Genomic DNA, 46697 nt, shown 5'->3' with positions numbered 1-46697 from the left:
CCCTTTTTCCTTTTCTTTTTTTCCTTTTTTTCTTTTTTCTTTGTCGGGGGGGGGGGGGCCCCCCCCCCCCCCCCCCCCCCCGGAGCCGTTTTCTGTCACGGCTGTTGACAAAGCGGTGACCTGATAGAAACCTGACAGCTCGACGGTGCAAAAGATTAACGAAAAAGCTCAATAAGTCTGTATCCCACCGTCATTCATTGTCAGAGTTCCGCTGGGTTCCTGGCGAGAGTCACTGTTTCGGGCCGGCGCCGCGACCCAGCAGGCGGAGAGGCCCATATGAGAGGCAAAATCCTGAGCTGGCGGTTGACGGTCGGCATGCTGATAGCCGGACTGATCGCCGTCGGACTCCTGCCGGTCAACGCGTACGCAGCAGTCGCCGGGCCCAACCTGGCGCTCGGCCGAACGGCCACGGCTGGTGGCGCCCACGGCGCGTACCCGGCCGGCAACGTCACCGACGGAAGCCAGCAGTCCTACTGGGAGGGTCCGGCCGGGTCATTCCCCCAGTGGGTGCAGGTCGACCTCGGCGCCGGAACCCGGGTCGACCGTGTCGTCCTCAAGCTCCCCACCACCTGGGAGGCTCGTAACGAGACCATCGGGGTGCTCAGCAGCACCGACGGCACCGCCTTCACCACCCTCGCGGCCGCCCAGTCCCGCGCGTTCGGCCCCTCCCAGGCGAACACCGTGACCATCGGCGTCACCTCCGTCACCACCCGGTACCTCCGGATTCAGGTGACGGCGAACTCAGGCTGGAACGCCGCCCAGCTCTCCGAGGTGGAGATATACGCCGACGGCGGCGGCCCCGTGGACCCGCCTGTCGAGGGGACCAACCTGGCGCGCAACAAGCCGATCGAGGCGACCTCGGCCACGCAGACGTACGTCGCCACCAACGCCAACGACGACAGCACCACCACCTACTGGGAGTCCGCCGGTTTCCCGTCCAGCCTGACGGTGAAACTCGGTGCGAACGCCGACGTCTCGGCCGTGGTCGTCAAGCTCAACCCCGACCAGGTGTGGGGACCGAGGACGCAGTCGATCGAGGTACTCGGTCGTGAGCAGGCGGCCTCCGGCTTCACCTCCCTCAAAGCGCGGGCCGACTACGCCTTCAGCCCGTTCTCCGGCCAGAACACCGTCACGATCCCGGTGACCGGCCGGTACGCGGACCTGCGGCTGACCTTCTTCTCCAACACCGGCGCCCCCGGAGGCCAGGTCGCGGAGTTCCAGGTCGTGGGCGCGGCCGCGCCGAACCCCGACCTCACCGTCACCGACCTGACCTGGACCCCGTCCTCCCCCTCCGAGACGGACTCCGTGACGGTCAACGCCACCGTGCGCAACGCCGGCACCGCCGCGGCGCCCGCCACCACCGTCCAGGTCAGCCTGGAGGGCGTCGTCGCCGGTTCCGCCCCGGTCGGCGCGCTCGCCGCCGGCGCCTCGGCGACCGTCCCCGTCACGGTGGGCAAGCGCCCCATGGGCTCGTACACCGTCTCGACCGTGGTGGACCCGACCGACACCGTCGCGGAGCATGACAACGGCAACAACAGCCGTACGGCGGCGGCGAAACTCGTCGTCGGCCAGAGCCCCGGCCCCGACCTGCGGATCACGGGGATCACCACCAACCCCGCCAGCCCCGCCGTCGGCTCCGCCGTCACCTTCACCGTCGCGGTCAACAACCGCGGGACCACCGGGACCCCGGCCGGCACGGTCACCCGGCTGACGGCCGGAACCACCACCCTGAACGGCACCGCGGGCGCGATCGCCGCAGGCCAGACCGCCAACGTCGCGATCTCCGGCACCTGGACGGCCACCAGCGGCGGGGCCACGCTCGCCGCGACCGCCGACGCCACCGGGACCGTCACCGAGACCGACGAGAACAACAACGTCTTCACGCGCTCCCTCGTCGTGGGACGCGGCGCGGCCGTGCCGTACACCGAGTACGAGGCGGAGGACGCCCGCTACGAGGGCACCCTGCTCACCGCCGACCAGAAGCGGACCTTCGGCCACACCAACTTCGCCACCGAGTCCTCCGGCCGGAAGTCCGTGCGCCTCACCGCCCAGGGTCAGTACGTGGAGTTCACCTCGACGAACCCCTCGAACTCGATCGTCGTACGCAACTCGGTTCCCGACTCCGCCGCCGGTGGCGGGGCGGAAGCCACGATCAGCCTCTACGCGGACGGCGTCTTCGTCCGCAAGCTGACCCTGTCGTCCAAGCACAGCTGGCTCTACGGCACCACCGACGACCCCGAGGGCCTCACCAACCGCCCCGGCGGTGACGCACGGCGGCTCTTCGACGAGTCGCACGCGCTGCTGGCGCAGACCTACCCGGTGGGCACGAAGTTCCGGCTCCAGCGCGACGCGGGCGACTCGGCTGCCTTCCACATCATCGACCTGATCGACCTGGAGCAGGTCGCGCCCCCGGCCGCCAAGCCGGCGAACTGCGTCTCCATCACCGAGTACGGCGCCGTCCCCAATGACGGCATCGACGACACCGACGCCCTCCAGCGCGCGGTGACCGCCGACCAGAACGGTCAGATCCCCTGCGTGTGGATCCCCGCCGGGCAGTGGCGCCAGGAGCAGAAGATCCTGACCGACGATCCGCTCAACCGCGGGCAGTTCAACCAGGTCGGCATCCGGGACGTCACGATCCGCGGCGCGGGCATGTGGCACTCCCAGCTGTACACGCTGACTCCGCCGCACCAGGCGGGCGGCATCAACCACCCGCACGAGGGCAACTTCGGCTTCGACATCGACCACAACACGCAGATATCCGACATCGCCATCTTCGGATCGGGCCAGATCCGCGGCGGTGACGGCAACGCCGAGGGCGGCGTCGGCCTGAACGGCCGCTTCGGCAAGGGCACCAAGATCAGCAACGTCTGGATCGAGCACGCCAACGTCGGTGTCTGGGCCGGCCGTGACCACTCCAACCTCCCCGAGCTCTGGGGCCCCGGCGACGGTCTTGAGTTCACCGGCATGCGGGTCCGCAACACGTACGCCGACGGCATCAACTTCGCCAACGGCACCCGCAACTCGACCGTCTTCGACTCGTCCTTCCGCAACACCGGTGACGACGCGCTGGCCGTGTGGGCCAGTAAGTACGTCAAGGACACCTCGGTGGACATCGGATCCAACAACCACTTCCGCAACAACACCATCCAGCTGCCCTGGCGCGCCAACGGCATCGCGGTCTACGGCGGCTTCGGGAACACCATCGAGAACAACATCATCTCGGACACCATGAACTACCCGGGCATCATGCTGGCGACCGACCACGACCCGCTGCCCTTCTCCGGTCAGACGCTGATCGCCAACAACGCCCTGCACCGCACCGGCGGCGCGTTCTGGAACGAGGACCAGGAGTTCGGCGCCATCACCCTCTTCGCGCAGGGGCAGCCCATCCCGGGCGTCACCATCCGGGACTCCGAGATCCTCGACTCGACGTACGACGGCATCCAGTTCAAGACGGGTGGCGGCGAGATGCCGGACGTGAAGATCAGAGACGTTCGGATCGACAAGTCGAACAACGGTTCCGGCGTCCTCGCGATGAGCGGGGCGCGCGGCAGCGCGACGCTGACGGGCGTGACCATCACCAACTCGGCCGAGGGCGATGTCCTCATCGAGCCCGGTTCGCAGTTCGTCGTCAACAGGAACTGACCCTCACGCCACACCCCCGTGCGGCGGCCCCCTTCCGACGGGGCCGCCGCCCCTGAGCCGTGCCTCGTCGCCGGTCGGGCGCGAGGCCGAGATCGAGGACTGAGAGGACAGATGAGCATTTCCGACTGGAGACCACGGTTCCTGAGCACCGTGGTCGCGACCAGCCTCCTGGCACTGGGCGGTCCGCTGATGACGGCCCAGGCCGCGGGCGGCCCCAACATCGCCCTCGGCGACGCGGCGGCGGCCAGCAGCGCCGTGGCCGAGTACGGCGCCGGAAACATCACCGACGGCAACCAGGGCTCGTACTGGCAGAGCGCCGGCGGCAACCTGCCGCAATGGGTCCAGGCCGACCTCGGCACCACGACCCGCGTGGACGAGGTGGTCCTGAAGCTGCCCGCCGGCTGGGAGAGCCGCAACCAGACGCTCTCCGTGCAGGGCAGCGCGGACGGCACGAGCTTCGCCACCCTCAAGAACTCCGCCGCCTACACCTTCGCCCCGGGCGCGGCCAACACCGTCACGGTGACCTTTCCCGCCACGCAGGCCCGGTTCGTCCGGATCAACATCACCGCCAACACCGGCTGGCAGGCCGCCCAGCTCTCCGAACTGGAGGTGCACGCCGCCGACGGGTCCTCCGTGAACCTCGCGAGCGGCCGCACCCTGACCGCGAGCAGCCACACCCAGGTGTACGCGGCGGGCAACGCCAACGACGGCAACCGGGCCACCTACTGGGAGAGCGCCGACAACGCCCTCCCCCAGTGGATCCAGGCCGACCTCGGCGCCGCAGTCCGCGTCGACCGGGCCGTCCTGCGCCTGCCCGCCACCTGGGAGTCGCGCAGCCAGACCCTGAAGATCCAGGGCAGCACCAACGGCACCGCCTTCACCGACCTGACCGCCTCCCAGGCGTACACCTTCGACGGGGCCGGCGGACACTCCGCGACGATCGCCTTCGACGCGGCCACCACCCGCTACGTCCGCGTCCTGGTCACGGCGAACAGCGTGCGGGCCGCCGCCCAGCTCTCCGAGCTGGAGGTCTACGGCCCCCGGACGGGCGACACGCAGGCCCCGTCCGCGCCCGCGAACCTCGCCTTCACCCAGCCCGCCGGCGACCAGATCAGGCTCACCTGGAACGCGGCCACCGACAACGTCGGCGTCACGGGCTACGACGTCTACGCCAACGGCTCCCTGCTGACCGGTGTCGCCGGGGGCGTCACCACCTTCACCGACGCCCGGCCGGCGAACCAGACGGTCACCTACCTCGTCCGCGCCAAGGACGCGGCGGGCAACCAGTCGGCCGACAGCAACACGGTGACCCGTACCGCCGAGACCGGGGACATCCAGGCGCCGACCGCGCCCGCGAACCTCGCGCTCACCGAACCCGGTGCCGGTCAGATCAAGCTGACCTGGAACGCCTCCTCGGACAACGTGGGCGTCACCGGCTACGACGTCTACGCCGGCAACACCCTCCGGGGCAGCGTGGCCGGCAACGTCACCACGTACACCGACACCCAGCCGGCCTCCGCCACCGTCACCTACCACGTCCGCGCCAAGGACGCCGCGGGCAACCAGTCGGCCAACAGCAACGCCGTGACCCGCGACGGCACCGGCGGCTCGGGCTCCAACCTGGCGGTCGGCAAGGAGATCGCCGCCTCCTCCACGGTGCACACGTACGCCGCCGCGAACGCCAACGACAACAACGTGACGACGTACTGGGAGGGCGCGGGCGGCAGCTACCCGCAGACCCTCACCGTGAAGCTCGGCTCCAACGCCGACCTCGGCCGGCTCGTCCTCAAGCTCAACCCGGACGCCGTCTGGGGCACCCGGAGCCAGACCGTCGAGGTCCTCGGTCGCGAGCAGAGCGCGTCCGGCCACAGCAGCCTCGTCGCCGCGAAGAGCTACACCTTCAACCCGGCGAGCGGCGGCAACACCGCCACGATCCCGGTCTCCGCCCGGGTCGCGGACGTCCAGCTGAAGTTCACCGCGAACTCCGGCTCCTCGGCGGGCCAGCTCGCCGAGTTCCAGGTCATCGGCGTACCTGCGCCCAACCCGGACCTGGAGGTCACCGGTCTGACCGCCTCCCCCGGCTCCCCGGTCGAGTCGGACCCGATCACGGTCAGCGCCACCGTCCGCAACGGCGGTCCGGCCGCCGCACCGGCGACGGCCGTCGCGCTGCGGCTGGGCGGCACCAAGGTCGCCACCGCCCAGGTCGGCGCCCTGGCCGCCGGTGCCCAGACCACGGTCAGCGCCTCCATCGGCGCGCGGGACGCCGGTTCGTACCAGCTGAGCGCGGTCGCCGACGAGGCGAACGCGGTCATCGAGCAGAACGAGTCCAACAACACCTTCACCAGCGCGAGCGAGCTCGTGGTCAGACCGGTCTCCAGCTCCGACCTGGTCGCGTCCTCCGTGACGACCGCGCCGTCCAGCCCGGCGGCCGGTGACGCCGTCACCTTCAAGGCGGCCGTCAGGAACCAGGGCACCGTGGCGAGCGCGCCGGGCAGCCACGGCGTCACGCTCACCCTCGTCGACTCCACCGGAGCCACGGTCAAGACGCTGACCGGGGCGCACAGCGGAGCCATCGCCGCCGGGGCCACGGCCGAGGTGAGCCTCGGCTCCTGGACCGCCGTCAACGGCTCGTACACCGTCAAGGTCGTCCTCGCCGACGACGCCAACGAACTGCCGGTCAAGCGCGCCAACAACACCTCCACCCAGCCGCTGTTCGTCGGTCGCGGAGCCAACATGCCGTACGACATGTACGAGGCGGAGGACGGCACCGCCGGGGGCGGCGCGCAGGTCGTCGGCCCGAACCGGACCGTCGGCGACATCGCGGGCGAGGCCTCGGGCCGCAAGGCCGTGAACCTGGACGCGACGGGCGAGTACGTCGAGTTCACCACCCGCGCCGACACGAACACCCTGGTCGCGCGGGTCTCGCTGCCCGACGCCCCGGGCGGCGGGGGCATCGACTCCACGATCGGCGTGTACGTGGACGGGGTGTTCAAGAAGGCGCTCCCGGTGACGTCGAAGTACGCCTGGCTGTACGGCGCCGAGACCGCGCCCGGCAACTCCCCGGGCGCCGGCGCCCCGCGCCACGTCTACGACGAGGCGAACGTCATGCTCGGCGAGACCGTGCGGGCGGGCAGCAGGATCCGGCTGCAGAAGGACGCCGCGAACACCCAGACGTACGCGATCGACTTCGTGAACCTGGAACAGGTCGCGCCCGTGGCCAACCCGGACCCGGCCACGTACACGGTCCCCGCCGGGTTCGGTCACCAGGACGTCCAGAACGCGCTCGACCAGGTACGGATGGACACCACGGGCACCCTCGTGGGCGTCTACCTGCCGCCGGGCGACTACCAGACGTCGAGCAAGTTCCAGGTGTACGGCAAGGCGGTGAAGGTCGTCGGCGCCGGGCCCTGGTATACGAAGTTCCACGCGCCCTCCACCCAGGACAACACCGACGTCGGCTTCCGGGCCGAGGCGGCGGCGAAGGGCTCGCTCTTCAAGGGCTTCGCCTACTTCGGCAACTACACCTCGCGGATCGACGGCCCGGGCAAGGTCTTCGACTTCGGAGGCGTCACCGACATCGTGATCGACGACATCTGGAACGAGCACATGGTGTGCCTCTACTGGGGCGCCAACACCGACCGGATCACGATTCGGAACTCGCGGATCCGGAACATGTTCGCCGACGGCATCAACATGACCAACGGCTCCACCGACAACCTCGTGACCAACAACGACGCGCGGGCCACCGGCGACGACAGCTTCGCGCTCTTCTCCGCGATCGACGCGGGCGGCGCGGACATGAAGAACAACGTCTACGAGAACCTGACGTCGACGCTCACCTGGCGGGCCGCGGGTGTCGCCGTGTACGGCGGCTACAACAACACCTTCCGCAACATCCACATCGCGGACACGCTCGTCTACTCCGGGATCACCATCTCCTCGCTTGACTTCGGCTACCCGATGAACGGCTTCGGCACCGATCCCACGACCTTCGAGAACATCTCGATCGTCCGGGCCGGCGGGCACTTCTGGGGCTCGCAGACCTTCCCGGGCATCTGGGTGTTCTCCGCCTCCAAGGTCTTCCAGGGGATCAGGGTCAACCACGTCGACATCGTCGACCCGACGTACAGCGGCGTGATGTTCCAGACGAACTACGTCGGCGGGCAGCCGCAGTTCCCCATCAAGGACACCGTGTTCACGGACATCTCCATCACGGGTGCGCGCAAGAGCGGTGACGCGTACGACGCGAAGTCGGGCTTCGGGCTCTGGGCCAACGAGCTGCCCGAGTCCGGGCAGGGCCCCGCCGTGGGGGAGGTGACCTTCAACGGCCTTCAGCTGAGCAACAACGCGGTGGACGTCCGTAACACCACCTCCACATTCAAGATCAACATCAACCCCTAGCGGGTCCGGCGACACCACGGGCACCCGCCCCCAGAGTCGGCGCAGGCGGCTTGCGGCCGCTTGCGTCGACCTTGCATGCGTTGCGGCCGAACGACCCCTGGAGACCCCGATTTCCCGGCCCCCTTCTTCTTCCTGTCAGGCAATTACGAAATCAGCGCGATATCTTGCGTTCACTTGTTGGGGATGCTTGAGTGTGGCGCGCCCCACGAACGCATCGGCGGTGGGGTGACCTCCACGTTCATGCCCGAAGGGGACCACCCATGAGAAGTGCCCGGTTCCGCCGTACGCGCCGCGCCAGCGCGGTCACCCTCGTCTCCGCGCTCACGCTGACCGCGCTCGCCGCCTGTGGCACGAGCAGCAGCGACAACAACGGCAGCGGTGCTTCCGAGGGCGGCGGGTCATCCGACCCCGCCGCTCCGCTGGACCCGAAGACCAAGGTGACGCTCACCATCGACTGCATGCCCCCGGCGGCGAAGGCGGCCGAGCTCAAGGAGTGGCAGGAGGACGTCGCCGCCTTCAACAAGACGTACCCCAACGTCACGATCGAGGGCCGCTCCACCGCCGGCCAGTGCCTCGAACCGCCCCGCTTCACCGCGATGCTCAAGGCCAAGTCGCAGCCGGACGTCTTCTACACGTACTTCACCGACCTGCCGCAGGTCCTGGACAACGACGGCGCCGCCGACATCACCGCGTACGTCAACGACAAGTCGGTCCCCGCCCTGAAGGACATCGACCCGAACGTCCTCGGCTCGCTCAAGCAGGACGGCAAGCTGTACGGCCTGCCCACCAGCAACTACACGATGGGCCTGCTCGTCAACCGCAAGCTCTTCCAGCAGGCCGGCCTCGATCCCGACGCCCCGCCGCGCACATGGGAGGAGGTCCGCACCGCCGCGAAGAAGATCGCCGGACTCGGCAACGGGGTCGCGGGCTTCGGCGAGTACAGCGCGGGCAACACCGGTGGCTGGCACTTCACCGCGCAGATGTACAGCCTGGGCGGCGACGTCGTCGACGCCGGCGGCAAGAAGGCCGCGTTCAACAACGAGCTCGGCAAGCAGGTCGCGAAGAACCTCCACGCCATGCGCTGGGAGGACGACAGCATGGGCAAGACCCAGCTGCTCAAGTGGGGCGACCTGCAGAAGCAGATCGCGACCGACAAGCTCGGCATGTTCCTCGCCGCGCCCGACGACATCGCGTACATGGTCCAGCAGCTCGGCGCGAAGTACGAGAACTTCGGCATGGGACCGATCCCCGGTGAGAAGGCCACCCTGGCCGGCGGCAACAATTACATGATCAAGAAGGGGATCCCCTCCGACAAGATCAAGGCCGCCGTCGCCTGGCTGAACTTCAAGAACCTCAGCGTCGGCAAGGGCCAGTTCGACTGGTCCCGCGCCAAGGCGGACGGCCTGCCCGTCGGCGTTCCGCAGCCCAACTTCTGGCTGAACGGGTCGAAGGCCAAGGACGACGCCGCGCGCGTGGAGCACGCCACCATGCCGGTCGCGAACTTCAAGACCTTCATGGACAACCCCGTCGCGGGCAAGGCGGAGCCGCCGAAGGCGCAGGAGGTCTACAAGGTCCTCGACAACGTGATGTCCGGCATCCTCACCAACAAGGACGCCGACATGGACAAGCTGCTCTCCACCGCCGAGTCGCAGGTGAACCAGGTCCTCGCCACCGGTTGACCGGATCCCGGGCAGGGCCGGACCGACGAGCCGCCCCCGCCCGGGACCTCGGCCATCCGTGAGACGACAACCCGGCAGACCAGCACCGAGGAGCGACGATGTCGGCCCCCAGCCTGACCCCTGGCAAGGCGGGTTCCCCCCGCCACTCCCCGCCGCACGCGGCGGAGCCCACACCTCCTGGTGGGCGCTTCGCGATGAGCCTGCGGCGCAACCTCACCGCCCACGGGTTCCTCATCGGCGCGGTCCTCTGCTTCGCGGTGTTCTCCTGGTACCCGATGGTCAGGGAGTTCTTCCTGGCCTTCCAGAAGACCGAGGGCGGTCAGACCACCTGGGTCGGTCTCGACAACCTCGTCACGGTCTCCAACGACCCGGCCTTCTGGCAGGCGTGGCGCAACACGCTCCTGTTCACCGTGCTGGCGCTGGTCTTCGGATTCGCCGTCCCGTTCGTCGTCGCCCTCGTCATCAACGAGTTCCACCACGGACAGGGCTACCTCCGGCTGCTCGTCTATCTGCCGGTGATGCTGCCGCCGGTCGCCTCGGTCCTCCTCTTCAAGTACCTGTACGACCCCGGCTACGGCCTGCTCAACGAGCTGTTCCGGTTCTTCCACCTGCCCGAGCAGCAGTGGCTCCAGGACCCCGGCCTCTCGATGCTCTCCGTCGTCATCGCCTCGACCTGGATGAACATGGGCGGCGCGGCCCTCATCTACCTCGCCGCGCTCCAGTCCATCCCCGGGGAGCTGTACGAGGCGGCGGAGCTGGACGGCGCCGGACTGCTCCGCAAGATCTGGCACGTCACCATCCCGCAGACGAGGCTCATCCTCTCGCTGATGCTGCTCATGCAGATCATCGCGACCATGCAGGTCTTCGTCGAACCCTTCCTGCTCACCGGCGGCGCCGGCCCCGAGGGCTCCACCACGACGGTCGTCTACCTCATCTACCAGTACGCCTTCAACTTCAACAACTACGGTGCCGCGGCGGCACTCGGACTGCTCCTGCTCGTGCTCCTGGCCGGATTCTCGGCCGCGTACGTGAAGCTCAGCCGCGCCGAGGACGAGTAGGACCGGGGAGACCAGCATGTCCACACGCACACTCATCTCGCCGGCGCAGCTCGCCCGCCCCCGAGGCAAGGCCATCTACTGGACCGTCTTCGCCGTGGTCGTCGGCGGTTTCACCCTGGCGTTCCTCGGCCCGCTGTACTGGCTGGTGTCCAGCGGCTTCAAGGACGCCCAGGAGGTGATCCAGACCCCGCCGACCCTGGTGCCCGGTTCGTTCATGCCGGAGAACCACACACGGGCCTGGGAGGTCATGGACCTCGCCACCCTGCTCTTCAACACCCTCTACTACGCCCTCGGCGCCCTCGCCTTCCAGCTCGTCCTCGACGTGGCGGCCGCCTACTCGCTCTCCAAACTGCGGCCCGTGCTCGGCAAGGCGATCCTCGGCCTCATGCTGGCGACCCTGATGATCCCGGCGACCGTCCTCGTCGTACCGCAGTACCTCACGGTCCTGGACGTGCCGGTCGTGGAGCGCAACCTGCTCAACACGCCCTGGGCGATCTGGTTGCCGTCGGTCACCAACGCCTTCAACATCTTCCTGCTCAAGCGGTTCTTCGACTCGATCCCGAGGGAGCTGCTCGACGCCGCGTCGATGGACGGGGCCGCCCCGACGCGGATCCTGTGGTCGATCGTGCTGCCCATCTCACGGCCGATCCTGGGCGTGGTGTCGATCTTCGCCGTCGTGGGGGTCTGGAAGGACTTCCTCTGGCCGATGCTCACCCTCCCCGACCCCGCGAAGCAGACGCTCAACGTCGGCATCTACTCGCTGTCCAACGGCGTACCCGTGAACGTGCTGATCGCGGCGCTCACCATCGCCTCCGTGCCGACCCTGCTCATCTTCCTGGTCTTCCAGCGCAACATCATGAGCGGTCTCACCGCCGGGGGACTCAAGGGCTGACCGCGCCCGGCAGCACCTCCGCACCCGCGCACCCTCAGACCTTCGTCGCCGGCCCGTCCACACGCCCCGCAGCAACCGGGCCGGCGGCGAGGACTCCCGACCTGCCCGAAAGGACCGTCACGTGGCAGCCCCTCTCCCCCACCGCACCGGCGACTGGTGGCGCGACGCCGTCATCTACCAGGTGTACCCACGCAGCTTCGCCGACGGCGACGGCGACGGCACCGGGGACCTCGCGGGCGTCCGGACGAGACTGCCCTACCTCGCCGAACTCGGCGTCGACGCCGTCTGGTTCACCCCCTGGTACCTCTCCCCGCTGGTGGACGGCGGGTACGACGTCGCCGACTACCGCACCATCGATCCCGCCTTCGGCACCCTCGCCGAGGCCGAGAAGCTGATCGCCGAAGCCCGCGAACTCGGCATCCGCGTGATCGTCGACATCGTCCCGAACCACGTCTCCGACCAGCACGCCTGGTTCCGCGCGGCCCTGGCGGCCGGCCCCGGCAGCCCCGAGCGCGAGCTGTTCCACTTCCGTCCGGGGCGCGGGGAGAACGGTGAACTCCCGCCCAACGACTGGCCCTCGCAGTTCTCGGGCCGGACCTGGACCCGGGTCGAGGACGGTGAGTGGTACCTCCATCTCTTCACCCCCGAGCAGCCGGACCTCAACTGGGCCAACCCGGCGGTTCGCCGGGAGCACGAGGACGTCCTGCGATTCTGGTTCGAGCGCGGTGTCGCGGGCGTACGGATCGACTCCGCCGCGCTCCTTGCCAAGGACCCGGCGCTCGCCGACTTCGTCGAGGGCGTCGACCCCCACCCGTACATCGACCAGGACGAACTCCACGACATCTACCGGTCCTGGCGCGCGATAGCCGACTCCTACCAAGGAGTCTTCGTCGGCGAGGTCTGGCTGCCCGACTCCGAGCGCTTCGCCCGCTACCTGCGCCCCGACGAGCTGCACACCGCCTTCAACTTCAACTTCCTGTCCTGCCCCTGGGAGGCGGACCGGCTGCGCCGCACCATCGACGACACCCTCGCCGAGCACGCCCCGGTCGGAGCGCCCGCGACCTGGGTCCTGTGCAACCACGACGTCACCCGGACCGCCACCCGCTACGGGCGCGCCGACACCGGCTTCGACTTCGCGAAGAAGGCCTTCGGCACCCCGACCGACCTCGACCTCGGCACCCGGCGCGCCCGCGCCGCCGCGCTGCTGACCCTCGCACTGCCCGGATCGGTCTACGTGTACCAGGGCGAGGAACTCGGGCTGCCCGAGGCCGACATCCCGCTCGACCGCATCCAGGACCCCATGCACGCCCGCTCCGAGGGCGTCGACCCGGGGCGCGACGGCTGCCGCGTTCCGCTGCCCTGGACCGCCGAAGCGCCCTGGTACGGCTTCGGTCCGGCGTCCGAGCCGTGGCTGCCCCAGCCCCGGGACTGGACGCACTACGCGGTGGACCGCCAGCACACCGACCCGGGGTCGATGCTCGCGCTGTACCGGACGGCGCTGGCACTGCGCCGCACCGGAGGAGGTTTCGGGGACGGCCCCATGACCTGGCTGCCCGCCGAGAAGGGGGTGCTGGCCTTTGCTCGTACGGAGGGCCTGGTGTGCGTCGTCAACCTCGCACGCACACCGGCCGCACTCCCCCCGCACGAGCGGATCCTCCTCGCCAGCGGACCGCTCGACGGGGAGGGAAGGCTGCCGCAGGACACGGGGGTATGGCTGCGCGCCTGATGACCGGACAGGGCTGCACCATGTCAGCCGGGCACTGGGGACGACGTTCTCTTCGTACCAGCGGCAGGCTGCCCGGAGTCAGCCCCGGTCACCCAGGTCCGGGCGGTCGAGCGCCCGGGGCATCTACGCTCCCGCCAGGTCCACATCAGGCATCAGGGTCACGCCGCTGAGCGACTCCAGCGCCGGGCCCGCCCGGGGAAGCCGTAGCGATGCGGTACCCGCCGGCCTCTCAAGGCTGTTCCATGGCGGGTTCGACCCGGTCCCACTTCACGTCAGTGATCACCGACCGGGCCGACACCTCCGGTCAGCTGTCCGCACCGCCGGAGAGAGGGTCCACCGCTACTTCAGCAGGCGTGCGGTCGGGGGACGATGTTCCAGACCTGCTTGCCGATGTCCGAGGTCGATCGTTGCTGATGGCCGACCACACCTGAGGTGAACCGGGTCAGGAAGGTCGTCGAGGCCAGGTTCATCAGCCTTCCCTCGAAGCAGTCGTACCTCCACACCTGGCCGCCGTCGTTCTGGTCGCAGGCCGACATGTAGACCTTCCCGCCCAAGACGTTCGTTTCGGAATCCAGGCACTCGCCGGTGGACCAGTTCTTGAGCAGGAAGTTCGCGTCGCGGTTGTCGACCATCCGCCAGTTCCCGCGGAGGTTGTCCGTGTCGCACCTCTCCGTGTCCAGCTGGTTGGTAGAACGCGGAACAGCGGTGAGGCAGTCCCCTCGGGCGGACTGAATGCGGACCCGGCTCTCGTCCCAGGTGCCCGTCGCGTGGGCCGTCGAGGCGAGAGCGACCTGGGAGAACGCCGCCAGGGTGGCGCCCAGTCCAACGAGCGTGGCGCGGGTGGCTGTGTTCCTTCGGGGCATGTTCATGAAAACCTCCAGATGTCTTTCGTGTGGTGAAGCACGCATGAAGTGCTACTCGACGGGGGCGCGGCGACGTGTTCGCCCCACCCTCCCGTAGCGGTAGGAGCATGCTGCTGGGCGCGAATATAGAATCGGCAACTGCTCATTCCACAGGCCGTTTTCTTGTTCACTTCGGTGGCGCACTGCTCAAGTACGCCGTGGTTGTTCCGACTGGTTGGACGGTCCGTGAGAAGCCTTGAGGGTCAAGACGCGTGCGAACGGGGCCCCGAACCACCTCACGCGGCCGCGCCGGGCGCGAGCGCACGGCCCGGGACGGCGCGCGCAATGCAGATACGGGCGCCGAGTCGCGCTCCCGCTTCGTAGAACATGTACTCCGTGCCGTTCTCGGAGCCGAAGGACGGGGCCGCGACGCGCCCCCGGTCGGAAGCGATGGGCGAGTGGAAGACGCCCAGGTGGTTCTCCTGCCGGAAGTCGTTGCCGACTTCGGTGAGTCGCATCCGGCCGTCGTTGCCGTGATAGACGATGTACGTGGTCCCGTTGCGCTTGACCACGGTCGGACCGGAGATGTCGGTGAGACCGTCCCCTTCGGGGTTCACCAAAGGGGTCGCGCTGAACTGCCAGTTGTCCCATCCGTTGGGGGACCAGCCGTAGAAGATCCGCCGCCCGCCCTTTACTCCCATGAAGACCATGACGTACTTGTTGTTGCGTCCGGGCAAGGCGTGCTCGAAGACCCGGGCGTAGGAAGTCTCCGATGTGCCCGGCACCAGGCGCGTGCTCAGGATCGCCGTCTCGTCGACGAAGTTGATGCCGTCGCGCGAGCGGGCGACGCGGGTCACGGTGTTCTCGCCGTGGAAGTAGCAGAAGAACTGCTGGGTTGCCGTATCCCAGACGACGTGCGGCGACGACACGTGACTGACCGTCGTGCCGTTCAGGTGTCTGTCGATCACGGGGTTCTCGCGGTAGTCACTGAAAGGCCCCTCCAGTGAGTCGCTGAAGGCTACGCAGATCCCGCCGGGGTTCTCGTGCGGGGCGTAGTAGAGGTAGTACTTGGAGCGTGGATCACTGATCTTGTCGAACACTCCCCGGATGGTCGGGAAGATGAACTCGCCGGTACGGTTGTAGTTCAAGGGCATCGCCAGTGCGTCGCGCAGGTATCGGTAGGTCGGCATTCCCGCCGGGCCGGCAGCGCGAGCGGGGGGCGCGAGTGCGGTAGCGGCGCCGCCCGCGACCGCCACTGCGCTCAGCGCGACCCCTCCGCACAGCACATCACGCCGGCCCCATGTCGGACGGTTGCGTTCAGGTCCCTTCATTCCCTCTCCTCCGCAGAGCCATTTCGTCGCCCTCTCGTAGTCCCTACGCTCGGGAGGGGGCGGCTTGCGGGGTCTGACAGCCCACCGGCTGCCAGACCCCTTCAGGTGCCGACTACTCGTTCGTGAACGACGCGACCACCCAACGCTGCGACGTAGCCTCGTCCTTGCAGTCCTTGGCCGCGACCTCAGCGGTCCCCCGGCCTGTGGCACTGCCGATGGTCAGGCATTTCTTGCTCTGGAAGTTCTGAATCCGGACCTGGTCGCGGAAAGCACCGGGGGCCTTCTGGGCGAGCTTGTGCGCCCACTTCTGCGCATCCTTTCCGGTGACACACTTCGCGATGAAGACATTCCCACCGCTGTCGCTCTCGAGGCAGCGCAGGTTGTCCCCGGAACTCGCGCCCCTAGAAATGATCTTGTCGCGGAGGAAGTTCCACGACTGGACGTTCTCGTTCACGCCTCCAATTCTTGCGAAGACCTCGCCCTTGCCGCTGGGACCCACACCTCCCGCGGTGAGCGAAAGGTTGGATTTCGGGTTCGCGTAACTCCTCGTGACCCCGACATTCTGGGCCGTGGTCCGCAGCAGCGTCTCCTCCTTCTCGCTGTCGGACTTGGAGTCCGCGAGAGCGGGAACGGCGACCGCCACGCCCGCGATCACTGCCGCTGCCGTGCCGAGAACGACCCACCGCTTCGCACGTCGGGGCGGCTGAGGCCCCGTCCGGTCCGCGTGCACATCAGTCATGAACTCTCCTGTGCTCGTGCTTGATTTGCCTGGGCGGCAAGAACTCGCGTGCCTGCCTCCGTTCATGGACAACGGGCGCCACGCGGATCGGTTCAAGGCCTGGAAGCCGGATTCGCCGGCAACCTCCCGATCGCCCGCCGGCCCGGAAGAGGGCCTGGGCCAAGGCCGACGGAGTGTGCTCAGCGCAACCGGTCGTTCAGCGACTGAGGAGAGTCCGGAGCGCCTCGGCGATCTCGGAGGGCTTTTCCTCGGCCATGAAGTGACCAGAGGTGACCGTCCTGTGCTCCAGGTCGGACGCCCAGGAGCCCCACAGGGCGGCCGCGTCGAATCCGAGGAACGCGCCCCAGTCCTGCTGGAGCACGGTGACCGGCATCTTCAACTGGTTCCCGGCAGCGCGGTCCGCCTTGTCGTGCTCGATGTCGATACCGGCGGATGCGCGATAGTCGGCGACGATCGAGGGCACCGCACCCCGGCAGGCATCCAGATATGAGGTGCGGACGTCAGCGGGAATCGCCTGCGGGTCGTTGGTCCAGATGTCGAGGAAGTGGCCGAAGAAGGCGTCCGGGCTCGCGGCGATCATCTGCTCGGGCAGGCCGGGCGGCTGGGCCATCAGGTAGAGGTGGAAGCCGACCGCCGCGCTGACACCGTGCAGCACCTCCCACATGTCCAGGGTGGGCAGCACGTCGAGGCTGGCGAGGTGAGTGATCCTGTCCGGGTGGTCGAGTCCGGCTCGGAAGGCCACCAGGGCGCCGCGATCGTGCCCGGCCAACGCGAACCTGTCGTGTCCGAGGGCGCCGGCCAGGGCCACGACGTCGGCCGCCATGGTGCGCTTGGCGTAGACGGTGCCGTCGGTCTCGACGGGCTTGTCGCTGTCGCCGTAGCCCCGCAGGTCGGGGCAGATCACGGTGTGGTCGTGCGCGAGATCGGCGGCCACGTGCCGCCACATCAGATGGGTCTGCGGGAAACCGTGCAGCAGCACGATCGGGGTCCCCGAGCCGACGACGGCCGCGTTCAGGGACACCCCGTCGGCGACCTCGATCCGCTGGTAGTCGAACGTGCTGGTGGGAGGGGTCATGAGTCGGCTTCCTTCCGTGGGCGGGCTGGTGTCTCCACCCTGGAGGCCGTGGATGAGCATCGAATGAGCGACCTATAACTTGGCACCAGAGGGCGAGCGGGAAGGCGGTCAGGTGTGAACGTCACATTCGGGATACTCGGGCCGGTGACGGCCTGGGACGACGAAGGGGGACCGATCGCCTTGAAGGGCCCTCGGCACCGCGCCGTACTGGCCCGGCTGATCGTCGCCAGGGGCCGGGTCGTCCCCGTCACCCGCCTGGTGGCGGATCTGTGGGAGGTACCTCCCGCGGACGCGGTCGGTGCTGTCCGTACGTTCGTCTCCGCGCTGCGCAGAGCCCTGGAACCACAGCGTCGGCCCCGCACTCCGGCTCGCCTCCTGGTCACCGAGGGCCCTGGCTATGCGCTGCGCGCCGAGCGCGGCTCCGTCGACAGCTGGTGTTTCGAGCAGGCGGTCGCCGCCGCCCGCACCCTGCCGCCGCAGCAGGCCCTCGACCGGCTCGCGGAGGCTCTGGGCTATTGGCGGGGTCCGGCCCTCGCGGATTTCCCAGAAGAGGCCTGGGCCCGCACCGAGCGTTCGCGCCTCGGTGAGCTGAGGCTGCACGCCCTGGAGTGCCAGGCGGAGGTCCGCCTGGCCCTCGGTCGTGGAGCGGACGCGATTCCGGATCTGGATGCGCACGTGGCCGAGCACCCCTGGCGCGAGGACGCATGGCGGCTCCTGGCCCTCGCGCTGTACCGCACGGGCCGCCAGGGCGACGCGCTCGCGGTGCTACGCCGTGCACGAAAGCTGCTGGTCGAGCAACTGGGGGTGGATCCCGGCCCGGGACTGCGCCGCCTGGAGGCGGACATCCTTACCCAGGAACACCACCTCGACCGGGCTCCCGGGCCGATTTCTTCGGCGGACACCGTGTGGGCGGAGGCATCGGCCGCCTACGACCGCACGCTGGCATCGGGGGCCCGGGCACGCCTGGAAGCGACCGTAGGCCTGCTGCGCAATCTCGCGGTGACGGGTGGCGGCGGCCTGGAGGTGGCCCGTCGGCACCGCTCGGCCGTGATCGCGGCGGCCGAAGAGCTGGGGAACCCGGACCTGACCGCGCGCGTGATCGGCGCCTACGACGTTCCGGCGATCTGGACGCGGGTGGACGACCCCCGGCATGCGGCGGACGTGGTGGCAGCGGCGGAGCGCACCTTGAGGACCCTTCGACCGGGCGGTCACGACGTGGCACGAGCCCGGCTGCTGGCCACGATCGCCCTGGAGTCACGTGGGAGCGCTTCGGCGCGCGGGCTGCAGGCGGCCCGGCAGGCCGAGCAGATCGCCCGCGACCTGGACGACCCCGCCCTCCTGGCGTTCGCGCTCAACGGCGTTTTCATGCAGACCTTCCACCGGGCGGGCCTGTCTCCGCGCCGCGACAGGATCGGCGCTGAGCTGATCACCCTGGCCGCGAGGCACGGGATGGTCACGTACGAGGTGCTCGGGCACCTCATCCGCCTCCAGGCGCGCAGCGCTCTGGCCGACTTCCCGGGAGCGGACCGGCACGCGACCGCGGTGGACCGCCTGGCCGAGCGGAACGAGCTGCCGCTGGCGGGAGTGTTCACCCAGTGGTACCGGGCGCTGCGACGCGCGGCTACCGGGCCGGCGCCAGAGGCGGAAGCCGCCTGTCGGGAGGCCGCGGCCCGGCTCCACGGCGTCGGTATGCCCGGCCTGGAGCACGGGCTTCTGCCACTGGCCCTGCTGTGCTTGCGGATGCGGCACGGGCAGAGCCCGTCGGGCGCGCAGTACGCGCAGTACACGCAGATCTGCGCACAGGCCGACTGGGGGCCGCACGAGCCGTGGGTGACTCCCCTCCTCCTGGTCGCCCAAGGCCTCGGGGGCGAGGCCGCAGCGGTTCTGCGGAGACTCCCGGATCCTCCCCCCGGCCTGCTGTTCGAGGCTCTGTGGTCCGTGGTGGCGCGAGCCGCCCTTGCCGTGTCGGACCGGGCCACGATGGAACGCGCTCACACCGCGCTCTCGCCGGCCGGGGCGGAGCTTGCCGGCGCCGGCAGCGGTCTGCTCACCAGCGGCCCCGTCGCGGGGTACCTCAGCGAGCTCGCCGCCGCGCTCCAGAAGACGTGATGACCTGCGTCGGGGCCGCCGCGCCAACTGAGCAGTAAAGCGGGCTGGTAGGTGAGCAGTTCTCCGGCGGATGGTGGGGCATCTTCCCCAACGCAAGGAGTTCCAGTGGCCAACGTGGTCATCATCGGCTCAGGCCCCGTCGGCCTCACCGCCTCGATGCTTCTCGCCGCAGACGGACACGTCGTCACCGTGCTCGACCGCGACCCCACGGCCGCGCGAACGGTCGAGGCAACGGTTGGCGGCGACTGGCGGCGGCCCGGCGTCAAGCAGTTCGGGCACACGCACATCCTCATGCCGGCCGGCCTCCTCCTCCTGGAAAAGGAGCTGCCGGCCGCCGTCGACCGCATCCGCGAGGCCGGCGGCAACACGTACAACATGATCTCCGGTGCCTGGAGCGTGGCAGGTGCCGGCCCGCGGCAGGCGGGGGACGAGCGGTTCGAGACCGTCACTGCCCGGCGCCCGGTCCTTGAGGCCGCGCTCCTCGCCACCGCCACCGATACGCCTGGAGTGCGCATCCTCGGCGGGACCAGGGTGGTGTCCTTGCTCGTCGGAGAGTCCCGGACGTCCGGCCGCCCGCACATCGTCGGCGTCATGACCGAATCCGGAGTGCGCATCGAGGCAGACCTCGTCGTCGATGCCTCCGGGCGGCGGACGGAGGTGCCCGACCTGCTCGCGCAGGTGGGTGTCGAGCCCGAAGTCGTCCGCGAGGAAGCGGGCTTCCGCTACTACACGCGCTACTTCCGCGCCGACGAGCGGGGGGTGCCGGCTCCCCGGCCCTGGCCCCTCTCGCACCACAACAGCATTTCCGTCGTCACCGCGCCGGGAGACGGCGACACCTGGTCGACGACGCTGGTCACCTCGGACCGGGACCAAGAGCTCCGTCCGTTGAGTCGCGTGGAGGTGTGGAACCGCGTGCTTGCGCTCTATCCCCAGGCCGCCCATTGGAACCACGGCATCCCGTTGACCGACGTCCATGTCATGGGCGGGACCCACAACACCCGGCGTGGCCTGGTCGTCGACGGGCAGCCGATCGCCACGGGCATCGTGGCGATCGGGGACGCGCGGATGACGACCAACCCGCAGTTCGGTATGGGCATGACGACCGGGCTGCGCCACGCGGCGCTGCTGCGTGACGTGCTGCGCCTGCTCGGCACGTCCGATGCCGTAGAGCTCGCCCTGCGCGTCAGCCGTGAGATCGACGACGAGTGCGGGGCCATGTGGGACGAGGACGCCCATTGGAGCCGGCACCGCGTCGCGGAGATCGATGCCGAGGTGCGCGGCGAGCGGTACGAGACGGACGATCCGGGCTGGGCGTTGCGCACAGCCGTGGACTCCGTTCTCCTGAAGGACCCTGAGATCCTGCGCGCCATGGGTGACGTCGGTTCGATGCTGGCATCCGCGGACGAGGCCTTCATGAAGAGTGGCCTCGTGGAGCGGGTCATCACGCTCTCGGCAACGGCCCCCCGCTACAGCGCGCCGGGTCCGGACCGGGAGGAGATCCTCGCCACGGTGCGCGACGATCAGCAAGGCGGCTCCGCCTCGTCGGTCTTCAGCGGCTGAGCAGTCGGTCCCGGTGCCGCCCCCGTCCCGGCAGGCGGCGTCCAGGGCGCGAATGCGGGCTACTCGGACGGGACCGCGCCACGGAGGTGTTTCGGCGCGGTGCGTCGGCCGCGGGCGGTGCTGTCCGGTTGTTGGCGCATGTGGTCGCGGACCCGGGTCATGATGCCGCCGAGCGCGTCGACATCGTCGTCGCTGAGCGGGGCGAAGAGCAGGCGCCGGGTGACGTCGATGTGGCCGGGCAGAACTCGGCCGACCCTGGCGAGGCCCTCCTCTGTGAGGGTGACCATCGTGGCGCGCTGATCACGGGAGGAAGGCTTGCGGGTGATCAGACCGGCTTTCTCCAGGAGTCCGGCCTGGTGGGTGAGCCCGGAGCGGCTGTAGACGACACCGTCCGCGAGATCGGTCATGGTCAGCGGTCTGCCGGCGTCGGCGAGGCGCGCGAGCAGCTGGAACTGGACGTAGCTGAGGTCGCCTTCCGTTTGGAGCTGCTGCTCGACGGCACGCTGGAGCAGGCTCACGGCCTCCATGAGCGCGAAGTACGTCCCGAGCTGCTCGGGCCGGAGCGCGCCGGCGTCCGGGGTGTTGTCGGGGGTCATCCGCCCATCATAAGTACTTCGACATCGAAGCGTATTCCTGAATCAAGTGACGCACGTCACGTGACTCGAAGGTATTGCTTCGATGTCGAAGCATGTTTAGAGTGCAGTAGTCGCTTCGATATCGAAGCAATTTCAGGAGGCAGTCATGAAGGCAGTGCGCTACGAGCGCTACGGCAGCAGCGAGGTACTACGGGTCGAAGGGGTAGACCGTCCGGCGCCGGGCGCGGGGCAGGTGCTGGTGAAGGTGGTCGGCACCACGTTCAACCCGGTCGACGCGGCGATCCGGGCGGGATACCTCCAGGAGGTCTTCCCGCTGGACCTTCCCCACGTGCCGGGGATCGACGTAGCCGGGACGGTCGCCGGGCTCGGTGACGGCGTCGAGCGGTTCGCCGTGGGCGACGCGGTGGTCGGCTTCCTGCCGATGAACGCGCCCGGCGCGGCCGCCGAGTACGTGGTCGCCCCCGCGCATGTGCTGGCCACGGCGCCTGAGGCGGTCGACCTGGCCGACGCGGCGGCGCTGCCGTCGGTCGGTCTGACCGCGTGGGAGGCGTTGTTCGAGTACGCCGGGCTCGCGGCGGGCCAGTCCTTGCTGGTGAACGGGGCGAGCGGAGCCGTCGGCGGGTACGCGGTCCAGCTCGCCGCGCGGGCCGGGGCCGTGGTGACCGCGACCGCGAGACCGTCCCACGCCGTCCGGATGCGCGGCTACGGCGCCGCCCGGATCGTCGACCACACCGCCACGACCCTCGCCGAGGCCGGGGTGGGCACCTTCGATGTAGTGCTCAATCTGGTGACGACTTCACCGGCCGAGACCGCAGAGTTGGTCGACCTGGTCGCCGATGCCGGCGTGCTGGTGTCCACGACCGCCGACGCCGACCCGGACCCCGCACGGGCGGTGCGCGTGGCGCGGGTGTTCGCCCGCAGCGACGCGGACCTGCTCGCCGAGCTGGTCGCCCTCGTCGACTCCGGCGACCTGCACATCCACATCGCCGACCGGCGCCCGCTGGCCGAGCTGCCCACGGTCCACGCCTCGGCCGCCGAGGGCCGGCTGCCCGGCAAGACCGTCATCACGGTCTGACCGCGTCGCCCGGCCACAGGCCGGGACGGCTCGCCGACCGACCTTCCACGCCGTGTACTTCCGATCGTTCCAAGGAGATGTCGCCTTGTCTTTTGCCTTCGACCCGCAGGTCGCCGAAGCGCTCGCCCCGATGGCCGACGCGATGGCCGACGCCACGCCCCCGCCGGTCGGCGACGTCGCCGCGCGCCGCGCCGTGCTGGAAGGGCTCATCGGCCACACCGACACCGCCCAGCCCACCCCCGACGACGTCACCTCCACCGGCTACCGCCTGACCACCTTCGACGGCGCCCAGATCGATCTGCGCTGGTACACCCGCAAGGACAAGGCCGCCGGCGAGCCGGGCCCGGCCGCGGTCTACCTCCACGGCGGCGGCATGATCCTGGGCCACATCGGCCTGTTCGACGGATCGATCTCCCGCTACGTCTCGGCCAGCGGCACCCCGATCCTCGCCGTGGACTACCGGCTCGCCCCCGAACACCCGCACCCCGCCCCCGTCGAGGACGCCTACGCCGCCCTGACCTGGCTGCACGACCACGCCACCGAACTGGGCGTCGACCCCGCCCGCATCGCGGTCTTCGGCGACAGCGCCGGCGGCGGCATCGCCGCCGCGGTCTCCATCCTCGCCCGCGACCGGCAGGGCCCGGCGATCGCCAAGCAGATCCTGGTCATGCCGATGCTCGACGACCGCAACCTGACCCCCGACCCGCAGCTCGCGCCGTTCGTGCTGTGGTCCTGGGATGACAACCGCACCGGCTGGGAAGCACTCCTGGGCGACCGGGCGGGAGGGGCGGACGTCCCCGCGCATGCCGCGCCCGCCCGGATCACCGACCCCGCCGGTCTCCCTCCCGCCTACATCGAGGTCGGCCAGCTCGACATCTTCCGTGACGAAGACCTCACCTACGCCCTGCGCCTGAGCCGGGCCGGCGTGCCCGTCGAGTTCCACCTCCACCCCGGTGTGCCGCACGAGTTCGAAAGCATCGCCTTCAACTCCGACGCCGCCAGGCGCGTCATAGCCGACCGCGTCCGCGCGCTCGTCTCCCTGTGAGCCGGAGACCCGGGCGCCGGCCCCGACCCGCGTTGCCAAGGCACTGGACACACCGCTGCTCCTGACGCCCTCGCCGGACGCCCAGGCCCGAGCCCGCCCGCATCAACGCCGCAGGCCGCCCCACCAGTGCGGCGGCCTGCGGCCCGACCCCCAGGAGACCGCCATGACAATCCCCTACCTCGCCCAACGGGACGAGCAGCAGACACTGGAATGGATCGGCGGCGGACTGTTCACGATCCTCCTCGACAGCCAGGCCACCGAAGGGCAGCTGACCCTCGGCCGCTTCGACGTCCTCAAGGACGAAGCCCCGCCGTTCCATCTCCACACCCGCGAGGACGAAGTCTTCCTCCTCCTCGAAGGCGAAGCGCTGGTCTGGGTCGGCGACGAACGCCACGAACTGTCCGAAGGCGGCGTCATCTACCTGCCCCGCAACATCCCCCACGGCTACCGCATCACCTCCGACCGCGCCGACCTGCTGGTCATAGCCACTCCGGGCGGCATGGAAGAGATGTTCCGGCACGCCGGACGCGACATCACCACCCCCCGCCCGGATGGCTTCGAGATCACCAAGGACAAGCTCGCCGAAGCCGCCGCACTGCGCGGCAACACCATCGTCGGCCCGCCCCGCTGAACCCCCACTCGGCAACCGCCCGAACCCGCCCGGCTCCACGGCCGCCCTGAATGTCTGCGAGGGGGGAAACGGTCCCTCCGTCAGGCGGTCGATCGCGTACACCACATCCGGGTTCGAGCGTCCTGGGTGAGGCGGCCGTCCATCCGCCGAAGGTACCCGCGCGTGGCGCTCACGGCCGGCCGCCGCTCATTGGCCTCGTACACGGCGGTCAGTTGAATCGGCCCGACCTCCGATCCTGCGCCAACAGCCGCAGCAGTCCTGGGCGTTCCATCCCACAACACTACCCGCGGGACCCGAACCGGAGACTGACCTTGTCGAGCACGGCCTTGGCCGTATCGCCGAGGTAGGGGCCCGCCAGCCAAACCGACGGGTCGGGGCCGACGGACGTGTTCGACACGAGAACGGTCCGTCCGTCCGTGCCGACCGCGCACCAGCCACCGCCGGAGGAACCGCCCGTCATGGTGCAGCCCACCCGGTACAGCGTCGGTTCGCGGTCCTTGAGCGACAGGCGGCCCGGTTTGCCCGCACAGAAGTGCATGGTGGCACCATCGAACGGCGGTGCCGCCGGGTACCCCCAGGCGCCGATGAGGTCCTGCACCGCCGGGCCGAGGTTGGAGCGGCCCGGACGGGCGGGGTCCTGCACAACGGTGCCGGAGCAGGTCTGTGGTCCGTCCGGGCTGTCGAAGAAGACCCCCCGCGTCTCCGTGAGGTTCCCGAATCCACGTCCGCGCTGCTTCCCTGGTTCAGCGATCGCCGCGAGGCCGAGCCGGCCGCCGAACCGGGCCGGACTGCCCTCAGCCACCTGCTCTCCGCACCTCGGTCGCGGGAGGGACCCCGCTCCACAGCAGTGTCCGAGGCGGGGAGCAGGCAACCTACTGACCGGTAATCTTTGAACCTTGGGCGGCCTGCGGGGTCCTCCCATACGGTTGAGTTGCGAGTTGACCGAAGGGGAATGTGTGCGTCAGCGTGGTGCGCTAGGGGATGTGCTGGAGGCGGCGCGCGACCGGGCGTTCGTCGGCCGGAACATGGAGCTGGCGTTGTTCCGGTCCGCATTGGCGGGCGAGACCGGAGCCTGCCCCGTTCACTTCCTGCACGGGCCGGGGGGAATCGGCAAGTCGACCCTTGTACGACGGCTGGCTCGTGAGGGACTCCTGGCAGGGCGCGCCGTGATCGAGGTGGACGGCCGGACGGTCGCTCCCACTCCTGAGGGATTCGCTACGGCTGTCGGGGAGATCCCCGCGGAGCCCGGAGTGGTGCTCTTGGTGGACACCTTCGAACGCTGCCAGGGTCTGGAGGGCTGGTTGCGCAACGAATTCCTCCTCGGCCTCCCGCTGGGCAGTGTGGTGGTGATCGCCGGGCGCCGCGCGCCGGACGCCCGCTGGACCTCGGATCCCGGGTGGTCGCAACTGTTGCGCGTGACGTCCTTGCGGAACCTGCCCCCCGACGATGCCGCCCGGTTGCTGCACGCACGCGGCCTGCCGGCGGGGGCTCATCAGGCAGTACTGTCCTTCACCGGCGGCAACCCCCTGGCCCTCTCGCTGGCGGCGGCCGTGGCCGTCAGGGAAGAGGGCGGAGTCAAGTCCGGCTGGAAGCCCAGTCAGGACGTCATCGCCACCTTGCTGTCCAAGCTGCTCGGTGACATTCCCACCCCGGCGCACCGCAGGGCCCTGGAAATCTGTGCGCACTCTTACGTCACGTCGGAATCACTGCTCCGGGCCCTCGTAGGCGAACAGGCGCCCGAGTTGTTCGCCTGGTTGCGCCGGCAGCCCTTCATCGAAGCGACGGACGCGGGCCTCTTCCCGCACGACGTGGTGCGTGAGGCGCTCGAAGCCGATCTGCGCTGGCGGGACCCCGACGGCTTCGCCGACATGCACAGAGCCGTTCACCAGTACCTCGTCGAGCGGGTACGGACGGTTTCCGATGCGCAGTTGCTCCAGGCCACCAGCCCCCTCATCTACCTCTACCGCAAGGAAGCCTCGGCCAACTTCCACAAGTGGCGTGACGGGGACCACGTCAAGGACGAGCCGTACGCCGAGGAGGACCGCGAACGTGTGCTGGAGCTGGCCGAAACCGCGGAAGGCGAGGAGTCCGCGGACATCTGCCGGTTCTGGCTCGACCATCAGCCCGAGGCGTTCCGCGTCTACCGCTCCACTCAGACGAGTGAGATCGTCGCGTTCTTCGCGTGGCTGCGCCTGCGCGAGCCGCTGGGCGCCGACATCGACCCGATCGTCGACGCGGCCTGGGCACACGCCCGGTCGGCCGCACCGACCAGGCCCGGCGAGTACATCGCTCTGGCCCGATTCCACGTCCACCCACCGGTGTACCAACGCACCTCGCCACCCATGGATCTGATGCACTGGCGCGGACTGGGCGAGATCTTCCGGGCCGACCGGCAGGCCTGGACGTTCGTCGTCAAGCGCGACGACGGACACTGGGACGCGTACATGCACCACTTCGCGATGCCGTCCGTCGGCCGCCGACCCCGCGTCGGTCCGCACCCCTACGTCCTGTTCGGCCACGACTGGCGGGCGCAGCCCGTAGGGCCCTGGCTGGAGGAGAGGTCGAACACAATCCTGGCCCACAAGCTCAGGCGCGGCGCATCGTCCTCGTCCTCGTCCTCGTCCTCGTCCGGGGAACACGCGGAACTTGTGGTGCTGTCCAGGCCGGAGTTCGACACTGCAGTGCGCGACGCCCTCCGCGCGATCCGGCGCCCGGACGCGCTCGCCCGCAACCCCCTCAACCACAGCCGAGTGGTGGCCCAGAGCGCCACGACTCTGCGCGCGCTGCTCACCAACGGCATCGATGTCCTTCGGGAAGGGCGCTCGGGCGACAAGCACCACCGTGCCCTCACCATGACGTACATCGCGGGTACCCCGACCCAAGAGGCCGCAGCAGAGCGTCTCGGACTGCCGTTCAGCACCTACCGCAGGCACCTCACCAGCGGAATCGAGCGTCTCATCGATCTGCTGTGGCGTAGTGAACTCAACGGAACCGCGGTCGTCGAAGGAGACCCGACGCGACTCCCACGGCAGGAGCCCGGTGACACCGCCGGACACAACGGCGTCAGCGGTGGGTGATGCCCTTTGCGTGGAGGGCGTCGCGCAGGGCCCGCAGGGCGTAGTAGCTGCGTGATTTGACGGTTCCCGGGGGCACGCCGAGGGCTTGGGCGGCCTGGGCGACACTGTAGCCGCGGTAGTAGACGAGAGCGATGACGTCGCGATGAGGAGGTGTGAGCCGGCCGAGCGCGTCGAGAACGACCTGGGTGGTGAGGATCGCGTCGATGGCGTCGTCGACAGGGAGGTTGACGTCGTCGGCGGGTGGGGATTCGGGCGGCCTGACGGCACGGGCGCGGTGGTGGTCGATGGCCAGGTTGCGAACGACGGTGAACAGCCACGGACGGATGGAGACGGGGTCGGTGGTGGTGGTGAAGTTCCTCCAGGCGCGGGCGGTGGCTTCTTGGAGAAAGTCTTCGGCCTTGTGCCAGTCGCCGTTGAGGAGGCGGGCCGCGTAGCGCAGAAGGGGGGTGGCGTGATGGTGGTAAACGGCGTGTACGAAGTCCTCGCAAGGATCGGGCCGCGGGAAGGTGGCAGTGGCGCCGGGTATCGGTGTTCCGGCTTCCGATGTCCGCCTCATGTACTGACACCCCTTGCTTGATCAATGGACCGGTTGCGTGACATGGCGCATTCCTGTGTCGGGCCGGGGTACGTCGGCAGTCGGACCGGCGTGCCAGTGCCGCGGCTCGCCGGTGTCGTCCGCACCTACGTGGCGCTGCGGCGGGCGAGGGCCTCGACCAGCCGCGCACGGGACGGGCCGGTCCGGATGGAGGACTGCGCGTCGGCCGAAATCAGTGAGAACCTGACCTGCAGGTCCCGGGCCAGCGTCACCGGGGTGACCGGGGTGACCGGGGTGGCGTCCTGCCGGGCGATCTCCTCGTCCGGGGCCGCTGTAGGGGGCGAGAGAGTCCCCGAAGCTCCTCCGTTTCGCGCCGGGAGCCGTTCCTCCCAGTCGGTGATCCGATGGTGGAGCGGTGACAGCAGGTCCTGCGTGAGACGGTCGAAGCGCACCACGATGTCCTCGACACCGACCTGGCGCAAGGCGTCCCTCAGCAGGACGGTGTGCAGCAGTCCCATGGACGGCCCCAGACCGAGCAGGGGATTGACCGCCGCCCACGCATTGCCGACGCTCACCGTTCCGGTTGCCACCGGTCGCCCGCCAAGAACGAACCGCCGGTAGCTGCTCTCCACCCGCGGTGTGACCCATACACCGGGCGAGGGCTTCCCGGTGAGGGGAGGCAGCAGCGGCTCGTAGAGCCGTGCCGCCCGGCTCCACGCGGACGGTCCGGCGAGCGGGTAGAGCTGGAGGTCCTCGTCGCTGATGCCCAGGGTCATCGAGCAGTTCCCCCGGCCCGCCGACACCGCCGTCACAGTGACGCCGTCGAAGTGGCGCAGGGACCATCTTGCGGGGCCGGGGCACGTCTCGGGTGAGTCGAAGCGCCGTGTGTAGAGGCGCATACCGCTGTCCTGTCGCTCTTCCAGAGGCCGGGGAGCGCCGATCTCGCTCAGTTGTCTGACCATGTTCGAGCCTCGGCCTGCCGCATCGACGATCAGATCGGCGAGCACGGCCTCACCCCCGTCCGTCAGGACGCCCTGGACGTGCGGCCTGCCGGGCAGACGCTCCTTGCCCGTGAGGAGCGAGGCGATACCGACTCCGCAGTCGATGCTGATGCCGTCGGTCCGGGACATCTCCTCCTTCAGCACGCCCGCGATGAGCGTGCGGTCCACGACAGGGTTCGGCTCACCATGACCAACGGCGCTCGTGGATGCCAGGGTTCGCGCCACGTCGGGCAGCTCGGCGGACATCATGCGCATGGCCTCGGCCAGCAGTACGAGAGGTCGCTCGCCTGCCGCCCCCAGCCCGTCGCCGAGACGCCGGAAATCCGGCTCCGGCGTCGGGGGTAGGACGGGACGTGGATCGAGAACCGTCACGCGATGTCCCTCTGCCGCGAGCAGCAGGGCGACCACTGCGCCCACAGGACCCGCACCGCACACCACAACATGCATCCCATCACCCTTCTCCGTACTCAAGGGCATGAGCATGTCGGCATCCGCTGCTCACTTCACAGACCGGTTTCCTGCTCACCTCGCCTCTCGGCACGTCCGACGGGACCGGCGAGCGGGATCACCAGCGTCCCGCCACCGCGCTGCAGCGGGCACCGGGCCTCGCGGTCATCTCCATGGTGGCCGGGTCAGGCAGGCCGGCCCGCTTCGCCGGTGCTCGCCAGGTCGGTGCCCTGGAGCTCGTGATGCCACAGCAGGTCGCTCATCCTGTCGATGCCCGATGTGAGGTGGCGCCGATAGGTACTGAAAGGCAGTCCGAGACGCTCCGCGGCCGCCTCCTGCGTCGGGGCTCCTCTGAAATAGGTGGCGGCCACCGCCCGATGACGCTTCTCTCCACTGCGCTCGTCCAACAGGGCCTCGGCGGAGGCGGCAAGAACCTCGGACAGACTGAGTCGGCCATCGACGACCAGTCTGCTGCGGTTGAGTGGATTGCCGGCGAGCACCGCCGGTTTGCGCAACGTGCGCAGCGCTTCCCGGACCGCCGCGTCGAACTCGGGCCGTGACAGCACCACCAGCCCGCCACGTGCCGACGACGGCGAAGGGGGCATGGGCGCGCCCGACAGCATCGCTGCGCTCTTCTCCTGCAACCAGGCGTCGGCCGGTTGCGCGCGCCAGTCGTGGCCGAACAGTGCGTAGCGGTGGTCGCCGACCGCGGGCCGTTCGTCGGCGGGCAGCAGGTTGAGGTCCCGTAGATAGTCGTTCCAGGACCCGTTGTCCCGCATCACCGCGTACGACCAGGTGAGCCCGTCGGCGCGGATGTACTCCGATGTGGCGCGCCACTGCATGAAAGTCATCGGCGCGGACGGGAGTTGGTACGCGTCGGGGTACACCGAGAAACGGGCCAGAGCCAAGTGCTCGCCCGGCCTGAGCGGCCCGTTCGTCCGCGCGTGCCGCCAGGCCGCGGCGACCACCGGATCGACGTCCAGGCCTTCCGGCTCCCCGATACGCAGCCAGGCGGAGAACGCGAGGACCTCACCGGTTTGGGTCGACCGATACACGCGGAACGCCTCGGGCCGACGGTCCAGCCAGAAGGCGGCCATTGCTGCGGATTCCTCGCCCTCGGCCCTGTCCGCCAGCTCCAGGACGCGGTCGCGATGGTCCGGGCGGTACGGCTGGTCCTGGAACAGGCCCGCGTCGCGCCAGTCGTTGAACTCCGACATGTGGCCGTCACCGCGGTAGAGGTAGGTCAGTGCTCCGGTGGCCTGGAGCACCCGGGACTCGGGTACGGCGCGGACCTGGGAGAGGAAGTAACGGCGCATCTGTCCGTGCATCGCGGCGAACCCGTCCGGGTCGCGCCACCGCAGGTCGGCCTCCAGTGACTCCCGGACGGCGTCGTGCGGGAAGAGCCCGGCGGCCGAGGTCTCGATGTACGGCTGGACGCGCAGCCAGGAGAACAGCTCCGGCGCGTGGTCGCCCATGAGAGCGCGGAGCAGGGACTCGGACGTGACGTAGGCGTGGGCACAGATCTCGAGCGCCTGGCGGTGCAGAGAGCTCGGCGTGTCGCCGATCAGCAGGGGCAGGAGCAGGGCGACGGCGTCCTGGTCGGGACGCCAACCGGACGTCGACGCCTCGTCCTTGACCGCGAGGGCGGCCGCCAGCGCGAGCGCGAGCGGGTTGCCGCCGGTGAACGACAGCAGTGTCGTGTGGACGCGGGACGATACGCCGCGCGTGGTGAGGAAGGCCGTGGCGTCCGAGGGCGCGAGGTTACGCAGGGAAGAGACCTGGAGCAGGCCGATCCACCCCGGATCGGCCGTCCAGCGAGGGTCGAGGGCATTGCGCCCCGCCACCACGACGAGCGCGCCGGCGGGCAGTCGCGGCAGGAAGCGTTCCCAGAGCCAGCCCTCGAGTCCCTGGCACTTCTCGAAGGTGTCCACGAGCAGTACCACTCCCGGGGTTCTCACCTCCGGACCAGCCGCCGCGGCGAAGCCCTCCGGCGTCGGATCGACGGTCCGGCCGTCCACCTCGACGACCGTCCGGCCCGCCCGGTGAGCCTCCCTGGCGAAGCGGCGCAACAGCATCGACTTGCCGATACCGCCCGGCCCGTGCAGGTAGTGGATCGGGCAGGCGCGCGCGTCGCCCGCCAACGCGGCGTTGAACAGGGCGAGTTCTGCCTGGCGCCCGACGAAGGCGCGATCCCGGCCGACGGTCAGGCTGTCGTCGATGACGCCTTCGTTCCCGCTCATCGATTCAATGGCCCTCTCTACCGAATGTGAATTCTGACCAGGGCGCGAAGTGCCCCGCGCCGGACCTGGCTCCGGGACGACTCGGCCAACGGTACGGGGCGGCAGCCCTCGGCGCCGCCCCCCATGCGGAGGGCGGCGCCGAGGCGTTCGCCGATCTGGTGGCGTTACTTCCCGACGAAGGCGAGGAGGGCGTTGTTGACGTCGTCGGCGTGGGTCCAGAGGAGGCCGTGGGGGGCTCCTTCAATGACGACGTAGTCGGCGTCGGGGAGCGCGGCGTGGAAGGGCTCGGCGGTGGCTTCTATGGGGAGGATGCGGTCTTCGGTGCCGTGCAGGATGAGGGCGGGGACGTCGATCTTGGGGATGTCGGCCCGGAAGTCGGTGGTCCAGGTGGGGACGGCGGCTCGTGAGGCATAGGGGGAGGCGCCCGCGGCGGTGGCCCAGTTGGCGCGCACGACGTCCTCGCTGATGCGGGTGCCGAGGTTCTGGTCGAGGTTGTAGAAGGCTTGGTAGAAGTCGGTGAAATAGGCGTAGCGGTCGTGGGTGACGGCGCGGAGGATGCCTTCGAAAACCGTTGCGTCGACGCCGGTGGGGTTGTCGTCGGTCTTGAGGAGGTAGGGCTCGAGGCCGGCGAGGAAGGCCGCCTTGGCGACGCGGGCCGAGCCGTAGGTGCCGAGGTAGCGGCCGACTTCACCGGTGCCCATGGAGAATCCGACGAGGATGGTGTCGGTGAGGTCGAGGGTTTCCATCAGGGTGTGGAGGTCGGCGGCGAAGGTGTCGTAGTCGTAGCCGGTGGAGGGCTGACTGGACTGCCCGAAGCCGCGTCGGTCGTAGGTGATGACGCGGTGGCCGGCGTCGAGCAGAACGGGAAGCTGCTTCTCCCAGGAGTGTCCGTCCAGGGGGTAGCCGTGGATGAGGACGATGGGCTGTCCGGTGCCGTGGTCCTCGTAGTAGAGGTCAATGGTGGTGCTGTTTTCCTGGCCGACGGTGATGAAGGGCATGCGGTTCTCCTGACTCGGTGCGTGGATTGGCCGGATTGCTGAGGAGCAGACAGGGGCCCGCCTGCCACCTGCGGGTGCGCCGGTCAGCGGGAGGTCGAGGCGGCTGCCTGCTGGATGATGCGGGTGACGGCGTCGGGGCGGGAGACGGGGACGGCGTGGGAGGCCTTGACCTCGACGGTGTGCGCGTTCGCGCGTTCGGACATGAACCGCTGTGCGACGGGAGGGATGTTGAGGTCCTCGGTGGCGATCAGCGACCAGGAGGGAATGGTCTTCCAGGCTGCCTTCGTGGCCTTTTCGTCGAGTGCCGCAGCGGCGATGGGGCGCTGTGTCGTGGCCATCAGGGCAGCCTGGCCACGCGGGACGTCGGCGGCGAACTGTCGCTGGAAGGTCTCCGGCTTGATGGAGATGTCGTTGCCGGTCACACCGCCGGGGAGGCTGTAGGGCACGGCTTCTACGACATCACCGAGAGTGCTGCCGGGAAACTTGTGCGACAGGCCGAGAGAGCTTTCGCCGGTGTCGGGGAGGAAGGCGGCTATGTAGACGAGCGCCTTGACCTTGTCCTCGTGGCCGACGGCGGCGTTGCTGATCACCGTGCCGCCGTAGGAGTGGCCGACCAGGACGAGCGGGCCGTCGATGCTGTTCATGACGCTGCGCAGGTAGGCGGCGTCATGCTCGGGTCCGCGCAGGGGGTTGGCTGCGGCGACCACGGGGTAGCCGGACTTCTTCAGCCGTTCGGCGACGCTGTTCCAGCTGGTGGAGTCGGCGAACGCGCCGTGCTCGAGCACGATCGTCGGCTTCGGCCTCGGGGTGGAGACGGCGGAGTTCGTACCCGACGCACCGGCGGTACCGGCTATCGAGAAGGCGAGGGAGGCTCCGGCGACACCGACTGCGGTCAGGTGGCCGAAGCGCTTGAGAGGGAATCCGGAGGTGGACTGGTGGGGCACGTCTGCGTTCCTTTGCCGGAGGGATGGGGACCGGGGTGCGCGTAGCACCGGTGGTATCGCTTGCTACGCGGAAAGCCGGGTCCTGGTTCAAACCCCCGGAAGAAAAAGGCGGACCGGCGTGTATCCCGGAGCTCAGGCCGTGCGCAGCTCGCCGGCTCGTGTGCTCATCCGCAGGAAGAGCAGGGAGACGAGGGTGATGGCCATGGTTGCCGTGATCGCTGTTCCGGCGAGCATCAGCACGTGGTCCCAGGGCGTGTTCACGATGACGGGGACCTTCTCCGCGCTGACCAGGACACTGTGTGCCTGGGAGTAGGCCTGGTCCTCGCAGGCGCCGATGCCGTCTCCCGGCAGTGGTGAGCAGCGCCAGGTCTGCATGTCCGCGGTGTCGCTCGCGTCGGGGACCGCGAAGCGGGGCAGCAGAACGCCTGCCAGTACTGCGAGGCTCACGGCCGGGGCGACGGGAGCAAGTGTCTGCCAGCCGATCGCGCGAGCCAGGATGCGTCGGGGCGTTCCGGTGGCGATCAGGGAGGCGAGTGCGCGCCGTTGGGCGAGGACCGTGTCGGCGAGCGCCACGAGCAGCCCGGCGGCAGCGATCACCAGGGCCACCAGGGCGGCGTATCCGACGAGTTCGTAGGCCCGTTCGTACAGGCCGGTGCCCGCCGGTTCGTACGGCTCGCCGACCAGTGCGGCGAAACGGCGGGTGTTCTCCTGCTGTGCGGAGACGGATGCCACCGTCAGGGCGGCGAGGCCGGCTGCGGCCGAGCCGATGACCAGCGCGACGAGCATGGCGGAGAAGGTACGGCTGCCCGACCAGGGATCGGCCGTCATGCGGCGGCCTGCGAGAAGTCCGGCGGGCTTGCGTGCGTACCGTTGAAGGGTCCGGCCGATGGTGTACGTGATCCAGCCCGTGCCCGTGACGACGCCGATGCCGACGGCGAGCACGCCGATGACGACCAGCCCCCCGACGATGAGCAACGGTGCGTCGTCGGCCCGCGGGTTGCGGGTGAAGTAGGCGTGCACGGGCTCGACCAGTGCGCAGGCACCGAGCCCGGTCGCGATGAGCACGCCGGGCGTGACGCGGGGCTTGCTGCGCCGGGTCCTGCTGACGACCCCCAGGGGGGTGAGAGCGGCCCTGCGCAGGGTGAGTACGGTCAGTGCGGCGACGACCAGGGGGACACCCAAAGCGATGCCGGCCATGGCGGCGGCATGGGGCAGCACGTCCGTGGGCAGGGGGCGACGGCCCTGCGCGTCGGGGGCGTCGAGCAGGGCGCGGCCGAGGAGGAACACCGCGAATCCCGCCGCCGCCCCGGGGACGGACGCGAGTCCCGTCTCCACGGCCACGATGCGGATGATCTGGCGTGGTGTCGCACCGGCCATCCGGATCGCGGCCAGCCGGTGCTCGCGCGCGGGCGCGCCGAGCCGACTGCACTGCGCGACCAGGGCGAGGGCCGGTACGGTCAGCAGCACCATCGCGAGGGCGACCCCCGGACGCAGCCCGCTCTCGTTGAGCAGGTCGTTGGTGTAGCGCACCGCCAGGGCGGGAGGCACCGCGATCACCGCGGCGGCGCAGAGCAGCGTTACCGTGCCGAGGGCCGAACTGAGGGCGGTCAAGACGATGCGCACGTGATCCGAGCGGCTTCCCGCCACCGACAGGCGCAGTGTGGTGAGCAGGTTCACCGGCCGTTCTCCGCCCCGGCTCCGGAGTGTCCCCAGGCCGATCCGATCAAGGCGTCGTCGTCGCTTTCCAGCATGCCGTCGCGCAGGCGGATCTCGCGATCAGCGTAGGCGGCGACCGTGGCGTCGTGGGTGACCAGCATGACGCTGGTGCCCTGGGTGCGGGCCGCGCGGACCATGTGGCCCATGACCATCTCTCCGGCGAGGGTGTCCAGCGCACCTGTGGGTTCGTCGGCGAAGAGCACCTTCGGCCCCGTCACCAGGGCGCGGGCGAGCGCCACGCGCTGCTGCTGGCCGCCGGACATCTCCCCGGGCAGCTGCTTGGCCAGCTCGGCGACACCGAGACGATCGAGCCAGTCGGCTGCCTGGACCGTCGCCTGCCGCCGACGGGTTCCGCCCAGCATCAGGGGCAGTGCGACGTTCTCCACCGCGGGAAGTTCTGCCACGAGCTGGCCGAACTGGAACAGCACCCCGAAGTCGGTGCGCCGCAGCAGCGAGCGCCTGGCTTCGCCCAGGTCGTCGATGCGGGCGCCGCGGTAGAGGACCTCCCCGCCGTCCGGGCGCAGGATCCCGGCCATGAGGTGCAGCAATGTCGACTTGCCGCAGCCGCTGGGGCCGGTGACGGCGACGATCTCGCCTTGCCTCAGTGCGAGTGACACGCCGCGCAGGGCCGGGCTCGGGCCGTACGACTTCGTCACGGCACGTGTTTCGATGATCATCGGTGCACCTCCAGGCGCAGGTCGGCGACGCGGTCCGTTGCGGTCTGCATCCACCGCAGGTCGGCGTCGAGATGGGCGATCGCCAGGTCGGCGGCGAGTACATCGGCGACGGCCGCGCCCGGGGTGGTCTTCAGCGCTGTCAGTTCACGCATGCGCGCCAGGTGGGCGGCCCGTTGCCCCGACAGGTGTCTGCGGGCACCGGCCTCGTCGGCGACGAGCAGGGCGACCACGGTCTTGGCGAGGAGGACGCTCGACAGGTGTGGAGCGGGAGGTTCGGGCGTACCCAGCCAGTTGAGCAGCAACCGGCGACCGTCGTCGGTGACTTCGTACGCCGTGCGGTCCGGACCGCCGGCCCGGTCGTGGCCCGCCGCACAGGCCAGACCGTCACGGACGAGTCGATTGAGTGTCGCGTACACCTGCCCGAAGGCCAGCGGCCGTGCGCTGGGCAGGCGAGTGTCGTGCGCTCGCTTCAGCTCGTACCCGTGCAGTGGGTGCGGCGCGAGCAGGCCGAGAAGGATGTGTGAGTTGGACACGTCCCTCACTATTCACCAAGCGAATAGACCAGTCAAGCAGAGACAACTCCGCGCTGAGACACGGGAGAAGGCGTCATTCCGAATGGGCTGCGGATCAGGAGGAGTGCACCGGCGGCCCGTACGGCAGCGCCCCTCGCGAGGGTATTGACGGCACGTCAGGCAGGCCGGGAGTGCCGGCCGAACCCAGCGCCCCGCATCCCTTTCGCCACACGGTCCAGTTCGCCACGGCCCCCCGCCAACCGGAGGTGCCACGGCTCCGCAGCGACGCCCGTCGGGGGAGGCGGTGCCCCTCGTACCACCTGTGGAGCGCGGGCGGCCGAGGTCCGTTCATCCGACGCGGCCACCCCGAAGAGTTCGCGCCGTGCCGGGGGATGACGTCGGGATCCGGGCCGGGCTCGGTGGCGGGATCGACCTGAGAGGGCGTCACGGATGTGGGCACGGCCCACGGGAGAGCCCGTACCCTCCAGAAGCTGTTCGGCCCAGCCCCCCAGGTCCGCCGACGAGTGGCCGCGGCCCTCCGGCGGAGCGTGCGCACAGAGGTGCTCGACGGCGACGTCTGACAGCAGTTCCTGCAGGTCGCTCCAGCGGCGGTAAAGGGTGAACGGCGTGACGCCGGCCCGGGCCGCGCCGAGGGGAACGGTCAGGTCGGGGCGACCCGACGGCCGCGCAAGCGCATCAGTTGCTTTGGCGAGCTCGGGGCGTCAGGGTCCTTGGCAGGCATGCACCTGGTGATCCTGCCCGCCCTGTTCACCGGCCGTCCTGGCCGGCGTCGCTTTCGGCGCGGCGTCACAGGGCTCGCTGGAGACAGATATCGCCCCGGCCCTGCGGCCGGACCGGAGTGCGACCCTGGCCGCGTACTCCGTGCACGGTTATGCGGCGATGAGCCTCCCGACCCTGGGGGCCGACGTCCTGACGCAGCTCTCCGGGACGCGGACCACTGCTCTCCTGCACGTCGGCCTCGTCGCCCTGCCGGGCCGGTCCTGAGGAGGTCAGTCCCGGTCAGTCACCCGTTCGCGAGCGGCCCGCACGGCCCGCTCGGGGTCGGGAGCCGGCACTCCCTCCAGTTCGTAGGGCCGCACCGCGCCGAGCAGCGGCAGAAGGGCCAACAGCTCGTCCCGCTCGGCACGGCACGACGGGCACCGGTCCAGGTGCTCGGCTGCACACTCGTGCTGCGGCCCGTCGAGACCGCCGAGCATCTGAGTGGCAAAGGCGGTACGGGCGCGTTCGCATTCCAAAGGACTCTCCGAAGTTTCGATCCAGCCGCCGTCCTGGCCGGTACGTCGGTTGTCCGCTGTGACGCGACGCCGGAGTCCGTCTCACCCTACGGGCTGCCGTGCGGCATGGGAATGGTTCCGGTACGCCGCCTCCACCCGATCGGCGGTGACCTTCGCGGGCGGCAGGGCGGGAGGCGTTCCCAGAGGCCCGGAGAGGGTGGGGCGACTGGGCTACCCCGGCGGCGTTCCCGCGCGCAGGCGCCCGGTCAGCGCGTGCAGGGCAGGGATGAGGGCATCGTACTGCTCCGGTGGGTAGCCCAGGGCCTGCTGGGCCGATTCCACGACGCGGCGTGCGCGATCGCGCACGGCACGGCCCGACTCCGTGCTGGACACCTGCACCTGGCGTCCGTCGTTGACACTGCGGTGTCTGTCGACCAGTTCTGCGCCCTCCAGGCGCCTCAGAAGGGGGGACAGTGTGCCGGAGTCCAGACCGAGTTCCTCGCCCAGATCCTTCACGGTGACCTGCCCGCGCGACCAGAGCACCTGCATCACCAGGAACTGGGGATAGGTGAGTCCGAGCTCCGCCAGGAACGGGCGGTAGTGCCCGACCCATGCCCGTGCCGCCACGTACAGGGCGAAGGAGGGATCGTCCCGGAGCGATACGCCGCACTCGTCGGTCGACGCCGGCGACCGGGGCTGCGTCATGGGCGTTCCTCTCATTGCCGACGGCCTGCACGGTCGCAGGCCTCAGCGCTCCTACGGCACGGAGCAGCCGTCGGTTCAATACCCCGTTCCCCGGCCAAGCCCCCACCCGGTACACGGCCCAGGGCCCCGGCCAGTACGTCCGCACGCCAAGCCGATCCGGTTCAGCGCTACCGCGGCACGGGGGTATCCGTGCCGGTGTGCGTGACGGCGGCGGGGCGGCGGTGCGAACCCGTGAACCGGCCTGTGTCGGGGTGTCGTCCACCGTGTGAGGTCTGGTGAACCTGTTCCGCGATACCGCCGTTGTCACGGATGGGCCATGGGCCACTGCTACCCGGCCATCCGTTGCCTCCCGAACAAGAAGGAATCTTCATGACGGCAGTCTTCGTACACGGCGTACCCGAGACCGGTGATCTGTGGGACCGGCTGCGGGCCCGCCTGGGCACCGCCTCGGTCGCCCTGCGGCTTCCCGGATTCGGTGCGCCCCTCCCCGACGGATTCGGCTCGTCCATGGACGAGTACGTGCAGTGGGTGGAGGGGAAACTGCACGAGCTCAATGGCCCCATCGACCTCGTGGGACACGACTGGGGAGGCCTCCTGGTGGCACGGATCGCCGTCAGGTCCCGTGTCGCTCTGCGCAGTTGGTCCGTGGATGTCGCCAGCATCCTTCATCCTGCCTACGTATGGCATGACATCGCACAGCTCTGGCAGACACCGGTATCGGGAGAGGCGTGGGCGACCGCCACTTTGGAGGACACCGACCCCACGAGTCCTCTCAGCGCCTCCGGCCAACTGCGAGCCGCAGGCGCTCCCGAGGAGGACGCCCGGGCAATGGGCGAGAGCTTCGACGAGACCATGGCCTCGTCCGTCCTCGCACTGTACCGATCCGCGACCCCCAATCCGTACGCGCACTGGGGGACGGAGCTGATGTCACCGACCAGCACTCCGGGCCTGGTCCTCCACCCGACGCTCGACCCGTTCGACGGTCCTGCCTCACAGGTGGTGGCCGCCACTCTCGGCGCGCACTTCGAGCCCCTCGAAGGCCTGGGCCACTGGTGGATGCTCCAGGACCCCGCCACCGCGGCCGGCGTCCTGGAGAAGTTCTGGGCAGATCTGGGCGCGTGACCGCCGGGGCACCGACGGTCTGGGCTCCAATCGGCGCCGTTGCGCTGGCGCGGCCTGGGCCGCAACCTCTACGCCATCGACAACGTCCCCAAAGCTGCGTTCTCGCCCGACGCCCACTGCTGGTGGAACACCCAAGCAGCCGGGCGGCTCCCCCACCTCCTGTCCATGGCACGCTCAGACGCCGCCTCCACACGAGAACAGGCACAGCGCGCCCAGGCACCCTGGCGGTGAGGCACCACGCTAGCCCAGGAGCCTTCCGCTCAACCCGCGATGCGGACGTGCTCAGCTCCTCGCACCCGACCCTCGCCCCGCACAGACCAGCAGGTCAACGCACTCTTCCCCTGGCTTTCAGGTGCGCCGGCGGGAGTTCGGGAGCCGGAATCGGAGGGCCGTCGTAGCCCTTCACTTCGCCAAACCGGGACCCGTTCATCCAGTCTTCACGGGCCTGCGCGATTTCATCGTGTGACCGGCCGATCCAGTTCCAGAACATCACGATCTCCTCCTCGAAGGGCTCGCCGCCCAGGAGCATCAGGCTTGCGTCCGAGGAGGCGCGCAGGGGGAGCTCCGTGCGGCCGCAGCCCAGGTAGAGCATCGAGCCCGGGAGGACCGGGACGTCGTCGACGTGGGCTTCGCCCGACATGGACAGGACCGCGTACTCGAAGTCCGGTTCGAGCGGGAGGCGGGTCTCTGTGCCCGACGCGAGGGTCAGGTCCGCGCCCACGATCGGGCTGTACGCCGTGCCGGGCGAGGTTGCCGTGTCCAGGGTGCCCAGGATGACCGTCGCCGTCAGGCCCGGGGCCGTGACGTGCGGGAGTTCCGCGTGGTGCTGGAAGTGCGGGTCCACGTTGCGGTGGGCGTCCGGCAGGGCCACCCACAGCTGGGCGCCGTGCAGGAAGCGGGCGTGCGGGCGCGGGCTCTCCTCGGAGTGGCTGATGCCGCGGCCCGAGGTCATCAGACCCAGCTCGCGCGGGCGGATCGTGGCGAGGCTGCCCTCGCTGTCGCGGTGGAGCACCTCGCCCTCGTGGAGCCAGCTCACGGTCTGCAGGCCCGAGTGGGGATGGGGCGCAACCTGCATGCCGGGCTCGTCGGCGATGTCGTCCGGGCCGTAGTGGTCGACGAAGCACCAGGCGCCCACCATGCGGCGGCCCAGGTTCGGCAGGAGTCGGCGGACCTCGGTGGACTCTCCGAGCTTGACCGTGCGCGGGCTGAGGAGCTCGCGCACCGGCTCGGCCACGACGAAGCCGCGGCCGCCGCAGGCGGAGAGAGCGGGCTGGCGATCGAGATTGCTCATGCGGACAACCTAGCCCCGCGGTGGTGGCTCCGGCGGGTGGAATGTTCCACCGCCCAGGCGTGTTGGTGGCACCGGACGGACCACCCGAACGGCGGAAGGGACACGATGAACGCGCCGGGGACGTACTTCGAGCACGGAACGGCCGCCGAGCGCTGGGCGCGCGCCCAGCTCTTCTTCGACGCGAAGGAGTACGCGACGGCCGCACGCATCCTGGACGGGCTGGCGGGCGAGGTGCCCGAGCAGCTGGCGCCCCGGCTGCTGCTGGCCCGCGCCTACTACCACTCGGCCCAGCTCTCCCGCGCCGAGCACGAGCTGCGCGCCATCCTGGAGCGCTGGCCGGTGGAGGACTACGCGCAGCTGATGCTCGGTCGCACCCTGGAGCGTCTGGGGCGCGCCGCCGAGGCCCGCCCGTACCTGCGGGTGGCCGCGGCGATGGCCGGCGACTTCCCCGAGTAGCGGGCAAGCCCGCCGCTGCGCGGGCGCCGCCCGGCCCCGCGTACATGAGCGGCCGCCCGCCCGCACGAGGCGGCCCGGACCGAACCGACGCATGCGGACGCCCGCGCGCGCGTGCGACGACCCGTCTCGCGTCCGGGGGCGGCCGGGACCGGTGCGTACCGACGGTCGCATCCGCGCACAACCGCACCAGCAGGCGGTCAGAGCCCCTGCGCATGAGGCTGCCGGACCGCCTGTGCGTGGCTCTGCGTGTGCGGAACGAATCCGCAGCGGCAGACCGCCCCGATCGCATACGAGACTGCCCGGACCCGCTCGTGCGGGCGGCCCGACCGCCGTAGGCAGGCCGCCCGGCCCGGCTGAGGCGCTGCCACCCCACGAACCGCCCGTCGGTGGCCGAACAGCTCGCTGCGGCGCGGGCCGGCGAGGGCCCGGCGGTCTTCGACTGGCTCATCGAGATCTTCGAGGGCCAAGTGCCCGGCGCTCTGGTGCTTCGCTGATCGACTGTGCGTCGCGGCCAGGGCCGGGACGCGGTCCACGGATGGGCACGGCCGTCCGCGCCTGCGGGTGTCCCGCCCCACGCAGGGGGGCTGCTGAGGTCGCGGGGATGGGCCGCCGGGTTCCGCGTGTGCGCGCCGCTCCGCGTGCCGGCACCGGGGGTGAATCGCGCCCGTACATGTGCACACCTCGCCCTCGGGCTCTCTCGTGCGCGGGTCTCGCGTTCCCGCGCCGGAAGCGGGGCGTTCGGGTGTTCGGCCACGTGCGTGTGGGGTCCGGTGGTCGGCTCGGATAGCCTGGGACTCATATGAACCGCCTGACCACACCCTTCGGCTCCTACGAGCTCACCCGCTTCCCCGAGGACCCGCGCGACCGGCTCCGTGCCTGGGACGCCGCCGACGAGTACCTGCTGCGCCACCTCGACTCCGGTACCGGGGAGCGCGGGCCGGTGGATCTGGCCTCCGCCGGCCAGATCACGGTGCTCGGGGACCGCTGGGGGACGCTGACGACGGCGCTCGCCGCGTACCACCCGACGCAGATCACCGACTCGGCCCTCACCCGCTCCGCCACCGCGGCCAATCTGGACCGCAACGGGATCGGGACGGCCAAGGCCACGGTGACCCTGCTGACCACGCAGGATCCGCCGCCCGGGAAGATCGACGTCCTGCTGGTGCGCGTGCCCAAGAGCCTGGCGCTGCTGGAGGACCAGCTGTACCGGCTGGCCCCGCACGTGCACGCGGGCACCGTCGTGGTCGGCGCCGGCATGGTCAAGGAGATCCACACCTCCACGCTGCGGCTCTTCGAGAAGATCCTCGGCCCCACGAAGACCTCGCTCGCGGAGAAGAAGGCCCGGCTGATCTTCTGTACGCCGGGCACTCCCGGGGCGACCCGCCCCACGACCCCCGGGCCGTGGCCGCTGACGTACACGGTGGACGACGACGCGGGCTCGGGCTCCGGCCTGACCGTGGTCAACCACGCCGGGATCTTCTGCGCGGACCGGCTCGACGTCGGTACCCGTTTCTTCCTGCAGAACCTGCCGACCAACACCGACGGGGCCCGGGTCGTCGACCTGGGCTGCGGCAACGGCGTCGTCGGCGCGGCGGTCCAGGTCCACGACCCGGACGCCGAGGTCGTCTTCACCGACGAGTCGTACCAGGCGGTCGCCTCCGCGCAGGCCACGTACCGGGCGAACGTCCGCGAGGGCCGGCGCACGGCGGAGTTCTTCGTCGGCGACGGAGTGGCGATGCTGCCGCCCGCGTCCGTGGACCTGGTGCTGAGCAATCCGCCCTTCCACTCCCACCAGGCCACCACGGACGCGACGGCGCTGCGGATGTTTGCCCAGTCGCGCAAGGTGCTGCGGCCGGGCGGCGAGCTGTGGATCGTCGCGAACCGGCACATGGGCTACCACACCCATCTGCGCCGGCTCTTCGGCAACAGCGAAGTCGTCGCGAGCGAGCCGAAGTTCGTGGTTCTGCGAGCGGTCAAGCAGGATCGTCCGCGGCCCGTGTGACCTGCCCATGTGAGCTGCCGATGTGACCTGTCGGTAGCTCCTACACTCTGGCCCGTGAGCAGCCAGGTGGAGGACGGGAGCGGTGGCGGGCGCTACCGCCGGGAGGACGTGGCCCGGGCGGCCGGCGTCAAGGTGCGCAACCTGCGCTACTACCAGGAGCGCGGGCTGCTGCCGCCGCCGCGCCGGGAGGGCCGGATCGCCTGGTACTCCGACGACCACCTGACCCGGCTGCGCCTGATCAGCGATCTGCTGGGGCGCGGCTACACGGTCAACGGGATCGCGGAGCTGCTCCAGGCGTGGGAGGAGGGCGGCGGCCTGTCCCGACTGCTGGGCCTGGAACGGGAGATGACCCGGGACTGGGTGCAGGAGGAGCCGGTGACGATGACCCGGGCCGAGCTGCGGGAGGTGTTCGGCCCGACGGCGACCGCGGCGGACACCCGGCGGGCGGCGGAGCTGGGTTACGTGACGGTCGACGGAGACCTGGTCACGCACCCGAGCCGCCGGCTGCTGGACGCGACGCTGACGCTGGTGCGCCTGGGGGTGCCGCTGGCGGAGATCCTGGACGTGGGGGAGTTCGTACAGACGCAGGCGGCGACGGTCGCGGACCGGTTCGTCGGGCTGTTCCGGCGGCATGTGATCGGTTCGGAGGGCGCGGAGGGTCTGGAGCGGCTTTCGGCCACGCAGCTCCAGCACATCACGGCGGCGGTGGCGGCGCTGCGGCCGGTGGCCGGGGAGGTCGTGGCCACGGAGTTCGCCCGGGCGATGGCGCGGCGGGTGGACGCGGAGGTCGCCGAATTGCTGCGTACGGAGCAGTAGGAGTCGGCTCAAAGGGTGCGCTCGCACAACCTTGCCAACCTCCATTGGCACTCTTACATTCAACTCGTCGGTAACAACGGTGCACAGCCGAAATAAGGGACGCCCTCATGACCGGTTCCCCCCATTTATCCGACCATTTGCCCGACCATGCGTCCGACGAGCGCAGTGGGTCCGGCCGCGTTCGCTGGCGGCGGTTCGCCGCCCTGACCGTCCCCGCCGTCGCCGTGACCGCCGGCCTCGGCATCGCCCTCGCGCAGGGTGTGCTGGCCGCCTCGTTCGCCGTCTCGGGCCAGCAGTTCAAGGTCTCGGCGAGCAGCCTGGAGGGCGAGGGCTTCGCCCAGTACGGCAGCGTCGACGTCAACGCCCGCGAGGAGCTCATCCCGGTGGCGGTCACCGCCATCCGGGAGGCCAAGCTCCACAACCTCTGCCAGTCCGTGGTCACCACGCTCCCGGTGGTCGGTGACATCTCGCTCAACCTCACCGCCGGCCGCAAGACCCCTGTGGAGGCGAGCAACCTGTTCGTCGACGCGACCCAGCTCGCCGGCGACGCCGTCTTCAGCAACATCGAGATCGGGCGGGACGCCTCGACCCTCGACAAGGGGCCGGCCGAAGCGCAGGGCATGCAGGACCTCTTCGCCCAACAGGCCGACACGGTCCGCATCACCGATCTCCAGCAGACGGCGTGGGCGACCAACGCCGGCACCTTCAAGCTCTCCGGGCTCAGCATGAACGTCAGCAAGGGCAAGAAGGAATGCTTCTGAGCCGACGGCGGCGGTGGCAACGGTGGCGGCGCAGCAGGCCCTTCTGGGGCGGGCTGCTCGCGATCCTTGCCGGGGCGTGGATCTGCGTCCTGCCACTGGCGCCGCTGAAGATCATGCTCCAGCAGGGGGTGGCGGGGATCCCGTCCGTCCTGCTGGGCATCGTGATGATCGTGCTCGGCCTCACCACCTGGTTCGCTCCCGCTCAGCGCACGCTCGCGGGCGTTCTCACGACCCTGATCGCCACGGCCGCGCTGGTCCTGTCCAACCTGGGCGGTTTCCTGATCGGCACCCTGCTCGGAATCCTCGGCGGCGGCCTGATGTTCGCCTGGCAGCCGTACGCCGCCCCGCGCGCGGTTCCGCGCGCCGGGGAACCGGAGTCCGCGGCGGAGTCCGGTTCCCCGGCGCTGTCCACGGCGCGGTCCACGTCAGGCACCGGGAACGCGGAGTCCGCCGTGGGCACCGCGGCGGCCGCCGCGCCCCCTCCCCCCACCACGCACCATGATCCCCAAGGAGCACAGCCATGAGCCGTTCGCGCACCGCGCTCGCCCTCGGGACGACCGCCGCCGGAGCCCTCGCGCTCGGCGCGGTCACCGCCCCGGTCACCGCCGCGCCCTTACCCGCGGCCGGGTCGACCACCGTCACCCCGGCCGGGCACGCCTTCCAGGCCACCCTCACGGGCAAGGCCACCCTCAAAGCCGGTTCCGTTACGGTGACTTGTACGGTCTCCGTCGCGACCGGCACGGTGCCGGCCGCCCCCGGCAACAGCAACCCGGCCGGGCCGGTGTCCTCGCCGATCTCCGCGCCGACGTACAGCTCCTGCACCTCCAGCATTCCGGGCGTGACCGCCACGGTCACGACCTCCGGCGCCTGGACCGTGTCGATGCAGAACGGCTCCCCGATCACCGCCACCATGGGCCTGCCCGTCGGCGGTCTGGTGGTCAAGACGACCGGGCTCGCGTCCTGTACGGTCACCGCCGCCCCCACGGCTCCGGCGAACGTCGGCGGCACCTGGGCCAACGGCGCCCCGTCCACGCTGACCTTCACCAACGCCTCCGTACCGGTCAAGGTCACCGGCGGGTTCGGCTGCCCCACCAGCGCGACCGCCTCCACCTTCAACGCGGTCTACCGGGTCGCCGACACCACCGATGCGGCGCAGCAGATCACCGTCGGCCCCTGACACCGCCGCCCCGCCCTCCGCTCCGCCTGCTCACGCTCCGGCCCGTCCGTCCCGGTGAACTCCGGTGTCGGCCGGGCCGGTTGCGTTCAGGCTGCCGAGCAGCGAGAGCGCGTGGGAGCTCGGGCTCCCCGGTTCGGCGTGGTAGATCACCACCTGCTGGCCGGGGGCTCCCCGTACGTCGAAGGACTGGTACGTGAGGGACAGCGCCCCCACGTCCGGGTGGACCAGGGCCTTGGCGTCGAGGGTCTTCCCGTGGACGGTGTGCGCGGACCAGAGCGCGGCGAATTCCCCGCTCGCCCCGGTGAGCAGGCGCACCAGTTCCCGCAGGCGCGGGTAGTGCGGTACGAGGCCGGTGGACTGGCGCAGGGCGGCGACGACCGCCTCGGCCGCCCGGCGCCACTGGGCGTGGAAGACCCGGCCCGCGGGGTCGAGGAAGGTCATCCGGGCGAGGTTGTCCGCCTCCTCGAACGGCGAGAAGAGCGCGTCGGCCAGGCTGTTGGCCGCGAGCAGGTCCAGCGCGGGGTTGAGGACGAACGCCGGGGTGTTCGCGTACCCGTCCAGCAACTGGCGCAGCTCCG

The 46697-nt window shown here is 70.0% G+C and carries 36 protein-coding genes and 1 pseudogene (1 of these 37 cut by a window edge); 19 read left to right on the top strand and 18 right to left on the bottom strand.

What is annotated here, in order from left to right:
• Positions 1-276: 276 nt before the first annotated feature.
• The 6 genes from ACZ4VT_RS05415 to ACZ4VT_RS05390 all read left to right on the top strand — a co-directional run bounded on the left by ACZ4VT_RS05415 (position 277) and on the right by ACZ4VT_RS05390 (position 13404).
• Positions 277-3648: a CARDB domain-containing protein gene (locus ACZ4VT_RS05415; RefSeq protein ID WP_467946823.1), complete on the top strand. Its 3372-nt coding sequence runs from the start codon at positions 277-279 to the stop codon at positions 3646-3648.
• Positions 3649-3759: 111 nt separating this feature from the next.
• A complete protein-coding gene (locus ACZ4VT_RS05410; RefSeq protein WP_467946821.1) occupies positions 3760-8049 on the top strand; it encodes a discoidin domain-containing protein in 4290 nt (1429 codons plus the stop codon).
• Positions 8050-8309: 260 nt separating this feature from the next.
• Entirely contained in the window at positions 8310-9728 is a 1419-nt protein-coding gene (locus ACZ4VT_RS05405; protein ID WP_467946819.1) for an ABC transporter substrate-binding protein, read from the top strand.
• Between the two features lie 98 nt (positions 9729-9826).
• A complete protein-coding gene (locus ACZ4VT_RS05400) occupies positions 9827-10786 on the top strand; it encodes a carbohydrate ABC transporter permease (RefSeq protein WP_467946817.1) in 960 nt (319 codons plus the stop codon).
• 16 nt (positions 10787-10802) lie between these two features.
• Positions 10803-11678 (top strand): carbohydrate ABC transporter permease, encoded by an 876-nt coding sequence (locus ACZ4VT_RS05395; protein ID WP_467946815.1) that lies wholly within the window; start codon positions 10803-10805, stop codon positions 11676-11678.
• A gap of 121 nt (positions 11679-11799) precedes the next feature.
• Positions 11800-13404 carry a glycoside hydrolase family 13 protein gene (locus tag ACZ4VT_RS05390; protein ID WP_467946813.1) on the top strand — a complete coding sequence of 535 codons (1605 nt, stop codon included), beginning with the start codon at positions 11800-11802 and terminating at the stop codon, positions 13402-13404.
• 344 nt (positions 13405-13748) lie between these two features.
• Here the strand turns inward: ACZ4VT_RS05390 and ACZ4VT_RS05385 are convergent, their stop codons facing one another.
• The 4 genes from ACZ4VT_RS05385 to ACZ4VT_RS05370 all read right to left on the bottom strand — a co-directional run bounded on the left by ACZ4VT_RS05385 (position 13749) and on the right by ACZ4VT_RS05370 (position 17391).
• A complete protein-coding gene (locus ACZ4VT_RS05385) occupies positions 13749-14273 on the bottom strand; it encodes a ricin-type beta-trefoil lectin domain protein (protein WP_381744971.1) in 525 nt (174 codons plus the stop codon).
• A 269-nt stretch (positions 14274-14542) separates the two neighbouring features.
• Positions 14543-15436 carry a glycoside hydrolase family protein gene (locus ACZ4VT_RS05380; protein WP_467946810.1) on the bottom strand — a complete coding sequence of 298 codons (894 nt, stop codon included), beginning with the start codon at positions 15434-15436 and terminating at the stop codon, positions 14543-14545.
• Between the two features lie 253 nt (positions 15437-15689).
• Complete coding sequence (locus ACZ4VT_RS05375; protein WP_467946808.1) at positions 15690-16316, bottom strand: ricin-type beta-trefoil lectin domain protein; 627 nt, start codon at positions 16314-16316, stop codon at positions 15690-15692.
• 196 nt (positions 16317-16512) lie between these two features.
• On the bottom strand, positions 16513-17391 hold the full coding sequence (locus ACZ4VT_RS05370) for an alpha/beta fold hydrolase (RefSeq protein WP_467946806.1): 879 nt from the start codon (positions 17389-17391) through the stop codon (positions 16513-16515).
• 114 nt (positions 17392-17505) lie between these two features.
• On the opposite strand from ACZ4VT_RS05370, the gene ACZ4VT_RS05365 reads away from it, so the two are divergent.
• Positions 17506-19500, top strand: coding sequence for an AfsR/SARP family transcriptional regulator (locus ACZ4VT_RS05365; RefSeq protein WP_467946804.1), 1995 nt, complete (start codon positions 17506-17508; stop codon positions 19498-19500).
• Positions 19501-19551: 51 nt separating this feature from the next.
• Positions 19552-21060, top strand: coding sequence for an FAD-dependent oxidoreductase (locus ACZ4VT_RS05360; RefSeq protein WP_467946803.1), 1509 nt, complete (start codon positions 19552-19554; stop codon positions 21058-21060).
• Positions 21061-21119: 59 nt separating this feature from the next.
• Here ACZ4VT_RS05360 and ACZ4VT_RS05355 read toward each other — a convergent pair whose 3' ends face one another.
• The gene (locus ACZ4VT_RS05355) at positions 21120-21656 is read right to left on the bottom strand and encodes a MarR family winged helix-turn-helix transcriptional regulator (RefSeq protein ID WP_467946799.1); all 537 of its coding nucleotides are present in this window, start codon (positions 21654-21656) and stop codon (positions 21120-21122) included.
• A gap of 145 nt (positions 21657-21801) precedes the next feature.
• On the opposite strand from ACZ4VT_RS05355, the gene ACZ4VT_RS05350 reads away from it, so the two are divergent.
• The 3 genes from ACZ4VT_RS05350 to ACZ4VT_RS05340 all read left to right on the top strand — a co-directional run bounded on the left by ACZ4VT_RS05350 (position 21802) and on the right by ACZ4VT_RS05340 (position 24407).
• The gene (locus ACZ4VT_RS05350; protein WP_467946797.1) at positions 21802-22731 is read left to right on the top strand and encodes an NADP-dependent oxidoreductase; all 930 of its coding nucleotides are present in this window, start codon (positions 21802-21804) and stop codon (positions 22729-22731) included.
• An 85-nt stretch (positions 22732-22816) separates the two neighbouring features.
• The gene (locus ACZ4VT_RS05345) at positions 22817-23776 is read left to right on the top strand and encodes an alpha/beta hydrolase (RefSeq protein ID WP_467946795.1); all 960 of its coding nucleotides are present in this window, start codon (positions 22817-22819) and stop codon (positions 23774-23776) included.
• 163 nt (positions 23777-23939) lie between these two features.
• Positions 23940-24407: a cupin domain-containing protein gene (locus ACZ4VT_RS05340; protein WP_467946793.1), complete on the top strand. Its 468-nt coding sequence runs from the start codon at positions 23940-23942 to the stop codon at positions 24405-24407.
• 280 nt (positions 24408-24687) lie between these two features.
• Here the strand turns inward: ACZ4VT_RS05340 and ACZ4VT_RS05335 are convergent.
• Positions 24688-25011 (bottom strand): annotated as a pseudogene (locus ACZ4VT_RS05335) (hypothetical protein); the annotation flags it as partial.
• A 658-nt stretch (positions 25012-25669) separates the two neighbouring features.
• On the opposite strand from ACZ4VT_RS05335, the gene ACZ4VT_RS05330 reads away from it, so the two are divergent.
• Positions 25670-27484 (top strand): ATP-binding protein, encoded by a 1815-nt coding sequence (locus ACZ4VT_RS05330; protein WP_467946791.1) that lies wholly within the window; start codon positions 25670-25672, stop codon positions 27482-27484.
• Here the strand turns inward: ACZ4VT_RS05330 and ACZ4VT_RS05325 are convergent.
• The 10 genes from ACZ4VT_RS05325 to ACZ4VT_RS05280 all read right to left on the bottom strand — a co-directional run bounded on the left by ACZ4VT_RS05325 (position 27471) and on the right by ACZ4VT_RS05280 (position 38494).
• Positions 27471-28040: a sigma-70 family RNA polymerase sigma factor gene (locus tag ACZ4VT_RS05325; RefSeq protein WP_467946789.1), complete on the bottom strand. Its 570-nt coding sequence runs from the start codon at positions 28038-28040 to the stop codon at positions 27471-27473. The two genes, ACZ4VT_RS05330 and ACZ4VT_RS05325, sit on opposite strands and share 14 nt — an antisense overlap.
• 125 nt (positions 28041-28165) lie before the next feature.
• Positions 28166-29188, bottom strand: coding sequence for a hypothetical protein (locus ACZ4VT_RS05320; RefSeq protein WP_467946787.1), 1023 nt, complete (start codon positions 29186-29188; stop codon positions 28166-28168).
• Between the two features lie 464 nt (positions 29189-29652).
• Positions 29653-31707 carry an ATP-binding protein gene (locus tag ACZ4VT_RS05315; protein WP_467946785.1) on the bottom strand — a complete coding sequence of 685 codons (2055 nt, stop codon included), beginning with the start codon at positions 31705-31707 and terminating at the stop codon, positions 29653-29655.
• A gap of 164 nt (positions 31708-31871) precedes the next feature.
• Positions 31872-32705: an alpha/beta fold hydrolase gene (locus ACZ4VT_RS05310; protein WP_467946783.1), complete on the bottom strand. Its 834-nt coding sequence runs from the start codon at positions 32703-32705 to the stop codon at positions 31872-31874.
• Positions 32706-32788: 83 nt separating this feature from the next.
• Positions 32789-33649: an alpha/beta fold hydrolase gene (locus tag ACZ4VT_RS05305; RefSeq protein WP_467946781.1), complete on the bottom strand. Its 861-nt coding sequence runs from the start codon at positions 33647-33649 to the stop codon at positions 32789-32791.
• Between the two features lie 132 nt (positions 33650-33781).
• Positions 33782-35326 (bottom strand): FtsX-like permease family protein, encoded by a 1545-nt coding sequence (locus ACZ4VT_RS05300; protein ID WP_467946779.1) that lies wholly within the window; start codon positions 35324-35326, stop codon positions 33782-33784.
• Positions 35323-36042, bottom strand: a complete 720-nt coding sequence (locus tag ACZ4VT_RS05295) for an ABC transporter ATP-binding protein (RefSeq protein WP_467946777.1) — start codon at positions 36040-36042, stop codon at positions 35323-35325. The genes ACZ4VT_RS05300 and ACZ4VT_RS05295 overlap by 4 nt, the downstream gene beginning before the upstream one ends.
• Positions 36039-36575 (bottom strand): PadR family transcriptional regulator, encoded by a 537-nt coding sequence (locus ACZ4VT_RS05290; protein WP_467946775.1) that lies wholly within the window; start codon positions 36573-36575, stop codon positions 36039-36041. The genes ACZ4VT_RS05295 and ACZ4VT_RS05290 overlap by 4 nt, the downstream gene beginning before the upstream one ends.
• Positions 36576-37564: 989 nt before the next feature.
• Entirely contained in the window at positions 37565-37810 is a 246-nt protein-coding gene (locus ACZ4VT_RS05285) for a hypothetical protein (RefSeq protein ID WP_467946773.1), read from the bottom strand.
• A gap of 210 nt (positions 37811-38020) precedes the next feature.
• On the bottom strand, positions 38021-38494 hold the full coding sequence (locus ACZ4VT_RS05280) for a MarR family winged helix-turn-helix transcriptional regulator (protein ID WP_467946772.1): 474 nt from the start codon (positions 38492-38494) through the stop codon (positions 38021-38023).
• Positions 38495-38863: 369 nt separating this feature from the next.
• Between ACZ4VT_RS05280 and ACZ4VT_RS05275 the strand changes: the two genes are divergently transcribed.
• Positions 38864-39616 carry an alpha/beta fold hydrolase gene (locus ACZ4VT_RS05275; protein ID WP_467946770.1) on the top strand — a complete coding sequence of 251 codons (753 nt, stop codon included), beginning with the start codon at positions 38864-38866 and terminating at the stop codon, positions 39614-39616.
• Positions 39617-39941: 325 nt separating this feature from the next.
• Here ACZ4VT_RS05275 and ACZ4VT_RS05270 read toward each other — a convergent pair whose 3' ends face one another.
• Positions 39942-40907: a pirin family protein gene (locus ACZ4VT_RS05270; protein WP_467946768.1), complete on the bottom strand. Its 966-nt coding sequence runs from the start codon at positions 40905-40907 to the stop codon at positions 39942-39944.
• Positions 40908-41012: 105 nt separating this feature from the next.
• Here ACZ4VT_RS05270 and ACZ4VT_RS05265 point away from each other — a divergent pair, with 105 nt between their 5' ends.
• The 6 genes from ACZ4VT_RS05265 (at position 41013) to ACZ4VT_RS05240 (ending at position 46119) form a co-directional block, all read left to right on the top strand.
• Entirely contained in the window at positions 41013-41363 is a 351-nt protein-coding gene (locus ACZ4VT_RS05265) for a tetratricopeptide repeat protein (protein WP_362802344.1), read from the top strand.
• 808 nt (positions 41364-42171) lie between these two features.
• Positions 42172-43365 (top strand): methyltransferase, encoded by a 1194-nt coding sequence (locus ACZ4VT_RS05260; RefSeq protein ID WP_467946850.1) that lies wholly within the window; start codon positions 42172-42174, stop codon positions 43363-43365.
• Positions 43366-43419: 54 nt separating this feature from the next.
• Positions 43420-44181 carry a MerR family transcriptional regulator gene (locus tag ACZ4VT_RS05255; RefSeq protein ID WP_467946766.1) on the top strand — a complete coding sequence of 254 codons (762 nt, stop codon included), beginning with the start codon at positions 43420-43422 and terminating at the stop codon, positions 44179-44181.
• A gap of 107 nt (positions 44182-44288) precedes the next feature.
• A complete protein-coding gene (locus ACZ4VT_RS05250) occupies positions 44289-44942 on the top strand; it encodes a DUF6230 family protein (protein WP_467946764.1) in 654 nt (217 codons plus the stop codon).
• Positions 44933-45466 carry a DUF6114 domain-containing protein gene (locus tag ACZ4VT_RS05245; protein WP_467946762.1) on the top strand — a complete coding sequence of 178 codons (534 nt, stop codon included), beginning with the start codon at positions 44933-44935 and terminating at the stop codon, positions 45464-45466. The genes ACZ4VT_RS05250 and ACZ4VT_RS05245 overlap by 10 nt, the downstream gene beginning before the upstream one ends.
• Entirely contained in the window at positions 45463-46119 is a 657-nt protein-coding gene (locus ACZ4VT_RS05240; protein WP_467946760.1) for a hypothetical protein, read from the top strand. Before ACZ4VT_RS05245 ends, ACZ4VT_RS05240 begins: the two co-directional genes overlap by 4 nt.
• 30 nt (positions 46120-46149) lie before the next feature.
• Here ACZ4VT_RS05240 and ACZ4VT_RS05235 read toward each other — a convergent pair whose 3' ends face one another.
• Positions 46150-46697: the 3' portion of a helix-turn-helix transcriptional regulator gene (locus ACZ4VT_RS05235; protein ID WP_467946758.1), read on the bottom strand. Its footprint extends 313 nt past the window's final position; the window shows 548 of its 861 coding nt (coding positions 314-861); its start codon lies beyond the right edge, outside the window — the gene reads right to left on this strand; the stop codon is at positions 46150-46152.

The organism is Streptomyces sp. NPDC029164 (genome assembly GCF_055563995.1).
The sequence above is the reverse complement of the archived record's forward strand: the minus strand, read 5'-3'. Positions and strand labels throughout refer to the sequence as shown.

Excerpts from the sequence above, each read along its gene's own strand:
- ACZ4VT_RS05415 (WP_467946823.1), top strand. The coding sequence starts at position 277 with ATGAGAGGCAAAATCCTGAGCTGGCGGTTGACGGTCGGCATGCTGATA.
- ACZ4VT_RS05410 (WP_467946821.1), top strand. The coding sequence starts at position 3,760 with ATGAGCATTTCCGACTGGAGACCACGGTTCCTGAGCACCGTGGTCGCG.
- ACZ4VT_RS05405 (WP_467946819.1), top strand. The coding sequence starts at position 8,310 with ATGAGAAGTGCCCGGTTCCGCCGTACGCGCCGCGCCAGCGCGGTCACC.
- ACZ4VT_RS05400 (WP_467946817.1), top strand. The coding sequence starts at position 9,827 with ATGTCGGCCCCCAGCCTGACCCCTGGCAAGGCGGGTTCCCCCCGCCAC.
- ACZ4VT_RS05395 (WP_467946815.1), top strand. The coding sequence starts at position 10,803 with ATGTCCACACGCACACTCATCTCGCCGGCGCAGCTCGCCCGCCCCCGA.
- ACZ4VT_RS05385 (WP_381744971.1), bottom strand. The coding sequence starts at position 14,273 with ATGAACATGCCCCGAAGGAACACAGCCACCCGCGCCACGCTCGTTGGA.
- ACZ4VT_RS05380 (WP_467946810.1), bottom strand. The coding sequence starts at position 15,436 with ATGCCGACCTACCGATACCTGCGCGACGCACTGGCGATGCCCTTGAAC.
- ACZ4VT_RS05375 (WP_467946808.1), bottom strand. The coding sequence starts at position 16,316 with ATGACTGATGTGCACGCGGACCGGACGGGGCCTCAGCCGCCCCGACGT.
- ACZ4VT_RS05370 (WP_467946806.1), bottom strand. The coding sequence starts at position 17,391 with ATGACCCCTCCCACCAGCACGTTCGACTACCAGCGGATCGAGGTCGCC.
- ACZ4VT_RS05355 (WP_467946799.1), bottom strand. The coding sequence starts at position 21,656 with ATGACCCCCGACAACACCCCGGACGCCGGCGCGCTCCGGCCCGAGCAG.
- ACZ4VT_RS05350 (WP_467946797.1), top strand. The coding sequence starts at position 21,802 with ATGAAGGCAGTGCGCTACGAGCGCTACGGCAGCAGCGAGGTACTACGG.
- ACZ4VT_RS05340 (WP_467946793.1), top strand. The coding sequence starts at position 23,940 with ATGACAATCCCCTACCTCGCCCAACGGGACGAGCAGCAGACACTGGAA.
- ACZ4VT_RS05325 (WP_467946789.1), bottom strand. The coding sequence starts at position 28,040 with ATGAGGCGGACATCGGAAGCCGGAACACCGATACCCGGCGCCACTGCC.
- ACZ4VT_RS05315 (WP_467946785.1), bottom strand. The coding sequence starts at position 31,707 with ATGAGCGGGAACGAAGGCGTCATCGACGACAGCCTGACCGTCGGCCGG.
- ACZ4VT_RS05310 (WP_467946783.1), bottom strand. The coding sequence starts at position 32,705 with ATGCCCTTCATCACCGTCGGCCAGGAAAACAGCACCACCATTGACCTC.
- ACZ4VT_RS05295 (WP_467946777.1), bottom strand. The coding sequence starts at position 36,042 with ATGATCATCGAAACACGTGCCGTGACGAAGTCGTACGGCCCGAGCCCG.
- ACZ4VT_RS05280 (WP_467946772.1), bottom strand. The coding sequence starts at position 38,494 with ATGACGCAGCCCCGGTCGCCGGCGTCGACCGACGAGTGCGGCGTATCG.
- ACZ4VT_RS05275 (WP_467946770.1), top strand. The coding sequence starts at position 38,864 with ATGACGGCAGTCTTCGTACACGGCGTACCCGAGACCGGTGATCTGTGG.
- ACZ4VT_RS05270 (WP_467946768.1), bottom strand. The coding sequence starts at position 40,907 with ATGAGCAATCTCGATCGCCAGCCCGCTCTCTCCGCCTGCGGCGGCCGC.
- ACZ4VT_RS05265 (WP_362802344.1), top strand. The coding sequence starts at position 41,013 with ATGAACGCGCCGGGGACGTACTTCGAGCACGGAACGGCCGCCGAGCGC.
- ACZ4VT_RS05250 (WP_467946764.1), top strand. The coding sequence starts at position 44,289 with ATGACCGGTTCCCCCCATTTATCCGACCATTTGCCCGACCATGCGTCC.
- ACZ4VT_RS05245 (WP_467946762.1), top strand. The coding sequence starts at position 44,933 with ATGCTTCTGAGCCGACGGCGGCGGTGGCAACGGTGGCGGCGCAGCAGG.
- ACZ4VT_RS05240 (WP_467946760.1), top strand. The coding sequence starts at position 45,463 with ATGAGCCGTTCGCGCACCGCGCTCGCCCTCGGGACGACCGCCGCCGGA.